The organism is Hydrogenophaga taeniospiralis CCUG 15921 (assembly GCF_001592305.1).
In the GTDB taxonomy this organism is placed as follows: domain Bacteria; phylum Pseudomonadota; class Gammaproteobacteria; order Burkholderiales; family Burkholderiaceae_C; genus Hydrogenophaga; species Hydrogenophaga taeniospiralis.
Map to the genome: position 1 here is coordinate 1 of NZ_BCWR01000002.1, position 55,397 is coordinate 55,397.

At 67.2% G+C, this 55,397-nt stretch carries 53 protein-coding genes; 25 read left to right on the forward strand and 28 right to left on the reverse strand.

Annotated features, from left to right (window positions below):
- Nucleotides 1-18: 18 nt before the first annotated feature.
- Nucleotides 19-921 (reverse strand): substrate-binding periplasmic protein, encoded by a 903-nt coding sequence (locus tag HTA01S_RS03180; RefSeq protein WP_068167149.1) that lies wholly within the window; start codon nt 919-921, stop codon nt 19-21.
- 119 nt (nt 922-1,040) lie between these two features.
- Nucleotides 1,041-1,538, reverse strand: coding sequence for a cytochrome c-550 PedF (pedF, locus tag HTA01S_RS03185; RefSeq protein ID WP_068167150.1), 498 nt, complete (start codon nt 1,536-1,538; stop codon nt 1,041-1,043).
- Nucleotides 1,539-1,979: 441 nt separating this feature from the next.
- Between pedF and HTA01S_RS03190 the strand changes: the two genes are divergently transcribed.
- A complete protein-coding gene (locus tag HTA01S_RS03190; RefSeq protein WP_068167151.1) occupies nt 1,980-4,028 on the forward strand; it encodes a sigma-54-dependent Fis family transcriptional regulator in 2,049 nt (682 codons plus the stop codon).
- Nucleotides 4,029-4,047: 19 nt separating this feature from the next.
- Here HTA01S_RS03190 and HTA01S_RS03195 read toward each other — a convergent pair whose 3' ends face one another.
- Together HTA01S_RS03195 and HTA01S_RS03200 are read right to left on the reverse strand one after the other, a co-directional pair.
- Nucleotides 4,048-5,208 carry an MBL fold metallo-hydrolase gene (locus HTA01S_RS03195; RefSeq protein ID WP_157571955.1) on the reverse strand — a complete coding sequence of 387 codons (1,161 nt, stop codon included), beginning with the start codon at nt 5,206-5,208 and terminating at the stop codon, nt 4,048-4,050.
- Nucleotides 5,205-6,200: an alpha/beta fold hydrolase gene (locus HTA01S_RS03200; RefSeq protein ID WP_169804738.1), complete on the reverse strand. Its 996-nt coding sequence runs from the start codon at nt 6,198-6,200 to the stop codon at nt 5,205-5,207. Before HTA01S_RS03200 ends, HTA01S_RS03195 begins: the two co-directional genes overlap by 4 nt.
- Nucleotides 6,201-6,401: 201 nt before the next feature.
- Between HTA01S_RS03200 and pqqA the strand changes: the two genes are divergently transcribed.
- The 9 genes from pqqA to HTA01S_RS03245 all read left to right on the forward strand — a co-directional run bounded on the left by pqqA (nt 6,402) and on the right by HTA01S_RS03245 (nt 12,596).
- Complete coding sequence (gene pqqA / locus HTA01S_RS03205) at nt 6,402-6,476, forward strand: pyrroloquinoline quinone precursor peptide PqqA (RefSeq protein WP_068167214.1); 75 nt, start codon at nt 6,402-6,404, stop codon at nt 6,474-6,476.
- 76 nt (nt 6,477-6,552) lie between these two features.
- Nucleotides 6,553-7,470, forward strand: a complete 918-nt coding sequence (gene pqqB / locus HTA01S_RS03210; RefSeq protein ID WP_068167154.1) for a pyrroloquinoline quinone biosynthesis protein PqqB — start codon at nt 6,553-6,555, stop codon at nt 7,468-7,470.
- Between the two features lie 141 nt (nt 7,471-7,611).
- Nucleotides 7,612-8,343: a pyrroloquinoline-quinone synthase PqqC gene (pqqC, locus tag HTA01S_RS03215; RefSeq protein ID WP_084235816.1), complete on the forward strand. Its 732-nt coding sequence runs from the start codon at nt 7,612-7,614 to the stop codon at nt 8,341-8,343.
- A 132-nt stretch (nt 8,344-8,475) separates the two neighbouring features.
- A complete protein-coding gene (gene pqqD, locus HTA01S_RS03220; RefSeq protein ID WP_157571963.1) occupies nt 8,476-8,745 on the forward strand; it encodes a pyrroloquinoline quinone biosynthesis peptide chaperone PqqD in 270 nt (89 codons plus the stop codon).
- Nucleotides 8,729-9,871, forward strand: a complete 1,143-nt coding sequence (pqqE, locus tag HTA01S_RS03225; RefSeq protein ID WP_068167157.1) for a pyrroloquinoline quinone biosynthesis protein PqqE — start codon at nt 8,729-8,731, stop codon at nt 9,869-9,871. Before pqqD ends, pqqE begins: the two co-directional genes overlap by 17 nt.
- The gene (locus tag HTA01S_RS03230; protein ID WP_245637989.1) at nt 9,868-10,647 is read left to right on the forward strand and encodes a hypothetical protein; all 780 of its coding nucleotides are present in this window, start codon (nt 9,868-9,870) and stop codon (nt 10,645-10,647) included. Before pqqE ends, HTA01S_RS03230 begins: the two co-directional genes overlap by 4 nt.
- Nucleotides 10,622-11,233 carry a hypothetical protein gene (locus HTA01S_RS03235; RefSeq protein WP_068167158.1) on the forward strand — a complete coding sequence of 204 codons (612 nt, stop codon included), beginning with the start codon at nt 10,622-10,624 and terminating at the stop codon, nt 11,231-11,233. The genes HTA01S_RS03230 and HTA01S_RS03235 overlap by 26 nt, the downstream gene beginning before the upstream one ends.
- 17 nt (nt 11,234-11,250) lie before the next feature.
- Nucleotides 11,251-11,775: a hypothetical protein gene (locus tag HTA01S_RS03240; protein ID WP_245637990.1), complete on the forward strand. Its 525-nt coding sequence runs from the start codon at nt 11,251-11,253 to the stop codon at nt 11,773-11,775.
- Nucleotides 11,776-11,966: 191 nt separating this feature from the next.
- Entirely contained in the window at nt 11,967-12,596 is a 630-nt protein-coding gene (locus HTA01S_RS03245) for a hypothetical protein (protein ID WP_068167159.1), read from the forward strand.
- 423 nt (nt 12,597-13,019) lie between these two features.
- Here the strand turns inward: HTA01S_RS03245 and HTA01S_RS03250 are convergent, their stop codons facing one another.
- Entirely contained in the window at nt 13,020-13,625 is a 606-nt protein-coding gene (locus HTA01S_RS03250) for a hypothetical protein (RefSeq protein ID WP_068167160.1), read from the reverse strand.
- A gap of 269 nt (nt 13,626-13,894) precedes the next feature.
- Between HTA01S_RS03250 and HTA01S_RS25075 the strand changes: the two genes are divergently transcribed.
- On the forward strand, nt 13,895-14,590 hold the full coding sequence (locus HTA01S_RS25075) for a DUF5666 domain-containing protein (RefSeq protein ID WP_157571956.1): 696 nt from the start codon (nt 13,895-13,897) through the stop codon (nt 14,588-14,590).
- 214 nt (nt 14,591-14,804) lie between these two features.
- Nucleotides 14,805-17,390 (forward strand): cation-translocating P-type ATPase, encoded by a 2,586-nt coding sequence (locus HTA01S_RS03260; protein WP_068167162.1) that lies wholly within the window; start codon nt 14,805-14,807, stop codon nt 17,388-17,390.
- Nucleotides 17,391-17,420: 30 nt separating this feature from the next.
- On the opposite strand, the gene HTA01S_RS03265 is transcribed toward HTA01S_RS03260, so the two are convergent.
- From HTA01S_RS03265 to HTA01S_RS03300, 8 genes are all read right to left on the reverse strand, one after another.
- Complete coding sequence (locus HTA01S_RS03265; protein WP_068167163.1) at nt 17,421-19,793, reverse strand: MASE3 domain-containing protein; 2,373 nt, start codon at nt 19,791-19,793, stop codon at nt 17,421-17,423.
- Between the two features lie 161 nt (nt 19,794-19,954).
- Nucleotides 19,955-20,278, reverse strand: coding sequence for a c-type cytochrome (locus HTA01S_RS03270; RefSeq protein ID WP_068167217.1), 324 nt, complete (start codon nt 20,276-20,278; stop codon nt 19,955-19,957).
- Nucleotides 20,279-20,436: 158 nt separating this feature from the next.
- Nucleotides 20,437-22,128, reverse strand: coding sequence for a PQQ-dependent methanol/ethanol family dehydrogenase (locus tag HTA01S_RS03275; protein WP_068167164.1), 1,692 nt, complete (start codon nt 22,126-22,128; stop codon nt 20,437-20,439).
- A 355-nt stretch (nt 22,129-22,483) separates the two neighbouring features.
- Nucleotides 22,484-23,470, reverse strand: coding sequence for a quinoprotein relay system zinc metallohydrolase 1 (locus tag HTA01S_RS03280; RefSeq protein ID WP_068167165.1), 987 nt, complete (start codon nt 23,468-23,470; stop codon nt 22,484-22,486).
- 26 nt (nt 23,471-23,496) lie between these two features.
- Entirely contained in the window at nt 23,497-24,288 is a 792-nt protein-coding gene (locus tag HTA01S_RS03285) for a quinoprotein dehydrogenase-associated SoxYZ-like carrier (protein WP_068167166.1), read from the reverse strand.
- Between the two features lie 126 nt (nt 24,289-24,414).
- On the reverse strand, nt 24,415-25,257 hold the full coding sequence (locus HTA01S_RS03290; protein ID WP_245637991.1) for an ABC transporter permease: 843 nt from the start codon (nt 25,255-25,257) through the stop codon (nt 24,415-24,417).
- Nucleotides 25,242-26,393, reverse strand: coding sequence for an ABC transporter substrate-binding protein (locus HTA01S_RS03295; protein ID WP_068167167.1), 1,152 nt, complete (start codon nt 26,391-26,393; stop codon nt 25,242-25,244). The genes HTA01S_RS03290 and HTA01S_RS03295 overlap by 16 nt, the downstream gene beginning before the upstream one ends.
- Nucleotides 26,394-26,527: 134 nt before the next feature.
- A complete protein-coding gene (locus HTA01S_RS03300) occupies nt 26,528-27,526 on the reverse strand; it encodes a PQQ-dependent catabolism-associated beta-propeller protein (protein ID WP_068167168.1) in 999 nt (332 codons plus the stop codon).
- A 172-nt stretch (nt 27,527-27,698) separates the two neighbouring features.
- Here HTA01S_RS03300 and HTA01S_RS03305 point away from each other — a divergent pair, with 172 nt between their 5' ends.
- Both HTA01S_RS03305 and HTA01S_RS03310 read left to right on the forward strand, forming a co-directional pair.
- On the forward strand, nt 27,699-28,745 hold the full coding sequence (locus tag HTA01S_RS03305) for a tripartite tricarboxylate transporter substrate binding protein (protein ID WP_084235821.1): 1,047 nt from the start codon (nt 27,699-27,701) through the stop codon (nt 28,743-28,745).
- A gap of 14 nt (nt 28,746-28,759) precedes the next feature.
- Nucleotides 28,760-29,500, forward strand: a complete 741-nt coding sequence (locus tag HTA01S_RS03310; protein WP_068167170.1) for an ATP-binding cassette domain-containing protein — start codon at nt 28,760-28,762, stop codon at nt 29,498-29,500.
- A gap of 4 nt (nt 29,501-29,504) precedes the next feature.
- On the opposite strand, the gene HTA01S_RS03315 is transcribed toward HTA01S_RS03310, so the two are convergent.
- From HTA01S_RS03315 to HTA01S_RS03330, 4 genes are all read right to left on the reverse strand, one after another.
- Nucleotides 29,505-31,613: a TonB-dependent receptor family protein gene (locus HTA01S_RS03315; protein WP_068167171.1), complete on the reverse strand. Its 2,109-nt coding sequence runs from the start codon at nt 31,611-31,613 to the stop codon at nt 29,505-29,507.
- 140 nt (nt 31,614-31,753) lie between these two features.
- Nucleotides 31,754-32,149, reverse strand: a complete 396-nt coding sequence (locus HTA01S_RS03320) for a DUF779 domain-containing protein (RefSeq protein WP_068167172.1) — start codon at nt 32,147-32,149, stop codon at nt 31,754-31,756.
- Nucleotides 32,150-32,231: 82 nt separating this feature from the next.
- The gene (exaC, locus tag HTA01S_RS03325) at nt 32,232-33,752 is read right to left on the reverse strand and encodes an acetaldehyde dehydrogenase ExaC (protein WP_068167173.1); all 1,521 of its coding nucleotides are present in this window, start codon (nt 33,750-33,752) and stop codon (nt 32,232-32,234) included.
- A 233-nt stretch (nt 33,753-33,985) separates the two neighbouring features.
- Nucleotides 33,986-34,756 (reverse strand): TOBE domain-containing protein, encoded by a 771-nt coding sequence (locus HTA01S_RS03330; RefSeq protein ID WP_068167174.1) that lies wholly within the window; start codon nt 34,754-34,756, stop codon nt 33,986-33,988.
- Between the two features lie 364 nt (nt 34,757-35,120).
- Between HTA01S_RS03330 and HTA01S_RS03335 the strand changes: the two genes are divergently transcribed.
- The 6 genes from HTA01S_RS03335 to HTA01S_RS03355 all read left to right on the forward strand — a co-directional run bounded on the left by HTA01S_RS03335 (nt 35,121) and on the right by HTA01S_RS03355 (nt 41,017).
- Nucleotides 35,121-35,960, forward strand: coding sequence for a c-type cytochrome (locus HTA01S_RS03335; protein ID WP_068167175.1), 840 nt, complete (start codon nt 35,121-35,123; stop codon nt 35,958-35,960).
- Nucleotides 35,961-36,028: 68 nt separating this feature from the next.
- A complete protein-coding gene (locus tag HTA01S_RS03340; protein WP_068167176.1) occupies nt 36,029-37,408 on the forward strand; it encodes a cbb3-type cytochrome c oxidase subunit I in 1,380 nt (459 codons plus the stop codon).
- A 41-nt stretch (nt 37,409-37,449) separates the two neighbouring features.
- Nucleotides 37,450-38,250: a CbbQ/NirQ/NorQ/GpvN family protein gene (locus tag HTA01S_RS03345; RefSeq protein ID WP_068167219.1), complete on the forward strand. Its 801-nt coding sequence runs from the start codon at nt 37,450-37,452 to the stop codon at nt 38,248-38,250.
- A 15-nt stretch (nt 38,251-38,265) separates the two neighbouring features.
- Complete coding sequence (locus tag HTA01S_RS03350) at nt 38,266-39,732, forward strand: hypothetical protein (protein ID WP_245637992.1); 1,467 nt, start codon at nt 38,266-38,268, stop codon at nt 39,730-39,732.
- Entirely contained in the window at nt 39,720-40,298 is a 579-nt protein-coding gene (locus tag HTA01S_RS25840) for a nitric oxide reductase activation protein NorD (protein WP_245637993.1), read from the forward strand. The genes HTA01S_RS03350 and HTA01S_RS25840 overlap by 13 nt, the downstream gene beginning before the upstream one ends.
- Before the next feature lie 20 nt (nt 40,299-40,318).
- Nucleotides 40,319-41,017 (forward strand): succinate dehydrogenase iron-sulfur subunit, encoded by a 699-nt coding sequence (locus tag HTA01S_RS03355; RefSeq protein WP_068167177.1) that lies wholly within the window; start codon nt 40,319-40,321, stop codon nt 41,015-41,017.
- Nucleotides 41,018-41,202: 185 nt separating this feature from the next.
- Here HTA01S_RS03355 and HTA01S_RS25080 read toward each other — a convergent pair whose 3' ends face one another.
- The 4 genes from HTA01S_RS25080 to HTA01S_RS24535 form a co-directional block, all read right to left on the reverse strand.
- Nucleotides 41,203-41,469, reverse strand: a complete 267-nt coding sequence (locus tag HTA01S_RS25080; RefSeq protein WP_157571958.1) for a hypothetical protein — start codon at nt 41,467-41,469, stop codon at nt 41,203-41,205.
- Nucleotides 41,435-41,986 (reverse strand): hypothetical protein, encoded by a 552-nt coding sequence (locus HTA01S_RS25085; RefSeq protein WP_157571959.1) that lies wholly within the window; start codon nt 41,984-41,986, stop codon nt 41,435-41,437. Before HTA01S_RS25085 ends, HTA01S_RS25080 begins: the two co-directional genes overlap by 35 nt.
- Nucleotides 41,987-42,122: 136 nt before the next feature.
- Nucleotides 42,123-42,443: a hypothetical protein gene (locus HTA01S_RS24530; RefSeq protein ID WP_218017299.1), complete on the reverse strand. Its 321-nt coding sequence runs from the start codon at nt 42,441-42,443 to the stop codon at nt 42,123-42,125.
- A gap of 455 nt (nt 42,444-42,898) precedes the next feature.
- The gene (locus HTA01S_RS24535; RefSeq protein WP_084235824.1) at nt 42,899-43,354 is read right to left on the reverse strand and encodes a DUF2314 domain-containing protein; all 456 of its coding nucleotides are present in this window, start codon (nt 43,352-43,354) and stop codon (nt 42,899-42,901) included.
- A gap of 406 nt (nt 43,355-43,760) precedes the next feature.
- Here HTA01S_RS24535 and modA point away from each other — a divergent pair, with 406 nt between their 5' ends.
- The 3 genes from modA (at nt 43,761) to modC (ending at nt 46,400) form a co-directional block, all read left to right on the forward strand.
- Nucleotides 43,761-44,516 carry a molybdate ABC transporter substrate-binding protein gene (modA, locus tag HTA01S_RS03365; RefSeq protein ID WP_068167179.1) on the forward strand — a complete coding sequence of 252 codons (756 nt, stop codon included), beginning with the start codon at nt 43,761-43,763 and terminating at the stop codon, nt 44,514-44,516.
- Between the two features lie 112 nt (nt 44,517-44,628).
- Entirely contained in the window at nt 44,629-45,312 is a 684-nt protein-coding gene (gene modB / locus HTA01S_RS03370; protein WP_068167180.1) for a molybdate ABC transporter permease subunit, read from the forward strand.
- The gene (gene modC / locus HTA01S_RS03375; protein WP_068167181.1) at nt 45,309-46,400 is read left to right on the forward strand and encodes a molybdenum ABC transporter ATP-binding protein; all 1,092 of its coding nucleotides are present in this window, start codon (nt 45,309-45,311) and stop codon (nt 46,398-46,400) included. The genes modB and modC overlap by 4 nt, the downstream gene beginning before the upstream one ends.
- Here modC and HTA01S_RS03380 read toward each other — a convergent pair.
- From HTA01S_RS03380 to HTA01S_RS03390, 3 genes are read right to left on the reverse strand one after another with little or no spacing between them, the layout of a single operon-like run.
- Nucleotides 46,375-47,697, reverse strand: a complete 1,323-nt coding sequence (locus HTA01S_RS03380; protein ID WP_218017300.1) for an NAD(P)/FAD-dependent oxidoreductase — start codon at nt 47,695-47,697, stop codon at nt 46,375-46,377. The two genes, modC and HTA01S_RS03380, sit on opposite strands and share 26 nt — an antisense overlap.
- A gap of 12 nt (nt 47,698-47,709) precedes the next feature.
- Nucleotides 47,710-48,678, reverse strand: a complete 969-nt coding sequence (locus HTA01S_RS03385) for a 4-hydroxyproline epimerase (RefSeq protein WP_084235825.1) — start codon at nt 48,676-48,678, stop codon at nt 47,710-47,712.
- A gap of 2 nt (nt 48,679-48,680) precedes the next feature.
- Nucleotides 48,681-49,619 (reverse strand): dihydrodipicolinate synthase family protein, encoded by a 939-nt coding sequence (locus tag HTA01S_RS03390; protein ID WP_068167183.1) that lies wholly within the window; start codon nt 49,617-49,619, stop codon nt 48,681-48,683.
- Nucleotides 49,620-49,745: 126 nt separating this feature from the next.
- Between HTA01S_RS03390 and HTA01S_RS03395 the strand changes: the two genes are divergently transcribed.
- Nucleotides 49,746-50,489 carry an AraC family transcriptional regulator gene (locus HTA01S_RS03395; RefSeq protein ID WP_068167184.1) on the forward strand — a complete coding sequence of 248 codons (744 nt, stop codon included), beginning with the start codon at nt 49,746-49,748 and terminating at the stop codon, nt 50,487-50,489.
- 2 nt (nt 50,490-50,491) lie between these two features.
- Here the strand turns inward: HTA01S_RS03395 and HTA01S_RS03400 are convergent, their stop codons facing one another.
- The 3 genes from HTA01S_RS03400 to HTA01S_RS03410 form a co-directional block, all read right to left on the reverse strand.
- The gene (locus tag HTA01S_RS03400) at nt 50,492-51,319 is read right to left on the reverse strand and encodes an extracellular solute-binding protein (RefSeq protein WP_068167185.1); all 828 of its coding nucleotides are present in this window, start codon (nt 51,317-51,319) and stop codon (nt 50,492-50,494) included.
- A gap of 173 nt (nt 51,320-51,492) precedes the next feature.
- The gene (locus HTA01S_RS03405) at nt 51,493-52,275 is read right to left on the reverse strand and encodes an ABC transporter ATP-binding protein (protein ID WP_068167186.1); all 783 of its coding nucleotides are present in this window, start codon (nt 52,273-52,275) and stop codon (nt 51,493-51,495) included.
- On the reverse strand, nt 52,272-53,000 hold the full coding sequence (locus HTA01S_RS03410; protein ID WP_068167187.1) for an ABC transporter permease: 729 nt from the start codon (nt 52,998-53,000) through the stop codon (nt 52,272-52,274). The genes HTA01S_RS03405 and HTA01S_RS03410 overlap by 4 nt, the downstream gene beginning before the upstream one ends.
- A 118-nt stretch (nt 53,001-53,118) precedes the next feature.
- On the opposite strand from HTA01S_RS03410, the gene HTA01S_RS03415 reads away from it, so the two are divergent.
- Nucleotides 53,119-54,243 (forward strand): substrate-binding domain-containing protein, encoded by a 1,125-nt coding sequence (locus HTA01S_RS03415; protein ID WP_068167188.1) that lies wholly within the window; start codon nt 53,119-53,121, stop codon nt 54,241-54,243.
- Nucleotides 54,244-54,355: 112 nt separating this feature from the next.
- Here the strand turns inward: HTA01S_RS03415 and HTA01S_RS03420 are convergent, their stop codons facing one another.
- A complete protein-coding gene (locus HTA01S_RS03420; protein WP_068167189.1) occupies nt 54,356-55,393 on the reverse strand; it encodes an MBL fold metallo-hydrolase in 1,038 nt (345 codons plus the stop codon).
- Nucleotides 55,394-55,397 lie beyond the last annotated feature (4 nt).

A 55,397-nucleotide genomic window follows, 5' to 3' on the forward strand; every position in this document is an offset into this window, starting at 1 on the left:
GGGGGGGGGGGGGCATTGTCATGGGGCTGTGAGCGTCAACCCGTTCTGCTGGAAGATCTTCAGCAGCTCGCCGCTGTCGCGCAGGGATTTCATCGCGGCTTCGAGGGCCTGGCCCAGCTCCTTGTTCGCCGACTTGATCGCCATGGCCACGGGCCAGCCGGTGTCGGCGATGCCGTTGTTGAAGTTGAGCTTGCTGATGCGGAAGCTGGCTGCGGCGTCCGAGTTGCGGAACAGCACCGCTTCCGCCTGCGCCCGCGTCACAAAGGCCGCCACCGCCTTGCCGTCCACCGCCGCCTGCGCGGCTTCGATGCCGGTGTTGTGGATCGAAACCTGCGTGCGCAGCAGCCCCCCGCCATAGCCCATGAGCACGCTGGCCGCGCCCGCGCCGCGCTCGGCCGCCAGCGGCAGGCCCTTGAGGTCTTCGGGCGCCGCCGCGCTGGCCAGGCGCCGCGTGTCGTGCACCAGCACCAGCGACTGCCGCATGTACGGCGCCAGGATCATCACCTGGGGGTTCTTCTGCGCCAGGTATTTGTCGGCGGGCACCTGCAGCATCACGTCGGCCGGGCCGTAGCCCAGGTAGTGCCCTTTCCAGACCATGTTGCGCAGGTCATCCCCCATGTTCTCGCCGGCATCGAAGGGCAGCAGCGAGAGCTTGAGGCCCAGTTGCCGGGCCAGGGCTTCGGCCAGCGCCACGTCCAGCCCCTGCATGTCGGTCACGGCGCCATCGGAAAACGGCGCGTTGTCCTTGTACACCGCGACCTTGAGCGCGCCGCTGGCGCGGATGCGGGCCAGGTCGCTGAGTTCGGTCTGGGCCTGCAACGGCGATGCCGTGGCCAGCAGGGGCAGCAGCGCAACGCCCAGCCATTGACGACGGTTGAGCGCCGAGGTGGCGCGGCTTGAAACGATTCGCGGGGTGGGCATGGTGTCTGTCTCCGTTGGGGGAAGGCCGGTCTGCGCCGGCTCTGCGTTGGACGATGGATCGGACGGCGCCGGGCCGCCCGGACGGGGCGAGCGGACCCGCCCCGTGGACGCTCGGGCGCTCAGGGTTCGCGGCGGGTTTCGATATAGGTGCGGATCGACCAGATGGCTTCCTGCGACAGCGTGCCTTCGAACGGGGGCATGTAGACCCGGCCGTCGCGCACGCGCCCGCGCCGCACGGTGGCGAGGAAGTAGTCGTCCATCTCCTTGAAGCAGGCCGCCTTCTTCTCGGCGTCGGCGAAGCCGGTGCAGTCGCTGTCGAGCTTGCGCAGGTCGGGCGAGATACCACCCGAGATGGCTTCGAGCCCATGGCAACGGGCGCAGTTCTGGTTGTAGGCCGAGGTGCCGATGCGCAAGGCTTCGCCGCGGGCCGGGTTCTGTTCGTTGTAGGGGTTGGCGTCGAGCCACTTGGCGCCGAGCTGCGGCAGCGTGCTGGTGTCCACGGCCTGGGGCGTCACATCGCCGTGCGCCATGACGGCGGCGGTCACGAGGGCGCTGGCGGCCAGGGCGACGACACGCAATGCGCCGCGCGCGGGAGGGGTGAAGGAAAGGAATTTCATGGGGCTTGTCTCCGGTTGTCAGGGTGAATCAAGCTTGTGGGTAGCAAATAGCAGGCCACCAACGCCATCGCGCCCGCAGGCCCCGCCGTGACGCGCATTCGCCCTGCGAGGCCTGGCCTCGCAAAGTGTTCCAAATTGAATCAGTTGCGCCGTGAGAGACAGCTCACGTGACACTGGCACCGGGACATTCCCCTCCGCTTTGCGGGTGAGTGCCCCGCTCCTGTGCGGTGGCGGGGTACTTGCTATGTCCCTGCTGGAGACAACAGGTACACGCTGTTTCACACCGGGATTACCAGTGTTGATTCGCGGGACATAACCGATGAGAATTGCATGAGCCAAAACAAGCCAGAAACCGACGAGACAGCACCCCGGGAGGCCTCGCAAGATCCGCGATGGCCGATGCATTACTGGGGGGGACTTCCCTCGGACCCAGGAGACGACATGAGTGCCGCCATGTACACGCGCCCCCTCGGGAGCGGCGCCGGGCCTGCGCCGCCTGCCGCCTCCACCGAGGCGGGGCCGGACCTGATTGCGCAGTCGCACCAGCGGTCCGAGGCGTACGGCATCACCGCCAACACCGAGCCCGACTTTTCCAGCCCGGGCCGCTCGGTGCTGACCGAGGCCCTGGACGAAAACCGTTTTCTGTTCCAGCACGCCGCGCCCGTCATGGAGACGCTGTACGACCAGATTGTCAACACCCACAGCATGGTGCTGCTGACCTCGGCCAAGGGCATGGTGCTGCACTCGTTGGGCGACACCGATTTCCTGGAGAAAGCCTCGCGCGTGGCGCTTACGCCGGGTATGGACTGGTCCGAACAGACCAAGGGCACCAACGCCATCGGCACCGCGCTGACCGAAGAAGAAGCGCTCACGGTGCACGGCAACCAGCACTACCTGAACGCCAACAAGTTCCTCACCTGCTCCGCCGCGCCCATCTTCGACCCCTACGGCCAGGTGATCGGCGCGCTCGACGTCACCGGCGACCACCGCAGCTTTCACCAGCACACGCTGGCGCTGGTGCGCATGTCGGCGCAGATGATCGAGAACCACATGTTCGCCGACATCTTCCCCAAGGCGATCCGCATCCACTTCCACACCCGCTCCGAGTTCCTGGGCACCCTGGTCGAAAGCATCGCGGTGTTTTCGCCCGAGGGCCGTTTCATCTCGGCCAACCGCAGCGGGCAGTTCCAGATCGGCCTGCCCTTCGCTGCCCTCAAGGCCCACACCTTTTCCTCGCTGTTTGGTCTGCCGATCTCGGCCCTGTTCGAGCTGTTCAGCGGTGCCATGCCGAATCCGAAGCAGCTGTGTCTGCACAACGGGGTGTCGGTGTGGTGCCGCGTCAAGATCAAGCAGGCCAACCCCTGGTCCGCGGCCAAACCCATGGGGCAGGCCCAGGAACCGGCGGCCGAGGCCCCGGCCGGCGCGACGGCCGCGCCCTTCAGGCACAGCGTCAAGAAGACACAGTTTTCCACCCTGCACTACCTGGACACGGGCGACCCCCAGGTGTCCAACGTGATCCACAAGCTGCGCATGGTCTCGGGCAAGGACATCCCGGTGATGATCCTGGGCGAGACCGGCACCGGCAAAGACCTGCTGGCCCAGGCCATCCACGGCGACTCGCCGCGTTCGGCGCAGCCCTTCGTGTCGGTGAACTGCGCCTCCATTCCCGAAACGCTGATCGAGTCCGAGCTGTTCGGCTACGAAGAAGGCGCGTTCACCGGCGCGCGCAAGAAGGGCTCCATCGGCAAGATCCTGCAGGCCCACGGCGGCACGCTGTTCCTCGACGAGATCGGCGACATGCCCAAGCACCTGCAGGCGCGGCTGCTGCGCGTGTTGCAGGAGCGCCGGGTCAGCCCGCTGGGGGCGGGCAAGGAAGTGGACGTGGACGTGGCCGTGGTCTGCGCCACCCACAAGAACATCAAAGACATGATCGCGCGCGGCGACTTCCGCGAAGACCTCTATTACCGCCTCAACGGTCTGGTGGTGCGGTTGCCCGCGCTGCGCGAACGCACGGACTTCGAGCTCGTGGTGAAGAAGATCCTGCACACCCTGTGCGAAAACGGCGCCCAGATCGGCATCTCGGCCCAGGTCATGGACCTGTTCAAGCGCTACCACTGGCCGGGCAACTTCCGCCAGCTGCACAACCTGCTGCGCACGGCTGTGGTCATGGTGGGTTGCCAGGGCTCGATCGAAATGGGCCACCTGCCCGACGATTTCCTGGAAGAGCTGGAGCACGGCCTGCCCAACCCGATTCCAGCACGCTTCGCCGGCCACATCGCATCAGCACCACCCCTGCCCGACATGCCCAGCACCGCCCCGATGCCCGAGCCCATCGCCGAGGGCGGCCGGCTGCAGGACGTGGCCCTGAGTGCCATGGCGCAGATGCTGCGGCTGCACAAAGGCAACGTGTCGGCCGCGGCCAAGGCGCTGGGGGTGTCGCGCAACACGATCTACCGCAAGAAGGACCAATTACCACCGGATGTCTTGTGACTTCCAGCGCTAACGAAAATCAGCGCGCTTCCGGCGCGGAAGGTCTTGTGTCAGGGTGCGGTGGAACCGGCTTTGCCGGGCCACTCGCACCGCCCCTCGGGGGTGACGCCGCAGGCGGCGCGGGGGGATCACTCATCCCCATCCATACCGGCTCCAGTTCGCGCCAGGCGCGCTGCAGATTGAAGCCGTGGCGCTCGCTGTAGCCAGCCCAGATGCGGTAGGCCGGTAGCTCGCCCCAGGCCGTGTCCTGCGGCTGGTGGCCCTCGTCCATGGCTTGCAGCACGCGCACGCGCAGGGCCTTCAGATAGCTTTCTGTGGCTCCCAGCGCAGGCGGTGGCTCGCCAACTGTGGGAGCGAGGGACCATACCGTACCCAGCACCTTCCGCGGGCGCAGCGCGGTCAGCCGCTCCAGTGCCGCAAGCCAGCCGTCCACACTGCCCTGGGCCAGTTCGGGCACGCGCTCGCCGACCACCAGCCCGCCGGCCCACAACACGCGCTCGCGCGCGCTCCACAGCACCAGATCGCCTTCGGTGTGGCCCTGCTCGATGCGCATCACCCGCAGGCGGTGCCGCCCCACGCGCAAGACCTCGCCTTCGGCCAACGTCCGGCTGGGCAGCACGATCTGTGTGCCCGCCATCGTGTCGGCCCCGACCTTCGCGCTCAGGCTGGCCAGGCAGTCCGGGCAGCGCCGCTGCATGGCGTCGCGCGTGGCCGCGCTGGCCAGTATCTCGAGCTGGCCAACCTCCAGCAGGTCGGCAAAGGCCGAGTTGGCGAGCACGTTTTCCGCGTGCGCGTGGGTGTTGACGATCCAGCGCACCCGGGCCTGGAAGCGGCAGGCCAGCGAGTGCCGCAGGCGCAGGCCGTGGCGGTGGCTGGGGCCGGGGTCGATCACCAACGCCTCGCCGCCGTCGATCACCACGCTGGTGGTCAGCACATGGCCGCCATTGGCGGGCGACACCTCGCCGTTCTCCGCCGCAGGCCAGACCCAGATGCCCGGCGCCACCGGTTGCCAGGACACAGCATCGACCGCCTTGCAGGCCACCGGCGGGTCGGCCGCGAGCGCGGGCACGACGAAGCCGCCGAAGCACAGCAGCGCAATCAACCAGCGGCGCAGCACGGCACGCATCGCAGAGCCGGCGTGCCGGGCGCAGCGGTGAGCGCGTAGGGGAAGCGCCTTCATCCTTGTCTCCGCACCACCGCACGCAAGCTCGCGAGCATGCCCGGCTCGGTCCCCAGGTGGCCGCTCAAGGGCTCGGTCAGTGTGACCTGTTGCGGCGCCAGTCGACGGCCCAGGGCGGCCCAGGCGCGGCTGTTCTGCGGCGGGCAGATGGCGTCGAAACGGCCGTGCACCCAGTCCACCGGCACACCCCGCTGTGCCAGCAGCAGCACCGCGCGGTCGAGCTCGCCGGGCCGCACAAAGCCGCGATGCCGCAGGTAGTGCGCCTGGACGCGGTATTTGTCCAGCGCGGCGCGCTCGCTGTGGTCCCAGCCCGGCCGGTGTCCCCGTGCCTGCGCGCACCGTTGCCGGCGTCGCAGTTGCGCCCAGTCGCGCCGGATCGCGGCGGCCAGTTCGGCGCGATCCGGCCCGGTGGCGTGGCGCAGGCTGCGCCGCATGCCCAAGCCCGCCGCCACCGACTCCAGCAAGCCCCAGCGGCGCAACACGCGCAGGCCTGCAACACCGGGTGTTCCACTTTGAAGCAGTTGTCTCAACCTGGCCAGCGTCGCGGGCAGTGACACACCCGGTGCTGCGGGCCAGGCGGCCTCGCGGCCGAGGGTTTGCCGCAGCCGGCGAGACGGTTGCAGCAGACCACCCACCTCGCGCCGGGTGAGCGCGAATGCGCCGCGCAACACCAGGCGCTGCACCCGCTGCGGGTGTGCCTGCGCATAGGCCAGCGCCACCACCGTGCCCCACGAACCCGCCAGCAGCGACCAGCGCTCGACGCCCAGATGCCGCCGCAGCGCCTCCAGATCGGCCACCAGCGCATGGGTGGTGCTGGCGGCGGTTTTCCCTCTGGGACGACTGGCCCCGCAGCCCCGCTGATCGGGTGCGATCGCCCACTGGCGCGCCAGGTCCAGCGGCGCGAGCATGCCCGGCTGGCAACCGCTGCCGGGGCCGCCGTGCACCAGCAGCCAGGGCTCGCCACGCGCGTTACCCACGGTGCGGTAAGCCATGCGGTGACCGCGCCCGACGGACAGGTAGGCCGGCAACGGCCAGGCGCTACGCCGACCCGCGACGGACCCCGCCTCAGGGTTGTCCCTAGGAAGGTCTTTCGTGGCATCGATATTGCTGAACATGGTGGCGGCTTGAGGTACAGAGGTGCTGACAAGTTCGCAGACATGTTTCATGCCAACCCACTCTACTGGAGACACACCATGCAATGGACCACCCCCGCTTTCACCGACCTGCGTTTCGGCTTCGAAATCACGATGTACATCGCCAACCGCTGAGCGCTGGCTGATGTGATCGGGGCGCACGGGTGAACCACACGTGCGCTTTTTTTGTTCCTTTCCACGGTGAACTGACATGCGCATACGGGTTCTCGGATCGTCCGCCGGTGGGGGCTTCCCGCAGTGGAACTGCAACTGCCCCAACTGTGACGGCTTTCGCCGCGGCACGCTCAAGGCGCGTGCGCGCACGCAGTCGTCCATCGCGGTCAGCGCCAACGGCAGCGACTGGCTGCTGGTCAACGCCTCGCCCGACATCCTGACCCAGATCCGCGACACCCCCGAGCTGCAACCGGCCCGCGCCATCCGCGACAGCGGCATCGCCGCCGTGCTGCTGATCGACGCGCAGATCGACCACGTCACCGGCCTCTTGATGCTGCGCGAGCGCCAGACGCCGCTGCCCCTGCTGGCCACGCCCGAGGTGCTCTCTGACCTGTCCGACGGTTTTCCCATCACGCGCATCCTCTCGCACTTCTGCGGCGTGGACCGCCACGAGCTGCCCATCGACGGCCGCACGCTGCCCGTGCCCGGCCTGCCCGACGTGCAGTTACAGTGCGTGTCGCTCTCGTCCAAGCCGCCGCCGTATTCACCGTTTCGCGGCAACCCGCGCCCGGGCGACAACATCGGCCTGGTGATCACCAACCCGCTGAACGGCCAGCGTGTGTTCTACGCGCCTGGCCTGGGCGAGATCACGCCCGCGCTGCTGGAACTGATGGCCGGTTGTTCGGTGGTGATGGTCGACGGCACCTTCTGGACCAACGACGAAATGCAGCGCATGGGCCTGCACAGCAAGAGCGCCATCGACCTGGGCCACCTGCCGCAAAGCGGGCCGGGCGGCATGGTCGAACAGCTCGACCGCCTGCCCGCCCACGTGCGCAAGATCCTCATCCACATCAACAACACCAACCCCATGCTGGTGGAAGACTCCGACGAACGCGCCGAACTCACGGCGCACGGCATCGAAGTCGCCCACGACGGCATGGACATTGAGATATGACCCCCTGCGCCGCTTCGCGTCTTCCCCCCTGCAGGGGGACCACACCAGTGGCCCGGCAAAGCCGGCTCCACGGTGTGTGTTGGACAAGGCATCGCGCCTCGAACCCCACCTTGAACTACACGTTGACATAGGAACCTGATCGTGGAAATCGCCCAAGCCATCCGCACCGACAGCCACCTGCCCGCCTGGAGCCCCGAAGCCTTCGAAGCGCAGTTGCGCGACAAGGGCCGCGCGTACCACATCCACCACCCGTTCAACGTGCGCATGAACGCCGGCGGCTGCACGCCCGACGAGATCCGCTGCTGGGTGGCCAACCGCTTCTATTACCAGATCTGCATTCCGCGCAAGGACGCCGCCATCCTCGCCAACATGCCCGACCGCGCGCACCGCCGGCTGTGGCTGGAGCGCATCCTGGACCACGACGGCCATGGCGACTACGAGGGCTCGGCCGCGGGCGGCATCGAGGCCTGGACGCGGCTGGGCGAAGCGGTCGGCATCTCGCGCGAAGACCTGTGGTCGCTGCAGGGCGTGGTGCCCGCGGTGCGTTTCGCCTGCGATGCCTACGTGAACTTCGCGGCCAAGGCACCGTGGCAGGAAGCCGTGTGCTCCTCGCTCACCGAGATGTTCGCGCCGCAGATCCACAAGGACCGGCTCGCCACCTGGCCCACGCACTACCCGTGGATCGAGTCCGATGGACTGGCCTATTTCCGCAACCGCATTCCGCTGGCCACGCGCGACGTCAAACACGGCCTGCAGGTCACGCTGGCGCACTTCCAGACCCGGCAGGCCCAGCACCACGCGCTGGACATCCTGCAGTTCAAGCTGGACATTTTGTGGACGATGCTGGACGCGATAGAGAAAGCCTGTCAGTGAACGACGCCCCCCTGCGCCGCTTCGCGTCTTCCCCCCAGGGGGACCACGCCTTTGGCCCGGCAAAGCCGGATCTTCGGCGTGTGCTGGGCTTGGGCCCTCTTCGCGCCGCCTTCATCGGTCGTTCGACCACACATTGACTTGAGCACGCTTCTGAATCACCCCAAGCTCTCGCGGCGCTTCCGCCTGCAGTACGAGGAAGCGCAAAGCCGCTGGGTGCTGCTGTACCCCGAGGGCATGGTGCAGCTCAATCCATCGGCCGCTGAAATCCTGCAGCGTTGCGACGGCGTGCGCACGTTCGACGGCATCGTCGCCGAGCTGGAAGCCGCGTTCAACGCGCAAGGCATTGCGCCCGAAGTGCTGGCACTTCTTGAGGAAGGACAACGCCGTGGCTGGATCGACTGACCCCCCCTCCGTCGGCCAGCCCCTGTGGCTGCTGGCCGAGCTCACCTACAAGTGCCCGCTGCACTGCGTGTTTTGCTACAACCCCACGCAGCACGCGCACATCCACGACGAGATGAGCACCGCGCAGTGGGTGGACGTGATGACGCAGGCGCGCAAGCTTGGCGCGGCACAGCTGGGCTTTTCGGGTGGCGAGCCGCTGCTGCGCGACGACCTGGAAGAACTGGTGCAGGAAGCCCACCACCTGGGCTACTACACCAACCTCATCACCTCCGGTGTGGGCCTCACGCCCGCGCGCGCGCAGAAGCTCAAAGACGCCGGGCTCGACCACGTGCAGCTCTCGTTCCAGGACTCCACCCGGGAGCTGAACGACTTTCTCAGCCACACCAAGACCTTCGAACTCAAGCAGCGCGTGGCCAAGCTCATCAAGCAACACGACTGGCCCATGGTGATGAACTGCGTGCTGCACCGGCACAACCTGCCGCACGTGCGCAAGATCATCGAGATGGCCGTGGCGCTCGAAGCCGAGTACCTGGAACTTGCCAACACGCAGTACTACGGCTGGGCCTGGATCAACCGCGACCACCTCATGCCCACGCGCGAAGAGCTGCAGGTCGCCGAGGCCGAGGTCAATGCCTTCCGCGCCGAGCAGGACGCCCAGTCCTCGGGCCAGAAATGCCGCGTTCTCTTCGTGGTGCCCGACTATTTTGAAGAGCGGCCCAAGGCCTGCATGAACGGCTGGGGTGCGGTGTTCCTCTCGATCGCGCCCGACGGTCTGGCCATGCCCTGCCACAACGCGCGCGACCTGCCTGGCCTGCAACTGCCCAACGTGAAAGACACGCCCATCGCCGACATCTGGCAGCGCAGCACCGCCTTCAACGCCTACCGGGGCGACAGCTGGATGAAGCCCACCTGCCGCAGCTGCGACGAGCGCCACAAGGACTTCGGCGGTTGCCGCTGCCAGGCCTTTCTGATCACCGGCGACGCCACCGAGACCGACCCGGTGTGCAGCAAGTCGGCCCACCACCACAAGGTGGTGCAGGTGGTGAAGAACGCACCGACGCGGCGCAACATCCCCATCGTGTTCCGCAGCGACGCCGAATCGCGCGCGCTGCACCCCGCGCCGTGAACTTACCCGGGCCCGCCAGCGACCCACACCACCGCATGCTCGGCGCCGCGCTGGTGAGCCGCATTCCCGGCGCACGCCACAGCCCGCTCGCGCTGGAGCGCATGGAGCACGGCCTGTTCCTGCTCTGGCTGGCCTACATGGGCCTGCTGGTGTTCGGTGCCCTGCTGCTGTGGCAGGCCGGCGCCTGGCACCGGCTGGTGGACGCCGATCCGACGGGCCTGACCGTCACCATCGTGCTGCTCTTCATCGGCTGCTCGGCCTGGGCCGGGCGGCGCGCCTGGGTGCTGGGCCAGCAGCGCCTGCGGCTCGATGCGCAGCTCGCGGCGTCCCCCACCGCAGCGCCCACCGGCTGGAGCGCCGAATACCACCAGGGCTGCGCACTGCCCGGCGCCGACCATTCCATCTGGCTGCAGGTGCTGGGCGAGCGCGCCCACGGCCCACACGAAATGGCCTGGTGGCTCAATGGCATCCAGCTCAAGCTCGGCCTGCTCGGCAAGGTGATCGGTTTTTCCATCCTCGCGCTGCAGCTCGGACAGATGGACAGCTTCGACGCCAGCCAGTCGTCGCTGCTGCTCAAGAACCTCACCGGCGGCCTGGGCATCGCGCTGCTCACCACCGTCACCGGCCTGGCCGGCAACATCCTGCTCGGCCTGCAGCTCATGCGGCTCGACCGCTTTGCCGACGCGCTGGTGGCCGACACCCTGGCCGCCGGCCTCGCGCCGCCCGACACCCCACCGCAGGAGCCTCCCCATGGCGATCGGCCGCGCGGTCCGTGACACCGAGACCGATCCGTTCTACGACATGTTGTTCAACATGTTGATCGCCTTCGTCTTCTGTTTCGTCATCGCCCTGCTCTCGTTCAATCCCAAGGCCCGCAAGGCCGGCGACGTGCCGGCCAAGGCCGAGTTCATCGTCACCGTGTCCTGGCCCGACAACAACCCCAACGACGTCGACGCCTGGGTGCTGGAGCCCGGCGGCAAGACCCTGTGGTTCCGCCAGCGCGACGCCGGCATGCTGCACCTGGACCGCGACGACCGCGGCGCCAAGAACAACAGCGTACTGGTCAACGGCCGCGAGATCAGCAGCCCCATCCGCCAGGAGATCGTCACCCTGCGCGGCCTGGTGCCGGGCGAATACGTGGTGAACGCCCACTACTACGAGAGCAAGGACAAGCTGCCGGTGGACGTGTCGGTGGCGGTGGTGAAGGTCAACCCGCAGGCCGAGATCGTCTACACCGGGACGCAGCAGATCCCCGCCAAAGGCGACGAGCGCACCCTCGTGCGCTTCAGCATCGACGAGGGCGGCAACGTCATCGACCTCAACACCCGACCCCTGACGATCGTTCAACGCGCCGGCCTCTGACCCCCACCAGAACAACCATGATCCCTGCCGTTTCCTCCCAGTTGCTGCTGCTCGTGCTGGTGTACGCGCTGCTGGCGTTCCTGCTGCTCTGCCTGTGCCTGGCCACGCGCTGGCCCTGGGCCGTGAAAGGCGCGATGGTGCTGCTGGTGAGCGGCTTCTATGTGTTTGGCCACCACACGCTGCAGGGCATCGCCGGCTGGCCGAGCGACGACGCCCTGCCCCAGCGCTTCATGCTGCTTTCGGCCGTGTTCGACGAGCCCAGCCCCGGCCGCGGCCACAAAGGCGCCATCTACATCTGGATCAACCCCATGAAAGACAACGCGCCGCTGGAGATGCCGCGCGTGTTTCGCCTGCCGTACGAAAAAGACCTGCACCGCATCCTCGGCGACGGCATCAAAAAAGCGCGCGAAGGCAACACCCAGATGGGCAGCACCGAACCCAAACGCGGCCAGGGCGGCCTGGCCTGGTTGCTGCCAGCGAGCAACGACAAAGTCGAGATCAAACTCACCGATCTGCCGCGCGCCCAACTCCCGGAAAAATGATGGAACCCCCTGCGCCGCTTCGCGTCTTCCCCCTCTCTCGCCTTTGGCGGGAGGGGGACCGCACCTGTGGCCCGGCAAAGCCGGTTCCACGGTACGACTGGGTTTCGGACACGCGCTCCGGTGGTGCCATTTGGAGGGCACCCGCTGCCTGGCTGGCGCTGGCCTTGTTGTCGGGGTGCTCTGGTCGCGACATGGGCAATGACTGGTTCCCCCTGCGCAAAGGCGAAACGCAGGACTACGCCGTGCGCTACACCAGCGAAGACCCCCGCGAGCCCGAGCAGTGGACCCTGCGTGTGACCCCGCCCGAGACGTTTCAAGACCAGACCGTCGCCGTGCGCCACCACTCCGCCGGCGTGAGCTACTACCTCCAGGCAGACGATCAAGGCATCCGCCGCATCGCCACCCGCACCGACATCGACAACGAGCCCACGGCAGACGCCGAACCGATCTGGGTGCTGAAAGCGCCGTACCAAGTGGGCACCGAATGGACCACGCCCACCGTGCCCTACCTGATCCAGCGCAGGAACGAGCACCCGCGCGACCTGAAGTACACCCACAAAGCGCAGATGACCTGGCGCATCGAAGCGGTGGACGACAGCGTGAAGCTCGCCGACGGCAGCACCCACCAGCCCTGCCTGCGCGTGGTCGGCCAGGCCCGCCTGAATCTCTACACCGACCCGGTCAACGGCTTCACCGACGTGCCCCTGATCAGCCGCGAGTGGTACTGCCAGGGCGAGGGATTGGTGAAGTTCGAGCGGGAAGAAAAGGTGCCCAGCGGGTTTCTCACCGGGGGGGTGCTGCGGGCGGAGTGGGCGCGGTAGAACCTATCAGGTCGCAGCCCAGGCCAGGCTTCAGCCAGTTCGGACTCGTTCATAGTCTTCACTTGAAACTTTGATTTCAGCATCTGCAATGAAATCGAGCGCCAATTCGGGTCTGGTGTACAACTCGGTGCTTAAGAACACGTCCAGCGTGTCGGGCCGGGTCATCAGATGGTCTACTGCAATTTGGGCCGCACCACCACATCCAGACACAGCAGGTTCAGCACTTGTTGATTACCTATCGGTAATTTGGTGATGCCCCATCCCATGGGGTCAAGAAAAAAGTGACCGATCGGTCACTGGCGAGCAGAACCATGATGGAAGGCGGGGGCTGCACACGGCAGACGGCACCCGCCTCGCTCTGTCCAAACGGCAACGCATCACATCACGGGCATGCACCCGAGCGCAGCGCGTCACCAGGCCGGATCAGCGCTTGCCGCCGCCGTTGCCGCCGCCCTTCCCACCCCCGTTGCCGGAGTTGCCACCTTTGCCGCCGTTACCGGAGTTACCGCCGGCGTTGCCGCCGCCGCCCGCATTGGAGCCACCGCCCTGGTTGCCGCTGTTGCCAGCGCCTTGGCCGCCACCGGCATTGCTGTTGCCGCTGTTACCACCCTTTGCCTTGCTGCCCGCCGTAGCGGGGCGGTTGGTGGTGGCCGCGACGGTCACGCCATCGGCCTTGTCGGCCTTGTCGGCCCGGTTGGCCGCGCTGACCACGGCGCCCAGGCGCAGGCCCAGGCTGTTGGCGATCTGGCCCCAGCCCATGCCGCTGTCGCGCAGCGCCTGCACATCGCTGGTGGCCAGGGCGAGCTGCGCCGTGGTGGGTTCGGTGATGCCCTGCTGGCTCAGGTTGGCCCGGGCCAGTTGCAGAGCCATCTGCTGCTGCCGCGCTGACACGACGGCCGGATCGACAACCGGTGCCGGGTCGACCACCACGTCCACGGTGACTTGTTGGGCCCCGCTGGCGCCTGCGGCCAGACAGGCGATGGCCAGCACGAGCGGGCGAAGGATGTGGGTTCGGTGTGTTGTGTTCATGAGGGTCTCCATGTGAACGAAAGAACGACTGAATGCTACCCAGGGTAGTCCGCGGTCCCGGCCTCCAGGTGTGACCACATGTATCGCCGGCCAGCGCTCCAATCGGCTTGCGCGCAAGGCAACAAAACGTAAACATCGGAAAAAGCGTGACGGCTTCAGGCGGTGTTAAGGGACGGAACGCATCGTTGCGCGGCGGTGCGAGGGCACCCCGATGGTCGGCCCGGGTTCGGATCGCCCGCTTCAACACAACCCACAGAGGACACAACATCATGAACCACCCCAACGCGCTCCCCTCCCGTTCCCCATTGGCCGGGCTGCGGCTGCTGTCGGCCTCATTGCTCATGGCCGGCCTGGTCGCCTGCGGCGGCGGCAGTAACGACAGCACGACCACCACCGCCAAGTCGTACAAGGGCACGGTGACCAGCTTTGACAGCCCGCAGAGTTTCAGCGTGGACGGCATCCCGGTCGATGCCAGTGGCTCCAATGCCGTGCCCCAGGGCATGGCCAAGGGAACGCGGGTCGAGATTCAGGGCGAGATGGTCAACGGCAGGCTGCAGGCCCGGCGCGTCGAGTTCGATGACAACGACGTCACCGACGACGACAACACCGACCCCAACGAACTCGATGGCCGTGTGACCGACTACTCGGGCCCCACCCGCTTCAGTGTGGACGGTATCCCCGTCGACGCGAGCGCCGTCCCCACCACACTGGCCGTCGGCGTGCGCGTCGAGGTGTACGGAACGATGACCAACGGCACGATGGTGGCCAGCCGCGTCAAGCTGGAGTCCCAGGACGCTTCGGATGACAGTGCGGACGACAACTCGGATGACGGCCGGGACGACGAATCCGACGACAGTCCGGACGACAACAACGACGACGACCGGAACGACGACTCGTCCAGCGACGACGATGGCGCCTGCGACGCCGCAGGCAAGTCGGACTGCGCAGACGACCGCGACAACTGACCGAAGACCGAAGACCGGGCACAGGGGCTCGGCGCAAAGTCGCTGAGCCCCCGCCCCGGCGGGCGGTGCGCGCCGAGGGTTCAGAAACAGCGCCCGGCCTTTGGCACCATCGCGGCCGGTCGCAGGTCGGCAGCCCGGTCGGTCGCCGCAGAGCCTCACTACACTGGCGGCACACAGCGCCGGCTTGGTCGCGCTGAAGCCACCGGTCCCGCCCATGCCCGCCACCGACAACCGCCCACCCCTTGCGCAGCCCACCCCGGTGGGTCTGAGCAGTGACGAGGCCAAGCGGCGGCTGGAAACCGATGGGCCGAATCTGCTGCCGGGCAGTACCCCGAAATCGACCGCCGCCATCGTGCGCGAGGTGGTCACCGAGCCCATGTTCCTGATGCTGCTGGCCGCAGGGGGCATTTACCTGGCGCTGGGCGACCGTGGCGAGGCGCTGTTCCTGCTCAGCTTTGTGTTCGTGGTGATCGGCATCACGCTGGCGCAGGAGCGCAAGACGCAGCGCGCGCTGGAGTCGCTGCGCGATCTGTCCGCCCCGCGGGCACTGGTGCTGCGCGACGGACAGGCGTTGCGCATTGCCGGGCGCGAGGTGGTGCGCGGCGACGTGCTGGTGCTGCACGAAGGCGACCGCATCGCTGCGGATGCGGTGCTGCTGAGCGGCGAGCTGGAGGTGGACGAATCGCTGCTCACGGGCGAAGCGGTGCCGGTGGCCAAGCTGCCACCTGAGGCCCAGGCGAACGCAATGCCTGGCGACACCCGCGCGGCACTGTATGCCAGCACGGTGGTCACGCGCGGTGTGGCCCAGGCCGAGGTCTGCGCCACCGGTGTGCACACGGCGGTGGGGCGCATCGGTGCCGATCTGGCCGCCACCACCGAGCCGCCTTCGGCACTGCAAAAGGGCTCGCGCCGGCTGGTGCGTCGGCTGGGGCTGGGCGCCCTGGTGCTGGCGGTGACGCAGGTGCTGCTGGGCTGGTGGTGGAACGACAAGCCGCTGCTGGAGAGCCTGCTCTCGGGCATTGCGCTGGCCATGGCCATCCTGCCCGAGGAAATCCCGGTGATCCTCACCGTGTTCCTGGCGCTGGGGGCGTGGCGCATCTCGCTCCAGCAGGTGCTCACGCGGCGTGTGACCGCGGTGGAGGCGCTGGGCGCGATCACGGTACTGGCGGTGGACAAGACCGGCACGCTCACCGTCAACCGCATGGCGGTGGCCGGGCTGGCCACACCCGAGGCCGTTTTCAGCCCCGACGGCGCGGCCCATCTGCCGGAAGCCTTTCACCAGTTGGCCGAGTTCGCGATGCTGGCCACGCCGGGCGATCCGTTCGATCCCATGGAAAAGGCCATCCAGCACTTTGGCCACCAATGGCTGCAGGGCACCGAGCATGTGCACGACGGGCGCGAGCCGGAGTTCGAGTACCCGCTCTCGGGCGAGATGCTGGCCATGACGCGTGTGTTCAGCAGCGCCGACCCGTCGCAACACCTGCTGGCCACCAAGGGTGCGCCCGAGGCCGTGGCCGACCTGTGCCACCTGGCGCCGGCGCAGCGCGACGCGATACGGCTGCAGGTGGAGGCGATGGCCGAACGCGGGTGGCGCGTGCTGGGCGTGGCCCGCGGGCGCTGGAGCGGCGCGGCACCGGCACCCGGCGCGGGCACGCCCTGGCCCACGCGTCAGCACGACTTTGATTTCAGGTTCCTGGGCCTGGTGGCACTGGCCGACCCGCCGCGGCCGGAGGTGCCCCCCGCCCTGGCCGAGGCGCGGCGCGCGGGCGTGCGCGTGATCATGATGACCGGCGATCACCCGGCCACGGCCCGGGCCATTGCGCGCCAGGTGGGCCTGTCGGAGCGGCCCGAGCTGATCACCGGGGCCGACATGGACACGCTGGACGACCGCGCCCTGACCAGGCGCTTGCGGCAGGTGGACCTGTGCGCGCGGCTCAAGCCGCAGCACAAGCTGCGCCTGGTGAACCTGCTGCGCGCCGAAGGCGAGGTGGTGGCGATGACGGGCGACGGCGTGAACGACGCGCCCGCGCTGAAAGCCGCCGATGTGGGCATTGCCATGGGCGAGCGCGGCACCGACGTGGCGCGCGAAGCGGCAGCGCTGGTGCTGCTGGACGACAGCTTTGCGCGCATCGTCAGCGCGATCCGGCAGGGCCGGCGCATCGACGGCAACATCCGCAAGGCCACGCGCTTCGTGTTTGCGGTGCACGTGCCCATCATCGCGCTGGCCCTGGTGCCGCCGCTGCTGCACTGGCCGGTGCTGCTGCTGCCGGTGCACATCGTGCTGCTGGAACTGCTGATCGACCCGGCCTGTTCCATCGTGTTCGAGGCCGAGCCGGAAGACCGCAACATCATGGAGCGCCCACCGCGCCCGGTGACCGATTCGCCCTTTGCCGCGGCACCGCTGCTGAACGCCGTGCTGCAGGGCACCGGCCTGGCGGCGGTGCTGCTGGCCGGGCAAGCCCTGCTGGTGGCGCAGGGCTGGGATGCGGGCGAGGTGCGGGCGGTGGTGTTCACCGCGCTGGTGCTGGGCGTGATGCTGTTGATTGGGGCAAACCGCGATCTGTCCCGCCCGGCCTGGAAAGGCCTGACCGCGAGCACCCCCTGGCTCTGGCGCATGGCCGTCGGTGTGGGCGTGCTGCTGACCGCCGTGCTGGGGGCGCCGTGGCTGCGCGGGCTGATGGGCCTGGCGCTGCCGCCGGTGCAGGGATTGTGGGTGGTGCCGGGCTTGCTGGCACTCGGCCTGGCCTGGCTGGAAATGCTGCGGCGCCTGGGCCAGAACGGGGGCTCCACGAGGGGGTAGTCCGGAGCCTGCCGGGGGGACCTTGCAGGGTCAGGCTTCCGCCACCTGAGCCCCCGCAGAGCGCAGCGTCTGCGCCAGCAGTGTCACCAGCTCATCGAGCGCCCGGGTTTTCTCCAGCACATGGCACATGCCCTGCACGGCGGCGCGGGCACGCAGTTCATCGGTGACGTAGCCCGAGATCAGGATGGTGGGCAGGCCCGGGCGCAGGCGGCGGATGGTGGCGATCACCTCGAGCCCCGAGTGTCGGGGCATGTTGTAGTCGGTCACCACGAGGTCAAACGCCTGCGGGTCGGCGCGCACGGCGGCCATGGCCTGATCGGGGTCGTTGTGGTGCGACACGCGGTAGCCGTGGCGCGCGAGCAGCTTCTCCAGCATGGCGGACATGAGCGGGTCGTCTTCGATCAGCAGCACATGCTCCCCCCGCCCGGGCTCGGCGTCGGACTGCGCCGCTGCGTCGGCGGCCAGGGTGGGCGCCACGGTGCCGGGTGGGGTCGGAATGAAGATGTCGAACCGGGTGCCCTGGCCGGGCTGCGAATGCACGTCGATGGCGCCGTCGTGTGCGCGCACGATGCCGTGCACCACGGACAGCCCCAGCCCCGTGCCCTGGCCCACCGGCTTGGTGGTGAAGAAGGGTTCAAAGATGCGCTGGCGCACCGGCTCGCTCATGCCGCTGCCGTTGTCCTGCACCGACAGGCGCGCATGGCGCCCGGGCAGCAAGCCCAGGGGCATGGACGCCGCTGCGTCGAGCACCACACTGCCCAGCCGCACTTCAATGCGCCCGCCCCGCTCGCCCAGGGCGTGCCAGGCGTTGGTGCAGAGGTTGAGCAGCACCTGTTCCAGCTGGGTGCGGTCGATCTCGGCGCTGGCCTCGGGGTCGTCGATGCATTCGATCAGTTGCACGCCGGCCGGCAGGGTGGAGCGCAGCAGCGACAGGCTCTCGCGCAGCACCGGCAGCAGCGGTTGCACCTGGCGCCGGGCACCGTCGCGCCGGCTGAAGCTGAGGATGCGATCGACCAGGTTCCTGGCGCGGTCGCTGGCCTTGATGATCTGATCCAGGCTGAGCGCCACATCGGCTGGCTTGCCGCTCTTGAGGTCTTCCCGGGCCATGTGGGCGTTGCCCAGGATGGCGGCGAGCACGTTGTTGAAGTCGTGGGCGATGCCGCTGGCCAGCGTGCCGATGGACTCCATCTTCTGCGCTTCGCCCAGTTGCTGCTCCAGCCGGCGGCGGGCCTCCTGCGCTTCGGTGCGATCGGTCACGTCGGTGAGCAGACCATCCCAGACGATGCGGCTTTCGCCCAGTGCGCGCGGCGCGGACACCAGGTGCATGCGCCGCACGCTGCCATCGGGTCGGCAGAAACGGGCCTCGACGTCGAACACCTGCAAGGCCTCGGCGCAGCGCTGTTCGGCCACGGCGAGCGCGGCCACGTCGTCCGGGTGGACCAGACCGTACATCGCGCGCGGATCGGCCAGCACCTCGGCCACCGTCACGCCACAGACGCGCGCCACCGAGTCCGACACCTCGGTGAACCGGCGGCGGCCATCGGCCTCCATCACCAGCTGGTACAGCACGGAGTGCGGCAGGTTGGCGCCCAGCAGGTGCATGCGGGCCTGGCTTTCACGCACCCGGGCTTCGGAGATCCGCAAAGCCTCGAAGGGCGCGCGGATGCTGGTGATGAAGGTGGCCCGGTACAGCAGGGCGTAGGCCGCCACCTTGTAGAGGTGGCCCACCACGTTCTGGAAATCCGATGGCGTGACGTAGGCCGTGAAGGCGAACCCACCCAGGCCCATGCACAGGCAGGAGAGCGCCAGCAGCGCGTGTTGCCGCGATTGCTCGCGCTTCGCCCGCCGCCACAGCACCAGCGCAAGCAGGCCGTTGAGCCCCACCAGCACATATTCGTAGCCCGCCTTGAACGGGGTCACGCCCACGCCCGGCACGAAGGTGACGGGGAACCGGTCGAGCGAGAAAGAGCCAAAGGCGATGATGGCCACCGCCACGACCAGGCCGACGCCGAGCAAGACCGTGCGGGGCCAGCGCAGCGCCAGGCCCGCCGCGACGGCACCCAGCGTCAACACCTCGAAGCTGCGGCCCATGAGCCAGAAGAAGATGGCCCGGGGCGTGCTGCTCTCGGTGAGCAGGGGCGGCATGCCCTCGTAGGTCAGGGCGTGCATCAGATCGAAGCCGATGACCGCCACAAAGCCCGCGAGCAAGGCGTTGGCGCTGTGGTCCTGCTGGCGGTCGAAGGTGTGCCAGGACACCACGACCACCAGCGTGGCGATCACGATGGCAAACAGCTCCAGCACCAGGTGCAGTTCGAGCATGCGGCCGGAGAGCAGGCCACGGGCGGTGTCGGGTGGCGCGTTGACGATGGCGACCATGCCCAGCACAGCCATCAGGCTGAGCAAACCGTATCTGTACGGGCGGGTAATGGGCATCCCGGCACATTACCGGAAAACGATGCAGCCCTACGAAATGCACTGCCGCGTGATGGCAGGCCTTGGGGTGGGTGTGTCGGATTGCACGAAAACACCGGCCCGGCAAAGGGCGGGCGGCTCGCGCCGCCGGTTCAGGGTTTGACGGTCATGACCCATTCGGCCAGGGTCTTGATGTCGGCCGGGGTCATGCTGGGGTGTGCGGGCATGGGGATGCGGCCCCACTTGCCCTTGGAGCCGTTCTGGATCGACTGCACCAGCGAGGCCACGGCGTCTTTGTCGTCCTTGTACTTTTCAGCGACCGAGCTGTAGGCCGGGCCGACGATCTTTTCCTTCGCCGAGTGACAGGACAGGCAACCGTTGTTCTTGGCCAGCTCGATGGCAGCGGCTTCGTCCACCGCGTGCGCGGCGCCGGAAGCGAACAGGAGGCCAGCGGTGAGGAGAGAAAGAGTACGCATGATCACAACTCACAAATCATAGAAAACAAAAAGGGTGGGAACACAAACACAGCACGCGCCGCGAAGTGCCCCACCCAGCACACGCCGAAGATCCGGCTCCGCCGGGCCTAGGGCGTGGTCCCCCTAGGGGGACGCCGCAGAGCGGCGCAGGGGGGAGCCTATTTCATCAACTTGAAAGTCCAGACCGAGCCGCCCTGTTCCAGGAAGTTGACCTTCTTGGCCACTTCACCGCCCCACAGGGGAACCGCGCCACCCCAGCCGGAGACCACGCTCACGTACTGCTCGCCGCCTTCGGTCCAGGTGATGGGAGGGGCCACCACGCCGGAGCCGGTCTGGAACTGCCAGACCACCTTGCCGGTCTTGGCGTCCGCGGCCTTGAGGTAACCCTCGGGCGTGCCCCAGAACACGAGGTCGCCCACGGTCAGCACACCGCCCCAGAGCGGTGCTTCGTTCTTGACTTCCCACTCGACCTTGCCGGTCTTGGGGTTGATGGCGCGCAGCGAACCGATGTGGTCTTCAAACAGCGGCTTGATGGTGAAACCCGCGCCCAGGTAAGCGGCGCCCTTCTTGTAGGTGATGGGTTCGTTCCAGATCTCCATGCCCCATTCGTTGGTGGGCACGTAGAACAGGCCGGTCTTGGGGCTGTAGGCCATCGGCATCTGGTTCTTGCCACCCAGGAAGCCGGGCGCCGAGAACACCGGCTTGCCTTTGGCACCGTCGCCACCGGCCGCGGTCGGGTCGCCCGGGCGGTTGGCGGGGTCGAAGTTCGGCCGGCCGGTCTTGAGGTCGATGCCGGTGGCCCAGGTCACTTTCTTCACGAAGGGGAAGGCGTTGAGCAGCTTGCCGTCGGCCGCATCCAGCACGTAGAAGAAGCCGTTGCGGTCGGCCTTGGCGCCAACGCGTTTGCCGTCCATGTCGAAGGTGATGAACTCGTTCACGCCGTCGTAGTCCCAGCCGTCGTTGGGCGTGGTCTGGTAGTGCCACTTGATCTGGCCGGTCTTCACGTCGATGGCGACGGTGGAGGCCGAATACAGGTTGTCGCCCTTGCGCACGTGGCTGTTCCAGGGGCCGGGGTTGCCGGTGCCGAAATAGGCCAGGCCGGTCTTGGGGTCGTAGCTGCCGCCCAGCCAGGTGGCCGCGCCGCCGGTCTTCCAGGTCTCGCCCGGCCACGATGCATTGGTGGTGCCGGTGATGCCGTTTTCCTTGCCGTCCTTGTAGCCCATGTGGCCTTCCACCATGGGGCGCACCCAGACCATCTTGCCGGTCTTGGGGTCGCGCGCTTCCACACGGCCGACCACGCCGAACTCGCCACCGGAGACGCCGGTCATGAGCAGGCCTTCGGCGATCAGCGGGGCCGCCGTGTAGCTGTAGCCGGCGGAGTAATCGTCGATCTTCTCGCGCCACACCACCTTGCCGGTGTTCTGGTCGAGCGCGACGAGCTGGGCGTCCAGCGTGCCGAAGATGACGAGGTTGTCGTACAGCGCGGCGCCGCGGTTGATCACGTCGCAGCAGGGCATGATGCCCTCGGGCAGACGGTGCTCGTACTTCCAGAGCTTCTTGCCGGTCTTGGTGTCGAGCGCAAAGATGCGCGAGTAGGACGCGGTGACGAACATCTTGCCGTTGTTCACCAGCGGCTGCGCTTCCTGGCCGCGCTGCTTTTCACCACCGAAAGACATGGACCACACGGGCACCAGCTTGCCGATGGTTTTGTCGTTGATGCCGGTCAGCGGAGAGTGGCGCTGGCCCTGGGTGCCCAGGCCCCAGCTGAGCACGTTTTCGGGGGTCTTGGCGTCGTCCGCGATCATCGCGTCGGTCACGCCCTGGGCGCTGACATGGGCCGTGGCGGCCATGACCAAAAGGCTCAATAGAGTGCGTTTCACTGTGTTGTCTCCTGCTCGTTCGTGAGGTTGATGGGCTGGCATGCCCGGCCGTTCGTGAACTCCCGACCCTCCGGTCTGTGGGTTGCACGTGCATCAAGAGGGCAACTTCTGTGCCACGCCTTTTCCTCGTTTTTCCGGCGCTGTTTCAGCGCCTTTTTGCGAGTGTTTTAGGGGTATTCCCTGAGCCCGAGCGGGGTTGGCGCGCAGAACTGCGCCAGCCACTGTTCCCCCGCATCCACCGGGGTCGTGACACTGTTCAGAAATGTGGCAGCCGCATGGTCAGGCTGCAACAACCCGCGGGCACCCCCGGCACCCGCACCACGCGTCAGCGGCCGGACGCAGCGCCGGCCAGCGCGCGCTGCTCGTAGCGCGGGTACCACTGCGTGAGCGAGCGATGCAGCTCGGCCGGTTGCGCGGCCCAGCGTTTGAAGCGCTCGGGCACCGGCGTGCTCAGCACCTCGCCCAGGTCGAGCCCGCGCTCGGCGCTCTCTTGCATGAGCGTGGTGAGCCACCGCAGCCAGTCGCGCGTCTGCCGCACACCGGCCAGGCCGCTGTGCACCGGGCCGTGGCTGGGCACCACGGTTTTCACCTGGCCGCTGGTGATCAATTTTTCCAATGCGTCGAGGCTGGCGAGCCAGCGTTCAAAGTCGGCGTGCGGCGTGGTGGGCACGCGCTCGGCGAACACCAGGCCGCCGGCGAACAGCACGCCGGTCCTGCGGTCGAGCAGCACGAGGTCGTCGCCCGTGTGTCCCTGCAGGCGCATCAGCTCCAGCGTGTGCTGACCGAGCGGCAGGGTCTGCGGCAACACCGCCTCGCGCGCGGGAGTGGACTCGGTGCCGCGCATCCAGTCGCCACAGAGGCGGTAGAGGTTGTCGGCGTAGGCGCCGCCTTCGGCCCGCATGCCCGCGATGCTGCCGGCCAGCGCCTGCGTGGGCCGGTCGGCCCAGGCCTGGTTGCCGAAGAAATAGTCGGGGTGCAGGTTGAGTTCCAGCACACGCACCACCGGCTCGCGCGTGATGCCTTCGATGGCGCGGCGCTGCTGCTCGCCGTACAGGCGCGAGGGCCCGGTGTTGATCACCACCACGCCCGCGCCGCTAGCGATGAAGGCGGTGTTGATGATGTTGCAGCCGTTGGCGCGGCTGAAGTCCTGCACTGCGCCTTCGATCACCCAGGTGCCTTCGGCGATCTGGCGCGGGCGCAGGTCGTAGTGGAGCGCGGCCATCTCGGGCTTCGATGCCGACGGCGGTACGGCAATGGTTTGCGCCTGCGCGCTGCCCGCCAGCACGAGCACCGCCATCAGCCAGCGCGTCAATGGGATACCTCCGCCCTGCCCCGTACTCACGCTCCCACCTCGGCATCAATCCGGTTGCCATTGTTGTCGCGCCCCACCAGGCGCAGGCCACTGGTGGCTTGCTGAGGCAGCTCGAAGGTGATGAGCGGGTTTTCCGACACCGGCTCGTGCAGCGCCAGCTTCCACCAGACCTGGCCCGCGCCGTCCACCAGTTGCAGCTCTTCGATGTAGAAGGCCGGGATGCCGGCCACCAGCCCGGTGTCCATCGGGTGCATCACGCGCACGCGCAGGCGCCGGCTGCCTTCGAGCACGTTGTTGAAAAAGCGCGCCTGCACCTGGCCCAGGGTCTGGCTCCAGGAGCCGTCGGCCCGCGTGAGGCCGGGCACGGTGCAGCCGCCGCCCGCCGCCTGCACCCAGGTGCTGCCCACATGCCACTGACCGTCCTTCGTCTGCACGAAGGCGCGCACCGGCGAGGCCTGCTCCATGCGGATGCGAAAGGCCAGCATGGGCAGCGCGCGCAGGGGCTCGAAGTCCAGCACCTGGCGCACCGGGTTGCGGTCCACCGCCACGCGGATGCGCGCCACGCCACCGCCCACGGTGTTGAGTCCACGCGCGTCCACCAGGAGCGGCACGTTCATCGCATCGTCGGCAAAGGCCGGGCCTTTGACGATCACCACGTCGGAGAACTTGGCCGTGGCCTGGCCGATGGTCTGCTCGCGCAGACTGGGGTACTGCATGGAGCCCAGCGGGTCGCCACCGGTGGGGTCGTCTTGCGCGAAGGCCAATGGTCCGCAGGCCATGCCCACTCCCAATGCCAATACATCACGACGGGACGGCATCACTTGCATGTTGGTCAAGCCTACAAAAGCGCCGGAGCGCGTGCCCCAATCCAGGATGCGGTGGAACCGGCTTCGCCGGGCCACTCGCATCGCCCCCTGGGGGGTGGCGCGAAGCGACGCGGGGGGTCATCGTCTTGTCCAGCCGCGTTGCGGGTCGTAGCCCCAGAGCGCCGCCACAAAAAACACCGCGCTGCAGCCCAACACCACCGCCCAAGACAGCGCCGTGAACTGCCCTACCATGGCAAAGCGCATGACCTCCACCGCGTGGGTGAAAGGGTTCCACTCCGCGAGCTTGAGCAGCCACCACGCGCCCGACTCTTCGAGCTTCCACAGCGGGTACAGCGCGGGGCTGATGAAGAACATCGGGAAGATCACGAAGTTCATCGTGCCGGCGAAGTTCTCCAGCTGCTTCACGTAGACCGAGAGCATCAGCCCCAAGGCCGCCAGCAGGGTGGCGCCGCTGGCCATGGCCAGCAACAGGCCCGGCAGGTTCACCAACGGCACCTCCACGCCGAAGGCCCAGGCGATGGCGAAGAACACCGCCATCTGCAGCACCGACAGGCAGGTGCCCGCCAGCAGCTTGAAAGCCAGCAGCCAACCGCGCGCCAGCGGCGCGGTGAGCAAGAGGCGCATCACGCCCATCTCGCGGTCGTACACCATGGAGAGTGAGCTCTGCATGCCGTTGAACAGCGCGACCATGCCCAGGAGGCCCGGCACCATGTAGGCCTTGTATTCGATGTAGGTCTCGTAGGGCGGCTGAATGGCGACGCCGAACACGTTGTTGAAGCCGGCGGAGAACACCACGAACCACAGCAGCGGGCGCACCAGGGCCGAGCCCAGGCGCGTGGGCTGGCGCAGGAAGCGGTTGAGCTCGCGGCCCACCACGGCGCGCAGCGCGCGCAGCAGGTGCAGCGCCAGCGGCGGCGCCACGGGCAGGTCCAGCGGGGGGGTGGTCAGCGGTTCTTGCACGCGCTCTCCGGTTCGTCCACGCCGAGTGTGTCCAGCACGTCCGTGCGGTGCAACACGCCGTCGAGCGGCGCCACGCCGGCCACGCCGTCCACATGGCTCACGAACACCGGTTGGCGCAGCTGGCCGTCCCAGGCGCGAAACGAGAGCTTGCGGCCCTTGAAGCCGTCGAGCGTGACCCCGGCCCCGCGTAGCGCCTTGAGCTGCTGCGCCACCGGAGCCTTGGGCTGGTCCACCAGCACGGCCGCCACCGCGCGGCCGGCCATCCAGGCGGACCAGTCGTGGCCCTGCATGGGGCGCTGCGCGAGCTTGGCGAAGCGGCGGCTGAGCTGCGGGCCGCCGTAGCGTTCCCACTGCGGGTGCCAGGCCGTGGCCACCAGGCCGCTGGCGCCCACCACCGGGCGCGGCCACTGGGTGGCGTAGGGCACGGTGCGCGCGAACTCGCCGTCGCTGTCCATCACCGCCACGAACTCGTGCTCGCGCTCCCCAGTGAGCAGGCGCGTGTTGCCCAGGTCGCGCTCGCGCGGGTCGCCGGTGAGCTTGAACGGCTTGTGCTGCGTGAGCTTGATGCCGAAGCGTTTGGCCGAGCGGTTGAAGGCATCGGTCATCAGCGCGTCGCCCGGCAGCGGGCCCTGCAGCAGCAGCGCCTTGCGCCAGTTGCGCGCCGCGAGGTACTGCGCCAGCGCATCCGACAGCATGGCGCGGCTGGGCAGTGTGTGCAGCAGGTGGGCGGCGCACTGAGCGCCGCGCAGGCTGTCGTCGTCGAGCCCGGTGTTGAACACCACCGCCCCGCCCAGCGCGGCGGGCGCGGCCTGCACCAGTTGCCGCAGCTCGGCCAGCGGCAGATCGGCCACCAGGTGCTGCACCTTCGACGCCTTCAGCTCGGCCAGTGCCTTGGGCAGCGCGGCGACGTTGGGCAGCACCACGTCTTTCACCACCAGCTCCAGCCCGGCCGCGTCGAGTTCAAACGCCGAATCCTCGGCCGCGAGCCGCACGCCGTCGATGGCCCGACCCGTCGGATGACCCGGATAGGCCTTCTCCATGCGCCGCGATGCATGCCGCGGATCACCGTCGAGCGACACCACGGCGATGGTGATCTTGGTGGCAGCGAACGCTGGAGCTGAAAACAGACCAGCCATTCCCAGCAACGCCAACCCGGCAGCACGCCACAGCCCCCAACCGGGAATGCCGCGGAACTGGCTTTGCCAGGCCGCAGGCATTGCCCCCCTGGGGGGGTATGCGGCTACGCGCAGCGAGCAAGCAACGGGGGGGGTCATTTCGTGACCAGGATGGTGTGTGGCACCCGACCCGCCGGCACCGTCCGGATCGCCTTGGCGCTCGCCGCGTCGATCAGCGTCATGTCGTCCGACAGGCCATTGCTCACATACAGGGTCTTGCCGTCGGGGGCAAAGCCCATGCCCCAGGCGCGTTTGCCCACCAGCACCTGGTTCTTCACGGCCTTGCTCGCCACGTCCACCTCGGCCACGTGGTTGGCCCGGCCCAGGCCCACCCACATGGTCTTGCCGTCCGGGCTCAGCACCATGCCCACGGGGGTGATGTCGGTTTCACGCATGCCCTTCACCGCAAACCGGATCTTCTGCTTCTCGGTGTGGGTCTTGGTGTCGACCACGCTGACCGAGGCGTCGAGTTCGTTCGTGACCCACAGCTCGGCGCCACCAGCGGCCAGCATGAAGCGGCGCGGGCGCTTGCCCACCTTGATGTTCTTCGTGACCTTCTTTGTGCCCAGGTCGATCACATGGACCACGTTGGCCACCTCAGAGGTCACGTACGCGGTCTTGCCGTCGGGCGTGACCAGCACACCCTCGGGCTCGCCGCCGGTCTTCACCTCGAACAGCGGCTTCTTGCTGGCGATGTCGTAGGCGGCCATCACGTTGTCGTCTTCGATCGACACGTAGACCGTCTTGCCGTCGGGGCTAAGGGCGAACATCTCGGGGCTGTCGCCCAGGGGCACGGTGTCGGTCAGCTTGCCGCTGGCCAGGTCCACCACTCCCATGGCGTTGCTGTCGCCACAGATCACCAGGATCTGCTGGCCGCCGGCGCCAAAGCGCATGTCGCGCGGACGCTTGCACACGTCGATGGCGCCGGTGCGCTCACCCTGCACGTCGAACACGTAGATCTTGTGGTCCTTCTCGCTGGACACATACACCGTGCCTTGCGCCAGGGCAGCCCCCGATGCGGCGCCGAACGCAATCCCCAGGGCCAGCACGCGCAGGGCGCGGTGGACGAACGACGAGCCCAAAGGCCTTTGCATGGTGTGTCTCCGACATGTTGTGTGTGGCGATGCCCGGTGCTCGTGCGGCACCTGTGGCATGGGTGTGCAAATTCGATGCCAGCGGCGCATGGGAATGGAAATTGCCTGCTCAGGCCCCAAACACCCGCGACAAGCCCTCGCGGCTACGGACAAACCCTGAGACAAACCACCCATGGCCACGACCCCACTGCCCCACGTTGCACCCGACTGTTCCAGTCTGCAACACTCCCCCGTGACACGCCGGCGCTGGCTGGGCTGGAGTCTGGCGCTGGCGGCCTCGCCCGCCCTGGCCTCGCCGGCACAGCCCGGCGCCTCTCTGCCCTGGCCCAACCGGCCCCTGCAGCTCATCGTGCCCTGGCCCGCGGGCGGCCAGACCGACCTCACGCTGCGCGTGCTGTGCGAAGAAGCCGCGCCGCTGCTGGGCCAGCCCATCGTGGTGATCAACAAGCCCGGCGCGGCCGGCACGCAGGTGGCGCCGCTGCTCAAGGCCGCCGAGCCCGACGGCCACACCATCGGCCAGGTGCCGATCACGGTGTACCGCCACGCGCTCATGAACGCCGTGCCCTGGGACCCGGTGGCCGACTTCAGCCCCATCCTGCAGGTGTCGAGCGTGACCTTCGGCATCCTGGTGCCGGCGAGCAGCCCCTGGCACAGCCTGGCCGAGCTGGTGGACTGGGCGCAGAAGCACCCGGGCGAGCTGATCCTGGGCTCCACCGGCATCGGCACCACCGCCCACCTGGCGATGGAGGAAATCCTGCTGCAGCACGGCGTGCGCTATGTGCACGTGCCCTACAAAGGCACGGCCGACCAGATGCTGGCCGTGGCCGGCGCGCAGATCATGGCGGGGGTGAACTCCACCGGCTTCGCGCCCTGGGTGGATCAGGGCAAGATCCGCCTGCTCGCCACGTTCAATGCCCAGCGCAGCCCGCGCTGGCCCGAAGTGCCCACGCTGCGCGAGCTGGGCTACGAGCAGGCGGTCTACACCTCGCCCTGGGGCCTGGCCGCGCCGCACGGCACGCCCGAAGCGGTGGTGCAGAAACTGCACGACGTGTTCCGCCAGGCCATGTTCTCCGAGCGCCACCAGGCCGCCCTGGCCCGCTACGATCAGACGCTCGACTACCTCGACACACACAGCTACCGCCAGGCGGTGCTGAACACGGTGGAGCGCGAGAAACGCCTGCTCAAGCGCATGAACCTGCTGGCCCACCCCGCGAACTGACGCCCAGACCCACCATGACCACGCCCCCTTTGCTGACCGCGCAGGACCTGCACAAGGCCTACAACGGCAAGCCCGCGCTCCAGGGCGTGAGCCTGGCCCTGCGCCCGGGCGAGATGGTGGCCCTGCTCGGGCCCAACGGCGCGGGCAAATCGACCCTGCTGCAGTTGCTGACCGGTCTGTTCAGCCCGGACCGCGGCCAGATCACCGTGCTGGGCCACGACATGCGGCGCCACCCGGCCCGCGCCCTCGCCGGCCTGGGCGTGGTGTTCCAGCAGAGCGCGCTCGACATGGACCTCTCGGTACTGGCCAACCTGCTGTTCCACACCGACCTGCACGGCCTGCCGCGCGCCACCGCGCGCCAACGCATCACCGCCGGCCTGGCCGCCGTGGGCCTGGGCGACCAGGCCAAGGCCGTGGTGCGCAGCCTCTCGGGCGGCACGCGGCGCAAGGTGGAGCTGGTGCGCGCCCTGCTGCACGAGCCGGCCGTGTTGCTCATGGACGAGGCCACCGTGGGCCTGGACCCGGCCTCGCGCCAGCACCTGCTCGACACCGTGTGCGGCCTGTGCCACACCCGCGGCATGGCCGTGCTCTGGGCCACCCACCTGATCGAAGAAGCCAAGGTGGCCGACCGCCTGGTGCTGCTGCACCAGGGCACGGTGCGCTTCGACGGCGCCATCGACACCTTCATGCAGGCCTCGCAGGGCGCGGACTTCCAGACGGAAGTGCTGCGCGCCCTGGAAAAACCGGGGCTTTGAAGCCTCAGCCGCCGAAAGCGTAGCTGGCGGTCAGCCCGATGCTCCAGTTGCGCCCCGGCGCCGGCTCGAAGTAGCGGCGGTTGCCGTCGTTGGCCACCACCGAGCCCACATAGGCCTTGTCGGCCAGGTTGTTGACGCGCACGAACTCGCGCAGGCGCCAGCCGCCGAGCTTCTGCTCCAGCCCCATGCGCAGGTTGAACACGGTGTAGGCCTGCGTGCGGTCGCTGTTGAGGTCGTCCACCCACATGCCGCCCTGGTGCACCGCTTCCAGCGCGCTGGAAAAGCCCGGCAGCGCCGCGGGCCGCCAGGCCAGTTCGCCGAACACGCTGCGGTTCACCGTGCCCGGGATGCGGTTGCCCGCCGCCACCGTGTCGCCCCCGCTGGCGGCAAAGGCGTCGACGAAGCGGGCGTTGAGCGTTGACAGCGCCCAGTGCGTGCTCCAGGCGGGCGTGAGCTGGCCGGTGTAGGCCAGTTCCAGGCCGGTGCGGCGGGTCTTGCCGGCGTTGGTGTAGATGGTGCGCCCGCCGCTGCTGGACGCCACCACGATCTCGTCCCGCGTGCCGATGTGGAACGCCGCCACGTCCAGGCGGTGGCCCTCGGCCAGCCGGGTCTTCAGGCCCAGCTCGGCGTGCGTGCTCTTCGCGGCGGCCAGCGCCAGGTTGGGGCCGCTGGCACCGGCGGTGTAGGCGCTCTCGGTGAGGGTCGGGGTCTCGAAACCGCGGCCGACGTTGAAGTACACGTTGGTCGCTTCGCCCCAATGGCGGGTGACGCCCAGCACCGGGCTGGTGGCGCTGAAGTGCGTACGGCCGCTGTCGTCGGGGTTGTCCGTGGTGATGAAATGGTCACGCACGCTGAAGTTCACCCGGCTCGCGCGCAGCCCGGCCACGGCGCTCCAGTCTTCGTTCACGAACCACTGGGCCTGGCCGTAGACGCCGGTGCTGTCCACCGCGTCGTCTTCGTCGCGTTTGAGCGCGCCCTGCGCACCCCGGTTGTTGATGAAGCCCAGCCGGTGTTCGCTCATGCGGTCGTGGTCCAGCCCCAGCGTGGTTTGCACCTGCCCCTGGCCGAGCGCGAAGCGCTGGCTGTACTGCAGGCCCACACCGTTGTAGCTGCGGTCCAGCTGCACGATGCCGCCCGCGGCCGTGGGCGCTTCCTGCACGAAGAGCGGAATGGACAGGCGGTTGTCCAGCTTCCGCTGGCCGGCGTAGACCCGCGCGGTGAGGCTGCGGTCTTTATCGATGCGGTGCTCGGCGACCAGGCCGACCTGGTTTTGCGACACGTCCTTGCCGGCCTGGTATTCGAGCGAGCGGGCCTCGGTCTGGCGCGGGTTGGCCTCGAACTGCGCGCGCGTGAGCCCCAGCGGGTCGCCCGACTCGGGCTGGTCGAAGGCGTTGGCCACCAGGGTGTAGCGCGTGTCCTCGCTCGCCTGCAAGCGCAGCTTGGCGTTGAGGTGGCGGCGCTGCGCCGCGCTGTTGGGGCGCTGGCCATCGGTCTCGAAACGGCTGACGTCGATCAGGTAGTTCAGCGCGCCGCTCTGGCCGCCCGCGTTGAGCCCGTAGCGGCGCAGGCCGTCGGAGCCCGTCACGAGCGAGAAGCCGGCTTCGGGCGTGGCCGGGCCGTCGGCCGTGAACACCTGCACCACGCCGGCCGACGAGTTGCCATAGAGCTGGGCCAGCGGGCCGCGCAGCACCTCGATGCGCTGGGCCGACGACAGGCTGATGGTGGAGGCCTGGCCCTGGCCGTCGGGCATGGTGGCGGGGATGCCGTCAACGATCAGCCGCGCGCCGCGGATGCCGAAGGGCGCGCGCGAACCTGAGCCGCGGATGGACAGCTGCAGGTCCTGCGCGTAGTTCTGCCGGTTCAGCACCGTGACACCGGGAATGCGGTTCAGTGATTCGGAAAGGTTGACCTGCGGCCCGGCAGCCTCGATGGTCTCGCGGCCCACGCCCTGGATGGCGGCGGGTGCGTCAAAGCTCTGCTGCTCGGCCCGGTTGGCCGTGACCACCACTTCCGACAGCGTGGTCTCGGCGCTGGCGGTCAGGGGTGCGGCCGCCCAGGCCAGGGCCATGGCCGCCGCCAGGCGCGTGCATCGCGGAGTGTTGCGGGGGTTCATACGTGTGTCTCCTGTCGTGGGGTGGTGTCCACCATCGTTGTTCGCATGGCGGGGCTCTTTTTTAAACATGCATTCTGGATACAAGTTCTATGCCACCGGACCCTGCGCCGAAATGGAACACCCTGCGCCACCCCCCGAATTCAGCGGAGCACCGCCGGGCCCGCGCCGGCTTGCTCTTCCGCGTCCAGTTCGGCCATCTCGGCTTCGCTGAACACCCGCGAGCGCGTGTGGAAGGCCTTGCCCTCCGGCCCTTCGAGCGAGAAGGTGCCGCCATGGCCCTCGATCACGTCGATGATGAGCTGGGTGTGGCGCCAATACGCGTATTGCGCCTTGCCGATATAGAACGGGCACCCCCCGATGTCGCCCAGGTACACGTCGCCCGCGCCGGTGGTGATCTCGCCCAGCAGGTAACAGTTGGCCGCGCTGTTGTCGCAGCAGCCACCGCTCTGGTGAAACATCAGCCCAGGGCCATGCTTGGCCTTGAGGCTTTCGATCAGCTCCACTGCGGCCGGCGTGGCAATGACTTTTTCAACCATGTCTGTCTCCTTGTTCTGAAAAGCCAAAAAGGGGAGCCGTTGCCGGCTCCCCTTCTCACTCACTGTCTCTGGTCTTGTCGGATCAGAAGAAGCCCAGCTTGTTCTCGCTGTAGCTGACCAGCAGGTTCTTCGTCTGCTGGTAGTGGTCCAGCATCATCTTGTGCGTCTCACGGCCGATGCCCGATTCCTTGTAGCCACCGAACGCGGCGTGTGCCGGGTAGGCGTGGTAGCAGTTGGTCCACACGCGGCCCGCCTTGATGGCGCGGCCCATGCGGTAGGCCACGTTGCCGTTGCGGCTCCACACGCCGGCGCCCAGGCCGTACAGCGTGTCGTTGGCGATCGCCAGGGCTTCGGCCTCGTCCTTGAAGGTGGTCACGGCCAGCACCGGGCCGAAGATCTCTTCCTGGAAGATGCGCATCTTGTTGTGACCCTTGAACAGCGTGGGCTGCACGTAGTAGCCGCCTTCCAGATCGCCGCCCAGGTGGGCCTGGCCGCCGCCGATCAGCACCTCGGCGCCTTCGGCCTTGCCCAGCTCCAGGTACGACAGGATCTTGGTCAGCTGTTCCTTGGAAGCCTGCGCGCCCATCATGCTTTCCGAGTCCAGCGGGTTGGCCTGCTGGATGGCGGCCACGCGCTTCAGGACACGTTCCATGAACCGGTCGTAGATGGATTCTTGAATCAACGCGCGGCTCGGGCAGGTGCAGACCTCACCCTGGTTGAACGCGAACAGCACCAGGCCTTCCACGCACTTGTCGAGGAAGGCATCGTCCTTGTCCATGATGTCGGCGAAGAACACGTTGGGGCTTTTGCCGCCCAGTTCCAGCGTGGCCGGGATCAGGTTGTTGGCGGCGGCCTGGGCGATCACGCGGCCGGTGGTGGTGGAGCCGGTGAAGGCGATCTTGGCGATGCGCTTGCTTTGCGCCAGCGGCATGCCGGCTTCACGGCCGAAACCGTTCACGATGTTGAGCACGCCCGGGGGCAGCAGGTCGGCGATCAGCTCGGCCAGGATCAGGATGGAGATCGGGGTGGACTCCGCGGGCTTGAGCACCACGCAGTTGCCGGCACCCAGCGCGGGGGCCAGTTTCCAGGCCGCCATCAGGATGGGGAAGTTCCAGGGAATGATCTGGCCGACCACGCCCAGCGGTTCCTGGATGTGGTACGCCACGGTGTTCTCGTCGATGTTGGACAGGGCGCCTTCCTGGGCACGCACGCAACCGGCGAAGTAACGGAAATGGTCCACGGTGAGCGGGATGTCGGCGTTCAGCGTTTCGCGGATCGCCTTGCCGTTGTCCACCGTCTCGGCGTAGGCCAGCAGTTCCAGGTTCTGCTCGATGCGGTCGGCGATCTTCAGCAGGATGTTGGAGCGCGTGGCGGCATCGGTCTTGCCCCAGGCATCGGCGGCGGCGTGCGCGGCGTCGAGCGCGAGTTCGATGTCTTCGGCGGTGGAACGCGCGGCCTGCGTGTAGACCTGGCCGCTCACGGGCGTGATCACGTCAAAGTACTGGCCCTTGCACGGCACAACCCATTTGCCGCCGATGAAGTTGTCGTAGCGCGGTTTGTAGGCGATTTTGGCGCCGGCGGCGCCAGGAGCTGCGTAGATCATGTGATGTCTTCCTCTGTGAAGGTGGATGAAATGGGTATCAGCCGAAGGGGCTGCCTTCACTGCCACAACTTCCGTGCCACCACCACAAAGCGACTCAAACTGAGACGATTGCTCACTTTTTTGACAACACAAAGTGAAGGGTTGCGCCATTCAGGCCCACACCGCAGCGCACTGTGCCAGCCTGGTACGGCACACCCGTTCATATGAACGAGGGTGCCAACGCTGGATGCCGGTTACCCCGCCAGACCGATCACCAGCGACGAAACGCCCATCGAAGCCCAGGCCTGCTGCCCCTTGCGCGCCGCGAACGGACTCTCCCCAAAGCCCACCCACTGACCACCCCCATCCAGCGCGAGCACCACCTCGTCACGCCCCTGCCCGCGCGCCAGGCGCTCGATGCGACCGGGCAGCACACACTGGCCGGGCGTGTCTTCCACCTCACCCCGGCCGACCCGCACCGCCGTGGCCTTGCACAACACCAGCGCCTCCAGCCCCGCGCGCAGGCCCAGCAGGTCGGCGCTCTCACGCGTCACGCTCGACGTGAGCAGCGCCTGCCCCGGCGTGCGCAGCCGCACCAGCACCGTGGGATCGCCCTGCCCCAGCGGTTCCACCGCCTCGACACGGCAAGGCAACTGGTTGCGCATGCTGGTGCGCAAACCCAGACCGAATGGCAGACCAGAAGACCCGCCAGCAAAGCGCGACAGCACGGCCTCGCGCGCCTGGGCCAGCTCGTCGGCCAGTTGCAGCAGCTGCAGCCCCTGCGCCGTGATGCGCGCCCCACCCCCGCCCGCCCCGCCCACCGTGCGCTCCACCAACGGCACGCCGCTCAAGTTGGTGAGTGTGTCAATGGCCTGCCACGCGGCCTTGTAGCTGATGCCCGTGTCACGCGCCGCCTGCGAGATGGAACCCGTCTCACCCACCCGGCGCAGCACCTCCAGGCGCTTGTCGCTGATGGCGTGGCCTAGGGCTTCGGAGAGGGCGGCGTGGAGCGGGGGCGGGGTCATGGTGGGATTGTTCCACGGGACTTCAGGGCCATGGGAGGGCGCTGGTTCCTGGCCACCCCTTTCGCGCAAATGGGAAGACCTCGGTCAGCGGTCACGAACACGCCTGCATGTGAGCAACCTTGGCTATGTTCGCTTGCGCACAGATGATGAGAAGCGACCTCGTCAACATGCACCGTCTGCCGGCCTCTCTCACCCCCGAGGGAACGCGGGCTCAACCGTCGAGGTGCTCCCCATGACCGCGTACCGAAGTCTCAAGGTGTTCAGCCATGTCGTGCTCGGTCTGATGCTTGCCGGTATCGCGTACGCCAGCACCATCAGCGTCATCTACTGGACGGGCATCAGCGTCTGACGCCGGTGCGGCCCTATGAACAAGCGTCAGGCACGTTACTTCGCGATCGGCTCAACCCTGCTCGCCACACTGGTCTTCCTCGGTCTCACCATCGACAGCCACCGCCAGTTCCCGAAACTGACCAACGCGCAGAACATCACGCCCGAGGTCACCCTGGGCAAGAACGTCTGGCACAAGAACAACTGCATCAACTGCCACACCATCTTCGGTGAAGGGGCGTACTACGCCCCCGACCTCACCAAGATCGCGCAGCAGCGCGGCGCACCCTACCTGCGGGCCTTCCTGAAAGACCCGTCGAAGTTCTACGACGAGCAGCGCCACCGCCGGCTGATGCCCCAGCAAGACCTGAGCGATGCCGACATCGACGGCCTGATCGCGTTTCTGGACTGGGTGAGCAAGGTGGACAACCAGGACTGGCCACCGCGGCCGATCATGGTCACCGGCTTGGGCGCAGCGGGAGGGAACGCCGCAAGCCCCGCAGCCGCTGCGGGATCGGCGGCTGCCGCGACCGCTTCCGACAAAAACCCGGTGGCCCTGGGCGAGCGTGTATTCAGATCTGCCGCACCCGCCTGCACCGCCTGCCACTCCCTCACGCCCGGGGCCGACATGGCGGGCCCCTCGCTGGCCGGTATCGCCACGCGCACGCAGGAGACGCTGGCTTCTCCCAACTACAAGGGCTCGGCCACCGACCTGGCGACCTACATCCGTGAATCCATCACCCATCCCAGCGCACACCTGGTCGCGGGCGCGATGTACTCGGCCAACGGGGTTTCGTTCATGCCCAACACCTATCAAAAAGACCTGACACCCGAGCAGCTGGCCCACCTCGCGGCCTACCTGGCGACCTTCAAGTAACGGGCGTCGAAGCCGTCCAGCCCACACAGGCCGCGGTCCACCGTCGCCACTTCTGCAGGAGTTTTGACATGCGCTACAGGTCTCAATCGGTTGCCTACTGGTATTTCGCCGTGGCCATGGTGCTGTTCGGGCTGCAGCTGGTGTTTGGCCTGCTGTCGGCCGCCAAGTACCTCGGCCCCGATCCGCTGCTGAACATCCTGCCGTTCGATGTGACCAAGGTGATCCACACCAACCTGCTGATCGTGTGGGTGCTCACCGGCTTCATGGGCGCCACCTACTGGATGGTGCCCGACGAATCTCGTACCGAGCTCTACAGCACCAAACTCGCCTACGTGCAGCTGGGCCTCTGGACCCTGATGGGCGTGACCGCCGTGGTGGGCTACCTGTTCCGCTACGGCACCGGCAACAAGCTGCTGGAACAGCCCCTGCCGCACAAGATCGTCATCGTGATCTGCATGCTGATCTTTCTCTACAACATCGGCATGACGATCTGGCGCTCCAAACGCTTCACCACCACCGAGGGCGTTCTGGTGCTCGGCCTCGGCCTGGCCGCGCTGCTGTACCTGCCCGCGCTGCTGGAATACGAAAACTACACCGTGTCCATCTACTACCGCTGGTGGACGATCCACCTCTGGGTCGAGGGCGTGTGGGTGATGATCCAGGGCGGCTTCCTGGCCTACCTGCTGATCCGCCTGTCCGGCGCCGACCGCGAGGTGATGGAGAAGTGGCTCTACGTGATCGTGGGCCTGGTCTTCATCGCCGGCATCCTGGGCACGGCGCACCACTACTACTGGGTGGGCGTGCCGTCGTACTGGCTGCCCATCGGCGGCGTCTTCAGCGCGCTGGAACCTGCCGCGCTGGTGGGCATGGCCATGTTCGCGTATTCGGCCATGCGCCGCGCCGGCCTCTCGCACCCCAACACGCTGGCCTTGCACTGGACCATCGGCAGCGCGCTGTTCACCCTGTTCGGGGCCGGCCTGCTGGGCCTGGCGCACACCTTCCCCGACGTCAACAAGTGGACCCACGGCACGCTGATCACCGCCATGCACGGCCACGCCGCCTTCTACGGCGCCTACGCCATGATCGTGCTCGCGATGATCACCTACGCCCTGCCGGCCATGGTGCCGGGGCGCAGCGAACAGGGCAGCAGCCTCGGCTACTGGGCGTTCTGGATGCAGGTCGGCGGCATGTTCGGCATGACGCTGTCGTTCGCCACCGCCGGCATCGCGCAGGTCTACCTCGAACGCATCATGGGCATGGGCTACCTCGACGCGCAGCTGAAGATCCAGGTGCACTTCGTGATGCTGATCGCCACCGGCTCGCTGTTCGCGATCGGCGTGGGGCTGTTCATCTACGACTTCTTCCGCCATGCACCGCGCTTCGATGTCGAGACGGACCCCACTGCACCTCGCTCGCCCAAGGTCGAAGCCATCTTGTCAACCCTGTGAGTGACCCCTTGGCCGCTCCACTGCTCCACACCGTTGGCCCACTGGACGGATCAGATCGGTCGACCGCCGACGAGCCGTATTACCTGCCATCGGGTGCCGAGGTGGCCGTCTTCGAACACTGCCACGCCCTGCGGCTGGCCGTGATGCTCAAAGGCCCCACCGGCTGCGGCAAGACGCGTTTTGTTGAACACATGGCCTGGAAGCTGCGGCGCCCCCTGATCACGATTTCCTGCCACGACGACCTGAGCGCCAGCGACCTGATCGGCCGTTTCCTGATCCGCCACGACGGCACCACGTGGCAGGACGGCCCACTCACCCGCGCCGTGCGTGAGGGCGCCATCTGCTACCTAGACGAGGTGGTCGAAGCGCGGCAGGACACCATGGTGGTGCTGCATTCATTGACCGACCACCGCCGCATCCTGCCCATCGACAAGACGGGCGAAACGCTGGTGGCCGCGCCCGGCTTCCAGCTGGTCATTTCCTACAACCCGGGCTACCAGCGCATGCTGAAAGACCTCAAGCCCAGCACGCGGCAGCGCTTCTTGGCACTCGACTTCGACTTTCCCCCTGCCCCGCGCGAGGCGGCGATCATCGAGAGCGAGTCCGGCGCCGACCACGCCACGGCCATGGCGCTGGTGTCGCTCGGGCATCGGCTGCGCGCGCTGCGCGACCGCGGCCTGGCCGAGGTGCCGAGCACCCGCTTGCTGATCGCTGCGGCTGCGCTGGTGGTCAGCGGCATCCCGATCCGGCAGGCCTGCCTCAGCGCGGTGGTGTCGCCGCTGTCAGACGACGAAGCGCTGGTGGGCGCGATGCGCGATCTGGTCGACGCCACATTTGTTTGATCGAGGCGCAGCCCCATGGCCGAAGCCGAGGACGTGATCACCGACGTGGCCCGGCACGCCACCGTTTTCACGCAGGCCCTGTGGCGACGGCACCGGGCCCAGGCGCCCGCCCCGCCCCAGACCCTGCTGGCGGACGTGGCGCCGCGGCTGGACCTGCTGATCGAGGCGGTGTTCGGCACCTCGTACCGCTTGCGCACGGCGCAAACGCCGGCCCGCCCCACCCTGCTCGCCCAGACGTTCCAGCGCGAAGCCTTCCCGCGCGCGCGCGCCGCGCTGCCGGCCACCGATGGCCAGTGCATCTGGTTGCCACCCGACACCGGCCTCGCCGACGCCACGCTGGCCATGGACCGCTTTCGCACCCTGGCCCTGGTGCAGGCCATGCGGGCGAGCCGGGGCAGCGCCGCCGGCCCGGGCCCCGGTGCCTCGCCACTGGTGCTCGACCTCTACCTGTTGATCGAAGCCGTGGCGGCCGACGCGGCGCTGGCGCGGCTGTTGCCCGGCATGGCGAGGGCCTTGAACAGCCTGCGCAGCGCCGCGCTCGCGGCCCGCCCTCCTTTGTCGCAGTTCACCGCGTCGCGCCGCCCGCTGGAAGCCTGGGTGCGCGACTTGATCGCGCAGCCTTGCGAGGGGCCGAATGTGCACGCACCCATCCACACGTCGCCGGAAGAATCGGCCTGCATCGCACACCTCCTCGCGGCCGAAATGGTCCGCGACCTACCCAGCGCCGGGCGCCTGGGCCCATCGCCCCTGTTCCGCGACAGCTGGACCGGCGAGCTGCGCCCGCCCGGCGCGGCCACGGGCTCACCGCTGGCGGGCAATGACGCGGTCGACAACGCCACCACCCGCGCGCCGCGCAGCGCACGCCTGACGCGCCGCCCCGAGGTGCGCGAAGGCACCGAGCAGGAAGATCAGAAGACGCCGGGCGCGTGGATGATCCCGCCCGACGTGCCGCACGAACAGGCCGAGGACCCGTTCGGTTTGCAGCGGCCCACCGATCGAGACCAGTCGGCGGGCGCCGACGAGTTCGCCGACCTGGTCTCGGAGCTGGCGCAGGCGCGGCTGGTCTGGACCCCGGGCCAGGCCCCGGAGGTGCTGCTCTCCGATGACCCGCCGGCCGTGCGGCCCCGACACACCAGCGCCACCGCATCCGACAACCCGCAACAGTTCTGCTACCCCGAGTGGGACTGGCGGACAGCGGCCTACCGCCACCCCGGCGCCACGGTGCGGCTGCGCGAGGCACCGGCCGGCACACAGCGATGGGTGGACGACACCCTGGCCGCGCACCACGCGCTGCTCGGCGCCATCCGCCAGCGTTCGCGGCCCTGCGCCCGCAGCGCACGCTGCGGCGCCGCCAGACCGACGGCGACGACATCGACCTTGAAGCCTGCGTGGAAGGCCTGGCGAACCTGCGCGCCGGCTGGCCGATGGCCGACGACCTGTATTGCTCGCAGCAGCGCACCCGGCGAGACATGGCCATCCTGATCCTCATCGACGTCAGCGGCTCCACCGACGGCTGGATTTCGAACAGCCGGCGAGTCATCGACGTCGAGCGCGAGGCCCTGCTGCTGGTATGCATCGCCCTCGGGGCGATGGGCGAGCCCTTCGCGGTGCAGGCCTTCTCGGGCAACGGGCCCGCCGCCGTGAGCCTCTGGGACATCAAGCGCTTCGACGAGCCCTACAGCCCCGCCGTGGCGCTGCGCATCGCGGCCCTCGAACCCGATCAGTACACGCGCACCGGCGCCGCCCTGCGCCACGCCAGCGCCACGCTCATGCGCGAAGGCGCCACACACCGGTTGCTGCTACTCCTGTCCGACGGCAAACCCAACGACTGCGATGTCTACGAAGGCCGCTACGGCATCGAAGACACCCGCCAGGCCGTGACCGAAGCCAGGCTGCAGGGCATCTCGCCGTTCTGCCTGGCTGTGGACCGCCAGGCCGCCAGCTACCTGCCCGCCGTGTTTGGTGCTCAGCACCACGCCTTGCTGCAGACGCCGGCCTCGTTGCCCACCGTGTTGCTCGACTGGATGCAGCGGCTGGTGAAGTCGTGAGCCTTTTTTGAAAGCCCCCCATGCACACCTTCAAGATCTACCGCTACGACCCGGACCTCGACGCCAAGCCCACCATGCAGACGCTGGAGCTCGACGTCCACCCCGGCGATCGCATGTTGCTCGACGTGCTCATGCGCCTCAAGGCGCTGGACCCGAGCCTGTCGTTTCGGCGCTCCTGCCGTGAAGGCATCTGCGGCTCGGACGCCATGAACATCAACGGCAAGAACGGACTGGCTTGCGTCACCAACATGAACACGCTGCCGCGCGTGGTGACGCTCAAACCCTTGCCAGGCCTGCCGGTGATCCGCGATCTGATCGTCGACATGACCGGGTTTTTCAAGCAGTACCACTCGATCAGGCCCTTCCTCATCAACGAAGCGCCCGCCCCGGAGCGGGAACGCCTGCAGTCCACCGAGCAGCGCGAAGAGCTCAACGGGCTGTACGAATGCATCCTGTGTGCGTGCTGCTCATCGGCGTGTCCGAGCTTCTGGTGGAACCCGGACAAATACGTCGGGCCGGCCGGCCTGTTGCAGGCCTACCGCTTTCTCGTCGACAGCCGCGACACGGCCACCGCCGAGCGGCTGGACTACCTCGACGACCCTTTTCGCCTGTTCCGATGCCGCTCGATCCTGAACTGCGTCGACGTGTGCCCTAAGGGCCTGCTGCCCGCGGGGGCCATCAGCAAGATCAAGACGATGATGGCGCGACGCAGCCTCTAGCCTGCAGCCGCAGCTGTTGCGGCATAGCCGAGGGCTTCGGAGAGTGCGGCTGGCGGGAGTGGGGTCATCGGAAAGCTGTTTGGCGTGCAATGGTTGGCGAGGTGATCGCGGCTGTTGGGATTGGGACCACGAAAGCGCAAAGGTGTGCTGTCTGCAGCGCCCAACGCTCGATGCAGGTCGCTACCTCATGTCTTTGCTCTCGCTTGACCGATGGCGAATGTGGCCTTGCGGATGAGGCCTGCATGGACGTCGTAAAGGCAGATCATCTTGATGCGCTCCAAGCCGCCAGGGGCGCACGTGGCCAGCCATGCTTCGAGATCGCGGCGGTTGTACACATCAAGTTGTTGCTGCATGACGCGCTCAACGGGGATCTGCAGCGAACGGTCTTTTCGATGGAAGTCAGCATGAGCTTGCAAGTTATATGGCATTTGCCTTGCCGGAATATCTTTCAAGATATGCAACTGTTTCCGGCTTTAGATAGTTAACAATGCGCTTGAACTCAGCCACCGATTGCTCTGACCCTTCAGCATATAAAACTGCAAGCCATGTTGGCTCTATTGCCCTGCGATCAATCTCAATCTCAGATTTTAATGCCTTGTACATTCCTCTTACCAGCCGTGTGTTGCGTCCGACGTTGATAAGCTTTTCAGCCTGTCTAGCAGTCCCTTTAGGTGAGGTGCCATACAATACGCGTAAGTCGTCTATATTTCTACGCCAATTTTCTTGTAGCTCTTCGTCAGATTCTTCAGCGTCAATTGAATACATCAGAGCCAACGTATACCTTGGAACATCAAGCTTTTCGCTTAACGAATTTATGGTGCTTTTTATCAACTCAGCTGGAATATTTCTGCAAAATTTTGAACCCTCATAGAAAGCAATGGATGAATCCATAACAACCCCGTTTAAACAACGAATTACATCTTCGATTGTTTTCGGTTTTTTTACAAACTCCTCTTCCACAAGCTCCATGATGCGCTCTTTTCATACAACATTTAGCACAACGGCAGTTTGCAAGCAGTGCGATGTGGAATATTTTTCATAGCAAAACCACATAAACACTATTTGCAAAATATCTAGCCACACAGTGGTGTGTTGCCGCGCTTTATTATGCGTCTTTACCGTGAAATCGCTCCCACGCCAAGCTTTCAATTTTTCCCGTCAATTCTCGACCAGATTCATCTAGCAGCTTATACATTTCTTGATGGCAACTTATAGCGGCACTCCCCTCAAGTCCAAGAAGAACAGTATACAAAGCGTCAGTGAGCGCCTCAGATACAAGACTTTTTGTCATTTCAATTTGACGTGGACTAAAACCTGCAGCTTGCAGGCGCCCAACTCGGGATATATCCGAACTCTCGGAAAAGTAAGCCTTTTCGATGTACTCCTTGAGCTCCCAAAATTCTTGAACGAACAACTCAGGCGTCATGGTCTGCTCCATATGATTGAAGGGTTGGGTGTCAACATCGCAGGCTTGCCTACTTCCTGAGTTTGGGGTTCGCTTTCCAAGAGATTGCTCCAATCTTCAGCCACTCCGAAGTCTTCAGTTGGTTGGTAGTAGCGCGTTAGTGCAAAGTCTCCCAACTCCTGAACATCGCCCGATGAGAGCAATGATTGCAACTGTGGAGAAAGCGGCCCCCCCTTCATATGGATCGCGGAGCGAGTGTCGATTCGTCTCGATAAAAGAGATCAATAGCTTGGATTCATCTTGTGTGAGTGCGAGCCGAAGCAACGGCGCTAGTTCGCGCTCGAATGAATCCGAGTCGAATACGAAGACTTTGTGCGAATAGCTCAACCTGTGCTCCCGGACGCCTAACACCAAGCTCAGCCGCAGTTTGTACGTTGCTGAAGCAACTTACCAAGTGATTTACCACTACTTTGGAGCTAAACAGATTGATAATTGCTTACCCCAATATATCTATCGTAATTTTTCTTTTCCTCTTCTGTTTCGAGCCTACTTCTGGTAACTCTAATAGTAAATCCACCCCTCATACTCTCCTGGGAATCAATAACCATCCAATCAAAAACATCCTCAGGGTCAAATCCGATTCTTTTGCCAACGTGATGCCATTTTTCAAAACCTTCAGGAACTTCAAAGAATACACCTGAAAGCATATTTTCATCTTTATGAAATACCACTTCTGACAGCCACAAATAGAATAAGAAGTCATTCCCTTCTTCAGACAGATCAGGATCACGAAAACGTAATTTAGCCATATAGACTGGCTCTTCAGACCTCTTAACCAGCTCAACAAACTGATCTATCGTGTCAGCACACATAGCATGCGCTTCTTCGACCTCTGGATCGTTTTTGTGAATAGTTCGAAAAATTGGTTCCATTTTTTCACTCAGCTTTGATGTAGACGACTCATCACCGAATATGCCCGGCAACTATCGGATAACGTGGCCACTGACAGCCAAAAAGTTCATTTGAAATCGTGGGCCCATCTTCTTATCATGGATAAGTATCCAGATACAACAAAACCGCCAAAGTCGCCGCCGCTGTCTTTGGGCTCCATGAGAGAAGCGACCTACTTCGACCAACCCGCCCGCCGCATGCACTATAGCCCGGTGCAGCCTTTCGGGTTCAGGTTCTCGTGTGCTTTGCCGTTTGAAGCCCTCCCAATTCTGGGTATCACCGAGCATGCGCCGCGACAGCCCAAGCCTTGATACACTCGCTATTCCATTTTGGGATAGCGAGCGCTCGCCGTCCTGCAACCGTCCCAGCAAACCGCCCGAGATCCCCATGCGCCTACCCTCCCTTCCCCTCGCCGCCCTGCTCTTCGCCACGCTAGCCCACAGCGCCACCCAGGCCGCCGAAGCCCAGGTGGCGGTGGCGGCCAACTTCGCCGAGCCGATCAAGGCCATCGCTGCCGTGCTGGAAAAGACCACGGGGCACACGCTGAAGATTACGCTGGGCTCCACCGGCAAGCTCTATGCGCAGATCAGGAACGGCGCGCCGTTTGACCTGTTGCTGGCGGCCGACGCCAAGACACCCGAGGCACTGGAGAAAGAGGGTTTGACGCAGCCGGGCAGCCGCTTCACCTACGCCACCGGCAAGCTGGTGCTGTGGTCGGCCAGCGCCACCACGGTGGATGCGCGGGGCGACGTGCTCAAAAGCCCCGGCCTGGGCAAGGTGGCCCACGCTGCGCCCAAGCTGGCGCCCTACGGCGCGGCGGCGGTGCAGGCGATGGACCGGCTGGGCCTGAGCGCCGCGCTCGCGCCGAAGCTGGTGCAGGGCGAGAGCATCGGCCAGACCTACAGCTTCGTGCACACCGGCAACGCCGCGGTGGGCTTTGTGGCGATGTCGCAGGTGCTGGAGGGCGGGCGGCTCAAGGACGGCTCGATGTGGGTGGTGCCGCAGGCGCTCTACGACCCGATCCGGCAGGACGCAGTATTGCTCAAACGCGGTGCGGGCAATGAAGCGGCCCAGGCGCTGCTGGCGCTGCTCAAGAGCCCGAACGTCAAAGACCTGATCCGCTCGTACGGCTATACGCCATGAACCACCCCCGCCGCGCTGCGCGCGACCCCCTCCAGGGGGCAACCCGATGCGCCCCGGCCAAGCCCGTTGCGCCGGGTTCTGGGGCAAACCACGCCTGCCAACATAGACCCCCATGCTGCTGACCCCTGCCGATCTCCAGGCCATCGGGCTGACTTTGAAGGTCGCCACGCTGACCACGGCCATCCTGCTGCTGCTGGGTGTGCCACTGGCCTGGTGGCTGGCGCGCACGCGCTCGTGGCTCAAGACGCCGCTGGCCACGGTGGTGGCGCTGCCCATCGTGCTGCCGCCTTCTGTGCTGGGCTTCTACTTGCTGGTGGCCATGGGGCCGAACGGCCCGGTCGGCCAATGGACGCAGGCGCTTGGCCTGGGTCTGCTGCCCTTCAGCTTCACGGGCCTTGTGGTGGCCTCGGTGTTCTATTCGCTGCCGTTCATGGTGCAGCCGGTGCACAACGCCATGGAGGCCATGGGCAACCGCCCGCTGGAGGTGGCGGCCAGCCTGCGGGCTTCGCCGCTGGACACGTTTTTCAGCGTCGTGCTGCCGCTGTGCCGCCCCGGGCTGGTCACGGGCGTCATCATGAGCTTTGCCCACACGGTGGGCGAGTTCGGCGTGGTGCTCATGGTGGGTGGCAACATCCCGGGCGAAACGCGCGTGGCCTCGGTGCAGATCTACGATCACGTGGAGGCGCTGGAATACGGCGAGGCCCACCGCCTGGCCGCCGTGTTGCTGGTGTTTTCGTTTGCCGTGCTGCTGGCTTTGCAGCTCTACAACGCGCGCCGCCGCCGGAGTGCCTCATGACCTCCGGACTGACCCTGCAAACCCGGCTGGCGCGCGGCGCCTTCACGCTGGTCCTGGACCTCACGCTGCCGGGCCGCGGGCTGACCGCGCTGTTTGGCGCCTCGGGCTCGGGCAAGACCACCTGCCTGCGCGTGCTCGCCGGCCTGGAGCCCACGACCAGCGGGCGCCTGAGCGTGGGCGGCGAGCTGTGGCAAGACAGCGCCCAGGGGCTGTTCGTGCCGCCGCACCGGCGCGCGCTGGGCTATGTGTTTCAGGAGGCCAGCCTGTTCGACCACCTCAGCGTGCAGGACAACATCCGCTTCGGCTACCGCCGCACGCCCGCCGCGCAGCGCCGCTACGGCTGGGACCACGGCCTGGCGCTGCTGGGCATCGGCCACCTGCTGCGGCGCATGCCGCACGAACTCTCGGGCGGCGAGCGCCAGCGCGTGGCCATGGCCCGGGCGCTGGCCGCCAGCCCGCGCGTGCTGCTGATGGACGAGCCCCTGGCCGCACTGGACGCGCCGCGCAAGGCCGAGATCCTGCCCTGGCTGGAGCAGTTGCACCAGACGCTGGACATCCCGGTGGTCTACGTGACGCACTCGGTGGACGAGGTGGCGCGCCTGGCCGACCACGTGGTGCTGCTGGAGCAGGGCCGGGTGCTGGCGCAAGGGCCGGTGCTGGAGCTGATGACCCGCGCCGACCTGCCGCTGGCCCACGGCGACAGCGCTGGCGCGCTGGTGGAAGCGCTCACCTGCGGCCTGCAGAGCGACAGCGGCCTGTGTGAACTGCGCTTTGACGGCGGCACGCTGCTGCTGCCGCAAACCCGCGCCACACCGCTGCCGGACCGCACGCCGGTGCGCGTGCGCATCCAGGCGCGGGACGTGAGCCTGTCGCTGGCGTTGCCGCAGCAGACCAGCGTGCTCAACTGCCTGCCGGCCACCGTGGCCGACGTGAGCGAGGACGGCCCGGGCCAGGTGCTGGTGGGCCTGCGGCTGGGGCTGGAAACGCGCCTGCTCTCGCGCATCAGCCGGCTCTCTTGCGAGCGGCTGGGCATCGCGCCCGGCCTGCCGGTGTATGCGCAGATCAAAGGCGTAGCGATGGTTCGCTGAAGCCCTCGGGCGGCGTTGGCGCGCCGGTCCAGCGGAAGCGGTCGGGCCGAAAAGCTTCGAGTGCGATGGACGGGGTTCGCTCCGCCAGCAACTGGGCCACCAGATGCCCGGTGGCGGCGCTTTGCGTCAGGCCCAGATGCCCGTGCCCGAAGGCGTACACCACCTGCCGGCTGGCGCTGGCATGCCCGATGACGGGCAGGGAGTCGGGCAGCGAGGGGCGGTAGCCCATCCACTGCGTGCCGCCCTCGGTGCGCAGCCCCGGCAGCAGGCGCGCGGCCTTGCCCAGCATGTGGGCCGATCGCTCGAAGTTGGGCGGCAGCTTCAGGCCCCCCAGCTCCACCGCCCCACCCACGCGGATACCGGTGGACAACGGGGTGACCACAAAACCATGGGCGCCAAAGATGATCTGGCGCTTGAGGTCGAACGCCCCGGGCGGCAGCGTGGTGTTGTAGCCGCGCTCGGTGTCCAGCGGGATCGCATCGCCCAGCTGGGCCGCGAGCTGGCGCGACCACGCGCCGGTGGCGATCACCGCCTGTTTGGCACGCACGGTGTCGCCCTGCGCGAGCCGCAGTTCCACACCACCCTCGCGCACGGCGATGGACCGCACTTCGGCCTGCCGCCAGGCGGCGCCCGCCTGCAGCACGTGGCGCCCCAGCGCCGAAGCCACCTCGAACGGGTCGCTCACGGTTTCCCAGTGCGGCACGAACGTGCCCGCGACGATGGAGCTGGCCAGCCCCGGTTGCAGCTCCCGCAGCCGCTCACCCTTCACGTGCTCGAAGGCGATGCCCGCTTCGGCGCGCAGCTGCCAGCCCGCGAGGTTCGACTGGAACTCGGCGTCGCTTTCATAGACCTGCAAGGAGCCGTCCTGGCGGATCATGTGCGAAGCCTTCGCGCGCGCCAGCATGGCGTGAAACGCGGGCGCGGCCAGCTGCATCAGCTTCGTCTGGGCCTGCAGGCTCGCGCGGTAGGCCGAAGGCCGGCTGGCCAGGCCGAAGCGCATGAGCCAGGGCAGCATCCGCAGCGCGTAACCCGGGCGGATGGCCAGCGGCCCCAGCGGGTCGAGCAACCAGCGCGGCGCCTGGCGCAGGATGCGTGGCGAGGCCAGGGGCAGGATGTCGGAAAAGGCCAGCGCGCCGGCGTTCTGGGCGCTGGTTTCCTGGGCAATGCCTTTGCGGTCGATCAGCAGCACCGAACGGCCCTGGGTCACCAGGTACATCGCCACCGACAGGCCGATGATGCCGGCGCCCACCACCGCCACGTCGGCGGGTGCAGGCTCGGGGTTCATCGCGGAACTCATGCGCCTGACGACTCAGGCCAGCGCCGCGCGGAATGCCGCGGGCAGCAGGGGGTCGGCCGGGTCGGCGATCAGCCGCGCTTCGGCGGTGACGTAGGCGCGGCCGGTGATGCTGGGGATGACGCCGTGTTCGGTGGGCTGGTAGCTGGCCTCGAAGCGGCTGCCGATCACGCTTTCCTGCACCCAGGTGTCGCCCGGCTGCAGCTTGCCGGCTGCGGCGAGGCAGGCCAGTTTGGCGCTGGTGCCGGTGCCGCAGGGGGAGCGGTCGTAAGCGCCGCCGGGGCACAGCACGAAGTTGCGGCTGTGCGCGTCGGCGGCCAAGGCAGGGCCGAAGAACTCGATGTGATCGATCTCGGCACCGTCGCGCCCGGTGATGCCTTGGCGCACCAGCACCGCCTTGACGGCCTCGGCCTGGCGGGTGAGTTCGCCGATGTTCTGCAGCGTGAGTTCACACGGCGTGCTGTGGCACAGGAAGAACCAGTTGCCACCCCAGGCGACGTCGCCCACGATCCGCCCCAGGCCGGGCACGTCGATCGCCACGTCGCGCCGGAAGACCTGGCTCTCGACGTTCTGGATCGTCACCTCATGGGCGGACCGGAGGTGCACGCTCACCACGCCGACCGGTGTTTCGAAGCGGTGCACGCCGGGCGCGATGCGGCCCATGTGGGCCAGTGTGACGGCGGCGCCGATAGTGCCGTGGCCGCACATGCCGAGGTAGCCGGTGTTGTTGAAGAAGATCAGACCGGCGGCGCAGCTGCTGTCCACCGGCTCGCACAGCAAGGCGCCGACCACCGCGTCGTAGCCGCGCGGTTCGTTGGCCGCCAGCACGCGGTAGTGGTCGAAGTCGCGGGCAAAGAGGGCTTTGCGTTCGCTCAAGGGGCCGTGGCCCAGTGGCGGCCCACCGGCCACCACCAGGCGCGTGGGCTCGCCCTCGGTGTGGGAGTCGATGACCTGCATCTCGATCCGTGTGATGTTCGGTGCCATGGTCAGGCCCTCCCCGGCCAGCTGGCGTACCAGCGTTTGAAGAGCTCCAGTTGGCGGGAGGCGTAGCGGCGCTGGCTGTCCGACAGCGCATCACTGGGGTTGAAATGCAAGGTGTAGGCCTTGTGGCCCTGCAGCACCATCAAGTGCTTGAAGTACAGCACCAGGTCCACGCCTTCGTCAAAAGACGACAGCACCGCCAGCGCCGCTTCCAGCTCTTGCGCACGCTGGCGGGCCAGCGCGTCGCCACGGGCCGCCTGCTCGCACAGGGCCACCAGGTGCAGCACTTCCTTGGGCAACACGTTGCCGATGCCGGTGATGGCGCCTTGGGCGCCGCAATTGACGAAGCCGTGGAACACCTGCGTGTCCACCCCGACCATCAGCGTCACGCCCGCATCGCGCGAGGTGATGTGCTCCGCCGCGTAGCGCAAGGAAGCCGCGCCGCCGAACTCCTTGAAACCGATCAGGTGGGAAAAGCGCGAGCGCAGTTCAAAAAACAGGTCGGCCTTGGTTTCGTAGCCGTAGTAGGGGCTGTTGTAGATCACGCTGGGCAGGTCGACCGCCGCGCTCAGGATGTCGCTGAAGTGGGCGCGTTGGGCCGCCGCCGAGTTGCCGCGCGACAGCACGCGGGGAATGATCATCAGCCCCTTGGCGCCGCAGACCCTGGCGTGCGCGGCCAGCGCGCTGGCGCGGGCCGTGTTCTGCGCCCCGGTGCCCACGACCACGGGCAGGCCCGCGCGCACCAGCCGCTCGACGCCTTCCATGCGCTGCTCGTCGCTCAGCAGGGGCCAGTCGCCCATGGAGCCGCAGTACACCAGGGCCGACATGCCGGCTTCGATGAGGTCGCGGCCGGTTCGGACCAGGGCGTCGAAATCCGGTTGCCGGTCGGGCGTGCAAGGGGTCATCAAGGCGGGGATCGTGCCGCTGAAAATGCTGCTGCTCATGGGTGGGGTGCTCCGTTGAAGTGGCTGTTAAGCTGCCGGCAGTCTCGCAGCTTGGGCGCTCCACGTCTTGTCGGAAAGTGGGGTGCCGACTGGGGAAATTGCACAAACGCTCGGACCCTGAATGCCATGGATGTTTCTCTGCCAGCACCCCTGTCACCGGGGCTCCTGATCGACCACGGGTGGTTCCGGGGCGACCTGCTGTTCGACCACGTGCCCGACACCGTGTTCTTCCTGAAAGACACGCAGGGCCGCTACACGGCGGTCAATCACACCCTGGTCAAGCGCTGCGGCTTCGAGCACAAGGCAGAGCTGATCGGCAAGACGGCGGAACAGGTGTTCCCGCTCCCGCTGGGCTCCGGGTTTTCGCAGCAGGACCGCCGCGTCCTGCAAGGCGGCCCCGCGATCAACGCTCAGCTGGAGCTGCACCTGTACGGCAACCGGAAACCGGGCTGGTGCCTCACCTGGAAGGTGGCGATCACCGACCCGCAAGGCCGCATCGTCGGGCTGGCCGGCTTGTCGCGCGACATCCAGCAGCCCATGGGCTCAACGAACGAGGCCGCCGCGGTGTCGCGCGTCATCGAGCACGTTGCGCAGCACCTGGACTCGCCCCTGCCGCTGGAAGAACTCGCCGCCCTGGCCGGCCTGTCGGTGTTTCAACTGGACCAGCGCATCCGCGGCCTGTTTGGCGTGACGGCGGGTCAATACGTGATCCGGGCGCGCATCGAGCGGGCGTGCGACTTGTTGCGCCACGCCCGGGACCCGATCAGCGAGATTGCCCTGGCGTGTGGCTACGCCGACCAGGCCTCGTTCACACGCCAGTTCCGCAAATCGGTGGGGCTCACGCCGTCAGCGTACAGAGCCATGAGGTGAGGTCAGCGGGCGGCTGAGGCAGCATTCGGGAAGAACAGCTGCTCGCCACCGATCTTGTAGGAGGCGATGGCCTTCTGCCCAGCGTCGCCCGTCACCCAGTCCACGAACTTCTGGCCTTCGGCGGTTTTCACCTGCGGGTGTTTGGCGGCGCTCACGAGCATCACGCCGTACTGGTTGAACAGGCGCTTGTCGCCTTCGACCAGCACCGCCAGGTCGGCGCGGTTCTTGAAATTGAGCCAGGTGCCGCGGTCGGCCAGCACGTAGGCGCCGCTGCTGGCGGCGATGTTCAGGGCCGGGCCCATGCCACAGCCGCAAGACCTGTACGCCGCACCTTTGGAAAGAAACTCCATCAAGGCGGGTTGCGCGGTTCCGATGGGTTCCCCCTGAGCCATCTTCCAGAAGCGCAGTTCGGCCGCGTGCGTGCCGCTCTTGTCGCCGCGCGAGATGAAGGGCGCGTTGGCCGTGGCCACTTTCTTGAGCGCGGCCACGATGTTGCTGCCGCGGGTAGCCGCCGGGTCGGCCTTGGGGCCGATCAGCACGAAGTCGTTGTACATGACCTCCTGGCGTTTCGCGGCAAAGCCCTCGGCCACGAATTTTTCCTCGGCCACCTGGTCGTGCACGAACAGCACGTCGGCGTCACCCCTGCGGGCCATGTCGATCGCCTGGCCGGTGCCCAGCGCCACCACTTTCACGTCGATGCCGCTGGCTTTTTTGAACTCGGGCAGCAGGTAGCTGAACAGACCCGACTGTTCGGTGGACGTGGTGGAGGCGACGACGATGCTGCTCTGCGCGAGCGCGGCGGTGCTGACCAGCAGACCGGCCGACAGCATGCCGGCGGCAACACGGACGGCCCCATCGCGCACAGCGCGGCCAGAAAGCCGACCAATCCAACTGCCGGCGCGAAGGGGTGACCACCAGAGATGCGGTGGAACCGGCTTCGCCGGGCCACATCGCATCGCCCCCTTGAGGGGGTCGCGCGCAGCGCGGCGGGGGTGATTCATGTTCATGCGGTTTCTCCCTTGACGAACAGATGGGCCTGGGGGCAGTGGGCCTCCAGGAAGGCGTGGCTGAAAAAGTCGTTCACCGCCAGGTCGGCGAGCAAGCGCCCCTGCTCCAGGTAGATCACGCGGCTGGCCAGGCGCTTGACCTGGCCGAGGTTGTGGCTGGCGAACACCAGCGTGGGCGGCAGCCGGCCGGGCGCGGGCAGCTCGTCGCCGAAGTCGGCGATCAGCGCCTCCACGTCGCGTTTGGCGTGCGGGTCCAGGCTGGCGGTGGGTTCGTCGAGCAGCCACACGTCGGGCCGCAGCGCCCAGGCGCGCGCCAGCGCCACGCGCTGCTGCTGCCCGCCCGAGAGCGCGCGGCCGTTGCGTTCGGCCAGGTGCGCCAGATCGACCCGGGCCAGCGCCTGCCGGGCGCGCGCATCGGTCTGGCGCCAGGGCACGCCGCTGAGCCACAGGCCCAGCTGCAGGTTGCGCCGCACCGACATGCGCAGCATGTGGGGCCGCTGGAACAGCATGGCGATGCGCGAGTCCTGCGGCACCTGGCGCTGCCCCAGCGCGATGGGCAGCAGGCCGTGCAGCGCGCGCAACAACGTGCTCTTGCCGCAACCGTTGGGGCCCACCAGCGCCACGCGCTCGCCGGCCCGGATGGCCAGCGTGATGCCGCGCAGCGCTTCCACCTGGGCCGCCGGGCCCAGGCTCACGCTCACGCCCTGCAGCGCCAGCACGGTGCCATGCCGCACGCTGGCGCCGGCGGCGCTGCCTTCGGTGGGGCGTTCGATCCTCATGTGGTGGCCATCCGCAGGTCGCCGCCGTCCAGGTGCTCGCGCCAGCGGCGCAGCAGGGCCACCGCGCTGTTGAGCAGCAGCACCACAGCCAGCAGCACGATGCCCAGCCCGAGCGCCAGCGGCAGGTCGCCCTTGCTGGTTTCGAGCGCGATGGCCGTGGTCATGACGCGGGTGAAGCCTTCGATGTTGCCGCCCACGATCATCACCGCGCCCACTTCCGACACCGCACGGCCAAAGGCGGTGATCAGCACGGTGAGCAAGGCGTAGCGCTCGTCCCAGGCCATGAGCAGGCTGCGCAGGCCCAGGCCCGCGCCCAGCGAGCCGAGCTGTTCACCGTGATCGCGGTCGGCGTCTTCCACCACCTGGCGCGTGAGCGCCGTGACCAGCGGCAGCACCAGGATGGCCTGCGCCAGCACCATGGCCTGGAAGCTGAACAGCCAGCCCAGAAAGCCCAGCGGACCGGTGCGCGAGAGCAGCAGGTAGATCACCAGGCCCACCACCACGGAAGGGATGGCCAGGAAGGTGTTGAGAAAGGTCAGCACCACGGAGCGCCCGGGAAACCGGACCGCCGCGAGCCAGGCGCCCAGCAACAGCCCCACGCTGCAGGCCAGCAGGCAGGCCGTGGCACTCACGGCGAGGGAGCGCATGACGATGGTCCAGAGCCCGGCGTCGCCCGAAAGGATGAGCTGCAGCGCGGTGCCCACGCTGTCGGAAAAGGTGTTCATAGCTTGCGCAGGAGCTTACGCGGGCGCTGCGGGTTTGGGAGTACGTAGTGACGCGGTATGAACCCGCGTGCATAGGCGCCGGGCCGGCGGCGGCAAGGCTTGAGGCACACTCGCGCCGATGAGAAAGGTTGAACTGTCCTATTCGCTGAGCGCGCACGGGGGCGGCCGCACGGCCCACCCGGTGCTGCTGCGCAACGCCATGATGGACGTGCTGCACGCGGTGCGCGAACACGGTTCCATCTCGGCCGCGGCGCGGCAACTGGGCTTGTCCTACCGCCACGTCTGGGGACAGCTCAAGGCCTGGGAAACCGAGCTCGGCCAGGAACTCATCGTCTGGGAACGGGGCCAGGCCGCCATGCTCAGCCCGTTCGGGCAGCGCCTGCTGATGGCCGAGCGGCTGGCGCAGGCGCGCCTGGGGCCGCAGATGGAACACCTGCGCGCCGAGCTGGAGCGCGCGTTTTCCCGGGCGTTCGAGCCGCCGTCCAGCGGCAGCGAAGTGCTCACGCTCTACGCCAGCCACGACCACGCGCTCACCGAGCTGCAGGACCTGGCCGCCGGCATGGACACCCAAGGCACCAGCGCCAGCTCGCGGCTGCACCTGGACATCCGCTTCTGCGGCAGCGTGGACGCGATCCGCGCGCTCAACGAGGGGCGCTGCCTGCTGGCCGGTTTTCACACCCAGCCCTTCGCCGACGCGGCCAGCCTGAGCGCGCGCACCTACCGCCCCCTGCTCAAGCCGGGCACACACAAGATCATCGGCTTCGCGCGCCGCACCCAGGGCCTGATGGTGGCGCCCGGCAACCCGCTGGGTCTGCGTGACATGGCCGACGTGGCGGGCCTGCGGGCACGCTTCGTCAACCGCGCCCGGGGCACCGGCACGCGCCTGCTGCTCGAAGAGCTGATGGCACAGGCGCAGCTGCATCCGGCAGATATTCACGGCTTCGAGCACGTCGAAAGCTCCCACGCGGCGGTGGCCCAGGCGGTGGCCAGCGGCGATGCCGACGTGGGCCTGGGCACCGAATACGCGACCCGCGACCAGGGGCTGGGCTTCGTGCCCCTGACCGAAGAGCGTTACCTGCTGGTGTGTCTGAAGTCGGCGCTGGACACACCAGGTGTGCAGCGCCTGCTGGAGCTGATGCGCAGCCCGCGCTGGCATGCCCGGCTCGACGCATTGCCCGGCTACGCGAGCGACCACAGCGGTGAAGTCGCCGCCATGAAGCGGCTGCTGCCGTGGTGGAGGTAGGACCACCCCCATCGCTTGCCTACTTCGTGTGGCCGCTCCGCCCCTCAAGGGGCAGCACCTGCGGCCTGGCAAAGCCAGTTCCGCGGTGCTCTGGGTTGAACTTCCCTTCGGCTCAGAAGGTTTCCTTCTCGGCTTCGAGATACGCCAGGCTGGTGTATTTGCCGATGTTGCTGTCGAAGCCGTCCATGGTTTTGGCGCGGCTGGCGACGCGGGGGTCTTTGAGCACCAAGTCCTTGGCGCCATCCAGCGGGATGCCCTCTTTCACCGCCTGTACACAGGGCTCCCAGATGCCTTTCATGAAGGTTCCGTAGGTGTCGAGCAGGTCCTTGCTGCCGCGGCCGTGGCCGGGCACCCAGAGCTGCTCGCCGGCGGCCTTCTTGATCGCGTCGTAGTACCTGAACGTGCCGGGGTAGGAGCCGTCGTCGATGTTGGCGATGCGGTTGGCCATCGCGATGTCGCCCACGTAGGTGAGCTTGTCCTGCACGATCTCGAGGCACAGGTCGGACGGGGTGTGGGCGCGGCCGTAATGGTGCAGTCTGATCTGCACGTCGCCGTAGTCGAACACCTGGCCATTTTCCACCACCTTGTTGGGCGCCACCACCTTCGTGCCCAGGGTGGCCTGGTTGGTCCAGCGCTCCATCAGGCTGCGCCAGAGATTGCCCTCGTGGCCGGCGATCTGGTCGCGGGTGTGGGCCAGCGCATGGATCGGCAGGTCTTTACCAAAGGCTTCGGCAAAGGCGTGGTTGCCCAGCCAGTGGTCGCCGTGGTAGTGGCTGTTGAAGACCGCGATCACCGGCTTGGGCGTCACGGTCTTGATCATGCGGATCGCCATCTGGCCGATCTGCAGCGAGGCGCCGCTGTCGAGCACCACCACGCCTTGGCGCGTCACCACGAACAGCACGCTGGCCATCAGGCCCTGGTTCGCCTGGTTTGGAAAGCCGTCCTTGGCGTACACCATCCACACGTGGGGCGAGAGCTGCTCGGGCGCGACATCGGGCACCGGCGGGCCTTCGATGAATTCCTGCACCTGCTGGGCAAACAGCCGCGCTTCGGGCACCAGCGCCAGGCCGGCCGCCCCCAGCCCCAGGCCGGTGGCCATGCGCAGCCACTGGCGGCGGTTTCGCGGTGTCGCGGAAAGATCGGGGTTCATGGGC

Bases quoted from the DNA above. Each gene is read 5' to 3' on its own strand.
- HTA01S_RS24535 (WP_084235824.1), bottom strand. From the start codon at position 43,354: ATGGAACCAATTTTTCGAACTATTCACAAAAACGATCCAGAGGTCGAA.
- HTA01S_RS03380 (WP_218017300.1), bottom strand. From the start codon at position 47,697: ATGAGTTCCGCGATGAACCCCGAGCCTGCACCCGCCGACGTGGCGGTG.
- HTA01S_RS03300 (WP_068167168.1), bottom strand. From the start codon at position 27,526: ATGCAAAGGCCTTTGGGCTCGTCGTTCGTCCACCGCGCCCTGCGCGTG.
- HTA01S_RS24530 (WP_218017299.1), bottom strand. From the start codon at position 42,443: ATGACGCCTGAGTTGTTCGTTCAAGAATTTTGGGAGCTCAAGGAGTAC.
- HTA01S_RS25075 (WP_157571956.1), top strand. From the start codon at position 13,895: ATGAACCACCCCAACGCGCTCCCCTCCCGTTCCCCATTGGCCGGGCTG.
- HTA01S_RS03355 (WP_068167177.1), top strand. From the start codon at position 40,319: ATGCACACCTTCAAGATCTACCGCTACGACCCGGACCTCGACGCCAAG.
- HTA01S_RS03275 (WP_068167164.1), bottom strand. From the start codon at position 22,128: ATGGCCGCCACGGCCCATGTCAGCGCCCAGGGCGTGACCGACGCGATG.
- HTA01S_RS03195 (WP_157571955.1), bottom strand. From the start codon at position 5,208: ATGAAGGCGCTTCCCCTACGCGCTCACCGCTGCGCCCGGCACGCCGGC.
- HTA01S_RS03240 (WP_245637990.1), top strand. From the start codon at position 11,251: ATGATCCCTGCCGTTTCCTCCCAGTTGCTGCTGCTCGTGCTGGTGTAC.
- HTA01S_RS03320 (WP_068167172.1), bottom strand. From the start codon at position 32,149: ATGGTTGAAAAAGTCATTGCCACGCCGGCCGCAGTGGAGCTGATCGAA.
- HTA01S_RS03190 (WP_068167151.1), top strand. From the start codon at position 1,980: ATGAGTGCCGCCATGTACACGCGCCCCCTCGGGAGCGGCGCCGGGCCT.
- HTA01S_RS03180 (WP_068167149.1), bottom strand. From the start codon at position 921: ATGCCCACCCCGCGAATCGTTTCAAGCCGCGCCACCTCGGCGCTCAAC.
- HTA01S_RS03350 (WP_245637992.1), top strand. From the start codon at position 38,266: ATGGCCGAAGCCGAGGACGTGATCACCGACGTGGCCCGGCACGCCACC.
- HTA01S_RS03415 (WP_068167188.1), top strand. From the start codon at position 53,119: ATGAGAAAGGTTGAACTGTCCTATTCGCTGAGCGCGCACGGGGGCGGC.
- HTA01S_RS25840 (WP_245637993.1), top strand. From the start codon at position 39,720: ATGGCCATCCTGATCCTCATCGACGTCAGCGGCTCCACCGACGGCTGG.
- HTA01S_RS03270 (WP_068167217.1), bottom strand. From the start codon at position 20,278: ATGCGTACTCTTTCTCTCCTCACCGCTGGCCTCCTGTTCGCTTCCGGC.
- HTA01S_RS03335 (WP_068167175.1), top strand. From the start codon at position 35,121: ATGAACAAGCGTCAGGCACGTTACTTCGCGATCGGCTCAACCCTGCTC.
- HTA01S_RS03260 (WP_068167162.1), top strand. From the start codon at position 14,805: ATGCCCGCCACCGACAACCGCCCACCCCTTGCGCAGCCCACCCCGGTG.
- pedF (WP_068167150.1), bottom strand. From the start codon at position 1,538: ATGAAATTCCTTTCCTTCACCCCTCCCGCGCGCGGCGCATTGCGTGTC.
- exaC (WP_068167173.1), bottom strand. From the start codon at position 33,752: ATGATCTACGCAGCTCCTGGCGCCGCCGGCGCCAAAATCGCCTACAAA.
- HTA01S_RS03340 (WP_068167176.1), top strand. From the start codon at position 36,029: ATGCGCTACAGGTCTCAATCGGTTGCCTACTGGTATTTCGCCGTGGCC.
- HTA01S_RS03310 (WP_068167170.1), top strand. From the start codon at position 28,760: ATGACCACGCCCCCTTTGCTGACCGCGCAGGACCTGCACAAGGCCTAC.
- HTA01S_RS03295 (WP_068167167.1), bottom strand. From the start codon at position 26,393: ATGGCTGGTCTGTTTTCAGCTCCAGCGTTCGCTGCCACCAAGATCACC.
- HTA01S_RS03250 (WP_068167160.1), bottom strand. From the start codon at position 13,625: ATGAACACAACACACCGAACCCACATCCTTCGCCCGCTCGTGCTGGCC.
- HTA01S_RS03405 (WP_068167186.1), bottom strand. From the start codon at position 52,275: ATGAGGATCGAACGCCCCACCGAAGGCAGCGCCGCCGGCGCCAGCGTG.
- HTA01S_RS03305 (WP_084235821.1), top strand. From the start codon at position 27,699: ATGGCCACGACCCCACTGCCCCACGTTGCACCCGACTGTTCCAGTCTG.
- HTA01S_RS03410 (WP_068167187.1), bottom strand. From the start codon at position 53,000: ATGAACACCTTTTCCGACAGCGTGGGCACCGCGCTGCAGCTCATCCTT.
- HTA01S_RS03285 (WP_068167166.1), bottom strand. From the start codon at position 24,288: ATGCCGTCCCGTCGTGATGTATTGGCATTGGGAGTGGGCATGGCCTGC.
- modC (WP_068167181.1), top strand. From the start codon at position 45,309: ATGACCTCCGGACTGACCCTGCAAACCCGGCTGGCGCGCGGCGCCTTC.
- HTA01S_RS03245 (WP_068167159.1), top strand. From the start codon at position 11,967: ATGGGCAATGACTGGTTCCCCCTGCGCAAAGGCGAAACGCAGGACTAC.
- HTA01S_RS03330 (WP_068167174.1), bottom strand. From the start codon at position 34,756: ATGACCCCGCCCCCGCTCCACGCCGCCCTCTCCGAAGCCCTAGGCCAC.
- HTA01S_RS03200 (WP_169804738.1), bottom strand. From the start codon at position 6,200: ATGGCTTACCGCACCGTGGGTAACGCGCGTGGCGAGCCCTGGCTGCTG.
- HTA01S_RS03235 (WP_068167158.1), top strand. From the start codon at position 10,622: ATGGCGATCGGCCGCGCGGTCCGTGACACCGAGACCGATCCGTTCTAC.
- HTA01S_RS03395 (WP_068167184.1), top strand. From the start codon at position 49,746: ATGGATGTTTCTCTGCCAGCACCCCTGTCACCGGGGCTCCTGATCGAC.
- HTA01S_RS03315 (WP_068167171.1), bottom strand. From the start codon at position 31,613: ATGAACCCCCGCAACACTCCGCGATGCACGCGCCTGGCGGCGGCCATG.
- pqqB (WP_068167154.1), top strand. From the start codon at position 6,553: ATGCGCATACGGGTTCTCGGATCGTCCGCCGGTGGGGGCTTCCCGCAG.
- HTA01S_RS03390 (WP_068167183.1), bottom strand. From the start codon at position 49,619: ATGAGCAGCAGCATTTTCAGCGGCACGATCCCCGCCTTGATGACCCCT.
- HTA01S_RS25085 (WP_157571959.1), bottom strand. From the start codon at position 41,986: ATGGAGCTTGTGGAAGAGGAGTTTGTAAAAAAACCGAAAACAATCGAA.
- modA (WP_068167179.1), top strand. From the start codon at position 43,761: ATGCGCCTACCCTCCCTTCCCCTCGCCGCCCTGCTCTTCGCCACGCTA.
- modB (WP_068167180.1), top strand. From the start codon at position 44,629: ATGCTGCTGACCCCTGCCGATCTCCAGGCCATCGGGCTGACTTTGAAG.
- HTA01S_RS03385 (WP_084235825.1), bottom strand. From the start codon at position 48,678: ATGGCACCGAACATCACACGGATCGAGATGCAGGTCATCGACTCCCAC.
- HTA01S_RS03400 (WP_068167185.1), bottom strand. From the start codon at position 51,319: ATGCTGTCGGCCGGTCTGCTGGTCAGCACCGCCGCGCTCGCGCAGAGC.
- HTA01S_RS03420 (WP_068167189.1), bottom strand. From the start codon at position 55,393: ATGAACCCCGATCTTTCCGCGACACCGCGAAACCGCCGCCAGTGGCTG.